The following is a 50,938-nucleotide window of genomic DNA, read 5'->3' on the forward strand; positions in this document are numbered from 1 at the left end:
GGCGAGCACGTCGTTCAGACGGGTGATGAGCGCCCAGATCATGCTGCCTCGCGGGAATCGGTGGTGAGGGAGGGATCGGCGTCGGTCGCCGCGGCGGGAACGGCGCCAAGGATGCCGGCGAGCGCCTGGGCCTCGCGGGCGAGATCCACGGCCTCATTGACCTGGGAGCGGTCGGCGTTCCCGAGGGCGGCGCCGGCGCGGATGCGGGCGGCCTCGTTCGCAGCGGCTTCGAGCAGGTTGCGCAGAGCGCGCAGCGCGTCGGCCGTCTCGCAGCTGGCGCCGCAGGGATCGGGATGGGTCGCGGCGTCACGCATGGCGCTCGCTCCGCTGCAGGAGGTCGCGGCCAGCGTCGGAGATCAGGACCTTCGAGCCGCAGCCGTGACCACGAACGCGGATCAGGGCGAGCCGCTGAAGGGCGGCGTACTTGCCCGCAGGGACCCGGCGGCCCTCGGCGATCAACCGCAGCGCGCCGATGGTGTCGATGTAGCGGCCCATCACAGCCGCCCCGTGACCACGAGACGGACCAGACGGCCCGCGTCGTAGACGAAGAAGGCGAGGCCGAGCGCGGTGACCGGGGCGCCGAAGCCGAGTGCGGCGAGGGCCTGGAGCGGCGGGAGGCTTTGGAGGAACGCGATCATCACGCGGCCTCGGCGAAGTGCTGGGCCTCGAAATCGGCGAGCGCGGCGCTCTCCTCCTGGGCCGCGATCAGGTCGCGGTGCTTCAGGTCGGCGATGTGGTCGAGCGCGTCACCATAGGTCTCGATGCTCTCGTAGCCGGGCTCGATGCCGCGGGCCGAAGCGACGGCGTAGAAGCCGTCGAGCATCGTGATCCAGTATCCGTCGTCGGTGGGGTAGGCGGGCACCTTGCGGCTCCATCGGCTCGGTGAGCGGCGATGGGCGTAAGTAAGCACGACTTACGACGCGCGACAAGCGATTTCTGTAAGTGCCACTTATTTTGACCCGCGCGTGCGGCGGGCCGACAAGCCTGTGGAAATGTGTGGATAGACGAAATGTGCCTGGACTCTTGGAGCGGCTACGGCTTGGATTGGAATTAGAACGAAAAGAGAACAAAGGTGAGGCATGACGGACCGGACGGGCTTTGTCGGACTGCTCAGTCTTAGCGTGTACTGCGAAAACTGCGGTCGAACTCGGCGCCTAAATCGCCTTCAGATCAGAAACATGGCCGGAGATAATATCAATTCCGTCGAACAACTGGCGCACAAACTTAAATGCAGGGCTTGTGATGAGCAGGGAAAAATGAGCAAAAATATTAGCATCCGGCCAAATTATAAGGGCCCAGAGGCTGGGAGCATTATGGCATCATGAGATGCCGAGTAGTTCTTCTACTGGCACTACTCTGAAAACACGCTTTACTTGATCTAGATCGAACTCAATATCACAGGGCGGATTAAACTGCTCGACAATGTATCGTGTCGGTGTCCGTGCCTTTAGACGCTTCAGATAAGCGTTTCCGGGCTCACCGTCTTCGGTGGGCCACATCTCAATCACTACGTCGTCCCCTATCATCGGCTTGCGATGTGGGTTGATGTAGATCAGCGCGCCGTCGCGCCATGCTGGGTACATGCTGTCGTTTGTCACCCGCAGGGCAAATACATCTTTCGTTTTCAGTAGCCCGTGTGGACGCAGAGCCCGGTCTATTTCCTGGCCGTTGAGTCTGAAATCTGCATCATCTCCTCCGACTGCGGTGCCCCATACTGGAACGTCTAGCGCATATCCACGAACCGCATCGAATGGCGGGGCATCCGGTGCTGCTCCGATGTTTTGCTGGACCTTCTGTGCGATCCGCGCGACTACATCAACGATTGCCGGGCGAGTCGCGGACGTCCCTTCTAGGGCCCGACCTGTTGCCAACCTCAATAGGTCGTCCACTGGCACGTCGACCATTTCTGCGACTCGGCGCAGGTTTGCGAAGGTGGGCTCGGTTCTTCCGGCCTCCCATTGCGAGACCGCTGGCCCTTTCACGTCGCACGCATCCGCGATTGCTTTGACCGTAAGGCCCTTCGCTACTCGCGCCGCTCTGAGGGCTTGGCCCAGCTCTATGCTCATGGAGCCCGTGTTAAGCAGGTCTTACAGATAGGAAAAGCGGACCATCTTGCGTTCGTTCGTAAGTGGTGCTTATGATAAGCGCCATGAGCGAAGCGGCACTTAAGATGGCGGTCGAGAGGGCGGATGGACCCGCCGCGCTCGGCCGCGCCCTCAAAATCTCTTCCGCAGCGATAAGCCAGTGGAAGAAGGTGCCTGCGCTTCGTGTGCTCGATGTCGAGCGCATCACTGGCGTCCCGCGCCATGAGTTGCGCCCCGACATATATCCGCCGCCTGACGGGGCGGCCTCGGAGCAGGAGACCGATGGCGAGCGGGCCAAGCCGCTGCGCTGCATGTCAGCGCATGGGGCGGCCGGCTTTGCTACCGAAGGCCAATCTCGATGATCTCGTCGAGCCGCGCCTTCGCCTTGGTCCGGACGATGCGGTCGTGGCCGGGCGCGACGAGGAACGTCGCCTCGTCCATCGCCGAGTGCCCGTCCTCTTTCCACCAGGCGCGCACGTCGGCCGGGTTCTTCCCGCTCTCCCTGGTGAGCGCGGCGATGCGCCGGAGCGCCATCAGCAACACCTGCTGCTGTGCGGCCTGCTCGGCGATGATGTCGTCGAAGTCCTCTGGACGCACGGTCGGCTCCGCCCATCGCTCTCGGGCGATGATAGCCGGGCTCGTTCGGTGCTGCGCCCGCGGCGGCCGCGCTCTTCTGGCTTCCGCCCTGCGCGTGCGGGGTAGATCGCTCGTCGTGGAGCGCGCCTGACATGGCCGCGCTCGCTGCCCTCACCCTCGGCGTCTGCGCTGCAGCCGGCTTCGCTCGCGCTGCACTGCGCGGGTCGCCCTCGGCGCTCGCTGTCGGCGTGGTCGATGCGGCGGCAGGCGCCTTGTGCTGGCTTGCTTGGTGGCTGCCATGAGCGCCGCCCTCCCCTTTTCCAGATCGGGCGGCTTCGGCCTCCCGTGCGCGGTGGGTGCGCCGATGCCCCCCGGTCCCCCCCGCGCTCCCCTTTCGAACCGCGCCGGATTTCGCCGGCCGGTCGGGTCCGTCGTCACTGTTTCGGACGTCGGCGGACCCGTCCCTCATTCGCGCCGTTCCCGCGGCGCGTCCGTAGCCCCTGGTGGGCGTTTCCTCCCAAGTGACTGCCGGGGCCTTCGGGCTCCGGCCCTTTCGAATTCCCATCGCCCCGGTCGAGCGCGTCGCTGCGCTCCCGACGGCGAGCGCGACGGTCGTGCGCCGGTCCCCACCGGCAGCGCGATCGTCGCGTCTCTTCCCGCGGCGGCTCTCGGCTCCCCAGCCGTCGGCCGCCTCTTCTACCCGCGCGTCCGCCTGCGCCGCCAAGCTCTGAGCGGTCGCGCCCCTGTGTGCCTTGCGTCCCCTGTCCGCCTGACCGGGAACCCCTGAGATGTCTGCGGCGTCCTTCACCTCCACTTTCCTCGACACCTCACCCCCGATGCACACAGCATCGGGGAAGGACATGGGAAAGTCTGGACAAGAACAGGGAAAGTTTGGGCGTAGTCATGCCCGAACATTCGCAGAACGTGTTGCAGCGTTCCTTCGGGCTCAGCACCCGCTGAAGACGCCCCAGTGCGTCGAGGCCGAGACCGGCATCCCGGCTGGCACGGTCCGCAAGTGGCTGGAGCAGGGCAACGTCCCGAGCGGCGAGGCCATGCTGGCGCTCTCGAAGCGATACGAGGCGCCGTTCCTCTGCGCCGCCTACCCGGACGACGAAGACGCCTGGTTCTTCGAGGTCGCCCGCCAGCAGGAGCAGGCCCGCCTCGAGGCGCAGGCCGCCACGATCCGTCAGCAACTCGCAGCCGTGATGGGGGGCCGATGAGCGGTGCCGTCTACGTCCTTCTGATCACGGGCCAGTGGCTGCTCCGGAAGGCCTCCCTCCCCTTCCTGCTCATCGGTTGGATCGCAACCCCGATCCTCGCGGCGGCCGCGCACCTCGACGTCATCCGCCGCCGGCACCGCCCGCCGGAATGGCTGCTGCGGCTTTGGCCGCGCTGGCGCCCGTCGAGCACTACCCAACCCCCGCGCTGAGGAGACGCGCATGTCCGCCTTCGCCACCATGGACGACGCCAGTCTCGCCGCGACGATCTCCGCCATGCGGGACGGGATCGCGGACGGGAACACGCCGCTGCGCGACAGCCCGATGCCGGCGTTCCAGGCGCGGCTCCGGCGGCGCCGGCTCGCGCTCGGCTACCTGGAGAAGGCGGAGGAGGCGCTCCGCTTCGGCGGCGAGACGCCCCTGCCGAACACCGATCTGCCGGCGGTCGACGAGCCTCGGGTGCCGCGCCGTCCGCCCCTCGGCGGCGATCCGATGCGCCCGCTCGACGGCAGCCGCCTGCCGTCCGGTCGCTACCACCCCTGAAACGCAAACCGCCCGGCTCCCCATCCGCGAAGCGGGAAACCGGGCGGTCAACGAGGTCGGGCGCTGTGCCCGTCATTTGGAGAGAGCCATGGAAGCCACAACTTCTTCGTTCGCGCAAGAAGAGCGTGAACTTGCCGCCGACACACTGCGCGGTGACGTGCGCGATGCACTGCTCACCCACATCCGGGATCTGGAGAAGCCGTTCTCGCTCCTGTCCGAGACCCGGCAGCGCGACATCATCGAGGCGATCGACCGCACGGCGCAGCACGTCGTCCGCGGAAGCGTCGAGATCATCGCGAACCAGGGCTTCCCGGCGATCGACGTGCGCGTCAGCAGTAAGGGCAAGTGGGGCGACGGTTCGATCGAACTGACCGTCGGCGCGGCCTTCAGCCAGTCGAACGCGACCAAGATCAGCGAGCACGGGGCCGGCGCGGCCGTCCTCGTCCTGGCTGAGCCGGGCGAGTTCTTCGGCGAGCGCCGCGCCGCACGTCCCGATCCCGATCAGCGCCGCATGGATCTCGGCGCTGACGAGGACGAGGCCCAGACCGAATCCGCCCCGCGTAGCCGGAACCGCCGGCACATCCGCGAGACGGAGGCCGCCTGACCATGAACGCCCCCGTTCCATCCCGCCGGGTCGGTCCGGGGGCGTCCGTGCTCGCACTCGGTCGCCTCAAGGCCGGGGCGATGAACAAGACCGAGACGGCCTACAGCGGCCATCTCGAAGGCCTGCGCCGCGCTGGCACGGTCGCGTGGTTCATGTTCGAGGCGGTGAAGCTCCGGCTCGCCGACAACACGTTCTACTCGCCCGACTTCGCCGTGATGCGCGCCGACGGCGCGATCGAGATGCACGAGGTCAAGGGCCACTGGTCCGACGACGCCCGCGTGAAGATCAAGGTCGCGGCCAGCCTCTTTCCGTTCCGCTTTGTCGCGATCCGCGCCCTGCCGAAGAGCAAGGGCGGCGGCTGGGAGGTGGAGGAGTTCTGATGCTCTGGATCCTCCGCAACTTCGGGCGCGAGATCTTCCGCGGCTCCTATCAGGGCGCGATCGAGACGGCTGAGCGGATGCTCGCGTGCGAGCGCTCCTTCCATGCCGACGGCACCGAGCGGACGCCGCGCCTGGAGCGCGGCTTCAGCCTCGTTCCCGCGCGCTCGCGCGCCTCCGAGAGGGCCGCGGCATGATGAAGTTCGTCTGCAAGGCCCTGCGCTGCGACCCGGACCGACTGGCGTTCTGGCTGTCCGTTGGCGGTGAGCTGGTGCTCGCCGACGGCATCTACCGGATCGAGCGCGACGCACCGGCCGGCGACCGGCGGCGCCCCTCGCCTGCCCCGGTGCCCGAGGATCTGGCGCTCGACGCGATCCGAGCTGGCGCACGCGTCCGCCGCGATGGGGATCTGTTCGGCGCGACCGTGACGCGGGGGTGGGCATGATCCCGAGCGGACACACCGCCGTCATGGCCTCGCGCCGGGAGCCGCCGGACAGCCTGGAGTTCTTCCCGACACCGCCTTGGGCGACGCGCGCGCTGTGCGAGCACGTTTTCCCGCATCTCGGGCTCGCCGGGGATCTGGACTTCTGCGCCTGCTGGGATCCGGCCTGCGGCGAAGGCCACATGTTCGAGGTGCTGCTCGAGTACTTCGGCGGTGGGGGCTGGGGCTCGGACATCTTCGACTACGGGCGGGGCTACCGGGTCGAGGACTTCCTCGACGAGAGGACCGTAATCGGCTCGCCCGAGGACGGCGTCGCCCCGCAGTTCATCGTCTCGAATCCGCCGTTTCGTCCGGCCGCCTCCTTCGTTCGCCGCGCTCTGACGCTGGCGCCGATCGTGGCGATGCTGCTGCGTACGGCCTGGATCGAAGGCGTCGACCGCTACGAGACCCTGTTCCGCGACCAGCCGCCGACGTTGTTCGCCCCCTTCGTCGAGCGCGTGCCGATGACGAAGGGCCGGTGGGACCCGGATGCGTCCACGGCCACCTCCTACGCTTGGTTCGTGTGGGTGCGCGGTGCAGCTCCGCGCCCGCCGTTCTGGATCCCGCCGGGCTGCCGGAAGGCGCTGACCCGCCCCGACGACCGCCGCCGCTTCGCCTCGCAGCCGGCCGCTGGGCCGCTTCTCGCCTCCGTCGTGGAGTGAGCACCATGAAGCTGGTCAGCCTCCAGACCGACGACGACGCCCAGGCCGATGCGGCTTGGCTCGAGATGGGCGCCGCGCTCGAGCAAGCTCGGGACTCCGGCAAGCTCCGCGACATGGTCACGGCCGTTCGTGCCTTCGAGAGGTTCCTCAGCCTCTCCGGCCTGTCCGAGGAAGAGGCCCGGGAGGTGCTCGGCCAATGACCGAACACCCCGATCCGCACGACTTCGGCGAGGTCGTCCCTTTCACGCCCCGCTCCACCCTGCTCGACCTGCCGAAGGCCAGCTTCGACACCGAGGCGGCGCTGATCGGCGGCGTGCTGATGCAGCCGCACATCCTGCCTTTGGTCCAGCACCTGGTCGCGCCCGAGCACTTCGCTCAGGAGACGCACGCCACGATCTGGAGGACCATGCTGGCGCTGGCCGAGGCCGGCGAGACCCCGAACCTGCTGCGGGTGAAGGGCGCTATCGGGCCCAAGCTGCTCCAGTTCGATCTCGGCGGCATGAACGTGCTGCAGTACCTCGCGCGCATCGCGAAGGAGGCTTGCACGGTCGGCTCGGCCGAAGAGTACGCCCGGGTCGTGCAGCAGTTCTGGCAGCTGCGCGAACTCGCGATCGCTACCGCGGATGTGCGCGAGGCCGCGAGCTTCGTGCCCAGTGTGGCGCTCCAGGCGATCTACGCTCGCATCGACGAGATCCGCGCCTCGTTCGTCACCCGCAAGGCCACGTCCTACACCTTCGCCGAGGCCGGCGACGCGCTGCTCGATCGCATCACGGCAGAACTGCAGGGAACGGCGCCCGCGCTCGCGACCACGGGAATCGAGGTCTTCGATCGCGAGATCGGCGGCGGCCCGCAACCTTCGACCATGCTGACCGTCGCGGGCCGCACGTCGATGGGCAAGTCGATCTTCGGTATCGAGGCGGCCGGCGCAATCGCCGATCAGGGCCGGGCGTCGATCTACCACTCGCTGGAAATGAGCCACGAGCAGGTCGCGGCGCGGCTTGCCTCGAGCGAGTTGGAGCGGCGCGGTATCCACCTGCCCTATGGGCAGATCATGCGGCGCGGTGGCCTCACGCCGAAGCAGGCCGAGATCGTCGCGGGCGTGGTGCACGAGCAGCGCGGCATCCCCTTCCGTGTCGAGGATGGCGGCAAGCGGACCATCGGCGAGATCGCCGCTAGCTCCGACCGTCTCGCGAACCACTATGCCCGCAAGGGCGTGCCGCTCGGCTGCATCGTCATCGACCATGCGCACATCGTGAAGCCCAGCCGAGCCTTCCGGCGCGAGGACGAGGGGCTGAAGGAGGTCGCCGACGGGGCGCTGGCGCTCGCCAAGCACCTCGATTGCCCGGTCTTCCTGCTCGCCCAGTGCAACCGCGGGACCGAGGGGCGCGAGGACAAGCGCCCGCAGCTCTCCGACATCCGCGGCGCCGGCGCCTTCGAGGAGAACTCGGACGCGGTGATCTTCCTCTACCGGCCGGCCTACTACATCGAGCGGAGCCAAGCCTTCCGCGATGCCGACCCGGCCGCTCAGGACGAGCACGAGCGGGTCAAGCACCTCCTCGAGATCATCATCGACAAGAACCGGGCCGGCGGCGCGAACCAGGTCGTGCGCGCCTGGATCGACCCTGCCCTCAACGCGATCCGGAACTGGCAGCGCTCCTGATGTCCCGCATTCGATCCATCCATCCCGGCATCTTCACGGACGAGGCGTTCATGACGGCCTCGCCGCACGCGCGGATCCTCGTCATGGGGCTCTGGTGCGAGGCGCTCGACGACGGCGTCTTCGAGTGGAAGCCGCTGACCCTCAAGGTACGGCTGATGCCGGCCGACGCGGTCGAGATCGAGCCCCTGCTCGACGAGCTGGAGCGCCTGAACTTCGTCCGACGCTTCCAGGCCAAGGGCAGGGCGTTCGGGGTGATCAGGAACTTCCAGAAGTTCCAGCGCCCGAAGAAGCCCCGGCATTCCGGACTGCTGCCGAACGAGTTGACCCCCTACGCACGTGGCGACGGCCCGGCGGATGAACCGGAGGGGGAGGAGTTCGGAACCGGTGGGGAACCCGTACCCCCTGGAGAGGAGGATGGAGGAGGAGGGGGAATAGGAGGGAAGGAGGAGGCGGAGGCTCGCGCGAGCGCTCGCGAGGCGGCGCCGCCCGGTCGACCCACGATCACCGACACGGCACAGTTCGCCGCCTGGATCCGAACCCTCGTGGGCCAAGAACCGGTGCTGTTCGCCCACGACACCCAGGCCCTAGCCCGGCTGCTGGACGAAGGCTGCACCCTAGCCGACGTCGAAGCCGGAATCGCTGCGGCCATGGCCAAGCCAGACTTCCGTCCTCGGCAGTGGTCGCAGTTGGCGGGCTGGGTCCGCGGCGCCGCCAAAGACCGGCTTGAGGCCGAGGCAAAGGCCGCGCCGTCGACGCGCACCATCGCCAAGCCCCCTGTCGACCCGGAGCTTGATCGCCGGAATCGGCTAGCCAAGGCGACGGCCCATTTCCGCGACGAGTGGCGCCAGGGCTGGCCCGAGGACATGCGCCCCGGTCACCCGACCTGCACCACCGCGGCCGACGTCATCGAGGAGGCGCGGCTCGCGGTGGAGCGGGAGCGAGCGGTCTACGCGAACGGCCTGCCGGCGCGCCGTGACGGGAGCGGGAGGGCCGCGGCATGAGCGCCCCGACCTCTTGGACGCGCGGCGAGGCCGAGCGCGAGGCGAAGGCCATGTTCGGCAATCAGGCCCTGCATCGGCCCGCCGCCGCGATGGCTGGATGCCACGAGCGCGCGATCGACTACATCCGGCAGGCGCCGGTAATCGTGCTCTCTGCGAATGCCGGCAAGGTCGGCGCCACGGCAGCGCGCAATGCCCGTGCCTATGCCGGCCCGCCGATGCGGATGCTCTGCGAGCGCGGCGCCAAGCTGCGCGAAGTGATGAGCTTCTACGGGTGCGGCTTCCAGCTTCGCGCCCTGAAATCGAGCGTGCTGCATCCGGTGCGCTGGCCGGTGATCTACCATCTCGGCCGGTTGCCGCCCTCGACGCTCGCGCAGATCATCCCCGAGAACCGCACGCAGCAGGATGTATGGCTGCGCGCCCTGGTGCGCTGGACTGAGCACTGCGGGCACCGCTGCGGTAATCCGTGGCTTCGATTCGATTGGGCGGCTGTGGCCCTGCGCGCCGTCCGGCGCGGTGCCGAGGACGCCGTTACGACCGTCGCCGACATGGTGATCGCGCCCGGCCAGTCGGGCACGCTGATCGGCCCCTCGTTCGACGAGAAGTGGACGCTGGCGCAAGCGGAGGCCGCCGCGGATCGCTGGCACCGCGCGCTAGGCCGGGCGCGAGCCGAGCAGACTGCCGCCCATAGGCTCGGCATCGGCTTCTCTGACCCGGTCGATTACTCGCCGTACCCGAACTCCCCGCTCGTCATCGACGGGTTCGAATTCGTGCCGCTGCGGTCGTGCGAGGATCTGTGGGCGGAAGGCGCCGCGATGCGCCACTGCGTCGGCACCTACAGTCCGTCCGTCGTCCAAGGGCGGGCTCGCATCTACTCGGTGCAGCAGGGCGGACGACGGATCGCAACGCTCGAACTCGGCTCGCCGCGGCAGTGGTCCGACGACACGCCAGTGCCGTTCCGGATTATCCAGGTGAAGGGCCCATGCAACGGAAAGCCGCCTAAGGCGGTGTTGGTGGCCGCCGAGCAGTTCGAGGCGATGGTGCGGGAGCGCATCGCTTCCGGTGGGAGGCTGCGAGCGGCATTCCCCGACATCGCCGCCACGTTCTCGGACGAGCGCGCCGCATGAGCGCCGCCCTCGCCCTGACCGATTCCGCCCGCCTCATCGCGTCCTGGCGGGCCGGCGTGCTCAGCCTGCCAGAGGATCGCATCCCCTGCCCCGGCATGATCTGGCGCGAGCCGGGCCCGAGCGGGCGAGAAGGCATCTGGCGGACCGTCCGGAAGGCGATGCTCCTATTCATCGACGAGTGGGGCACGGCTGCTGCGGATCTCGGCTGGAGCACTGAGGCGCTGTTCGGTGTCCATCGGCTCGCCGGGGCCGCGCGGTCCGACTGCACGGGCGCGCTGGTCACCATCTACCCGCGGCGCTGCATCGCCCTGTGCGAGCGCGAGATCCACCTCGACCGGCTGAACGGTTCGCCGGTCGTGGATCGCCGGCCCGCGTTCATCTCGCCGGATTGCGTGCCGATCTGGCTGTTCGGGAAGTGAGGAGAGCACCGTGAGCGCCCATGCAGACCGATCTGAGGTGCGCAGGAAGTCGTGGGAGACCCGGCGCCAGCGGTACGGCGATCGGGGCCACGCAGGATCCTACGCGCGCCCAGCGGCGCCGTGCCCGTGCTGCGCCGGCCTGCTGCCCCTCGTGATCAGGCTTCACCGAGAGGGAGTGCTGTCCGAGGGGCAGGTGGTGAAGGCCTCCGGCCTCTCTCGCATTGAGGTCCGGCGCTTGGCGGACGAGCACGGCGCCCAGACGGATTGATGTGCCTGTGTCCGTCGTCCTGATCCTGTTCCTGTCCGGCGCCACGCCCGCCGCCGACCATTCGGTGACGGCCGATTCGTTCGCGACGAGGCAGGCCTGCGAGGCGGCCGGGCGAAGGGAGCAGAAGCTCCGCCGCGGCCGGGTCGTGCTCTGGGCGTGCGTGACGCGGGCGCCTGCCGATCCTGTCCGAATCCCTTCACATTGAGGATCCCGCCATGAGCTGGGCCATCGGCTACGACAAGCACTGGAAGCGCGACGTCGGCTACGGCGTGCCGGCGATCTGCGACGATCCCGAGTGCACCAAGGAGATCGACCGCGGGCTCTCCTACGTCTGCGGCGGGGAACCGTACGGCGGCGAGTGCGGCTGCGGCCTGCACTTCTGCGGCGCGCACCTCTGGATGGGCGAGGGCGGCCAGGTCTGCCGGCGCTGCCGCGATGGTGAGCCGCCGTACAGCCCAAAACCCGACACCAGCGAGTGGATGCTCTGGAAGCTGCAGCACCCGAGCTGGTCGGACTGGCGAGCCGAGAACCCCGAGGAGGTCGCGCGCATGGAAGCCGCCCTCGCCGCCCCAACGCCCGCCACGCCGCCGGCGACCGCCCTACCCTCTTCACCCTGAGGAGAACACCATGAGCAACGACACCACCGAAGCCGCCTACGCCAACGCCGCACGCGTCGATCTCGCCGTCGAGATCGTCATGGCCTACGTGGGCAACAACGTTCTGCCGGCGAAGGACCTGCCCGGGCTGATCGGTGACGTCCACGCCGCGCTCGCCGGCCTGGGCAGTGCGGCCGCGCCGGCATCTGCCGAGCCCGAGGACGAGCGGCCCACCCCTGCCCAGATCAAGAAGTCGATCACGCCCGACGCGATCATCAGCTTCATCGACGGCAAGCGGTACAAGACCCTGAAGCGGCATCTCGGCCTGCACGGGCTCGACCCCTACAGCTACCGGGCGCGCTACGGACTGCCGGCCGACTATCCCATGGTCGCGCCGAACTATGCCGCTCGCCGTTCCGAATTGGCGAAGTCGATGGGCCTTGGCCAGCTCCGCCGGCATTGGCCTGCGAAGGCTGCGGCGGAGTGAGGGGCCCTCCCGGAGCGTAATGGCGTCGCGCATCGAAGGACCTGACCCGCCTTTCGTCTCCCGAGAACCTTGGGTGCGAGCCGACGTCACGCGCTGGCTCGTCATCCCCATGAGGCTCCTGCGCGAGGACGACGGTGGCCTCATGGTCCTGTCCGGCAACGCCCACCTCGCGACCGATCCGAACAAGCAGGACGCGCACTTCGATATCCTCGCCTTCGCGCGGACGGTGCTGGGAAAGGGGACGCCCGAGCTTCTCGCGGTCACGACCTGGGCCCGGATCATGGCTGCTGGAGGACACGCCGAATCCTCGATCGCCGAATGGTGCCGCGAGATGGGCTGGAACGAGCGCACGTTCTACCACCGCTTCAATCGTGCCGTGGATCGGATCGTCGAGGCTAAGAACAGGATCGATTGTCGCTCCTTCACGCTTGCGTGAAGATTTTCCTTGACGGTGTCAGCGACGGCGCAGGACGCAGGCTCAACCGCTGGCATATCGCCGGCGCCAAGGAGTTGCAGCCGTGTCTGCGTCGGCCTCCCCTTCGTCCACTCCCGCTCCCAAGAAGCGCACGCTCGACATCGAGGCGGCGCTGCAGTGGGCCTTCCGCGAGGAAGCGCCGAAGATGCGGGAAGAGCCCGGACCTCGCGGCCCTGTCCTCCCGGCCATCCATCCCATGTGGCGCGCCGGCGCGTTCGGCTCCCGCATCGACAACTGGAACAACGTGGACCCCGGCTTTCCGCTGGCCATGGGAGAGCCGCACCCCGACGCAGTGCTGATCATCAACGCCGCGCGCGGGTGCGACGTCGAGAAGCTCGAACTCTGGGGTTTTCTGATCCCCTACGGGATCGGCGAGAACTTCGACCAGGTCGGGATCATGGAAAAGGCTCGCCGCGAGACGGTGGCGGTCCTCACGTCCTGCGCGACACGACGTTGCCGCCCCGACGTCGGCGACCAGGTCGAGATCGAGCCCGTCCGGTCGATCACAGGTCAGATCACGGTCTGGGTGCGCGAGACCCGCGAGTACGAGGATGCGGAGGGGCAGCCGATCTTCGTGCCGCACGATCTGCCGACGAAGCCGCTCCGGAAGGGCGTCTACCCGGCCGGCGCGTTCTGCAAGATCCGATACTGCCCGAGCGCGGCGACCGTCGCCCTGGACCGGGCGAAGTACGCGGCATGGTGGGCAGCTCTGCAGCACGTCACCGAGTTGCTGCAGGTGATGGGCCTTGCCACGATCGAGATCACCGGACCAGCGGCCCCGCGGTCGCCCTGGATCGATGCACCGGCGGCGTCGCCACCGGCGTCCGTCCTTCCTAACGAGCGGCCGACCTTCACCGAGCGCGCTGACGCCGAGGAAGCCGCAGAAACGGCCGCAGCCGTCGCCGCCGCCCGATTGGAGGTGCTGAAGGGCCGCCGCGGACTGGGCCGCCGGGCCCAGCCCGCGCGAGGGATGGAGCTCCGACAGGCGGCGGTATCGTTGGCCGCGCCCGCGGAAACAGCCTAATCTCAGCGTTCCGGTGCCGGTACCGCGAACTTGCCGAAGGCAGGCACTTCGGGATCCTCGAAGCATAGGTGCAAGACCAATTGGCCAAGGGGTAAGACCTTTTTGACCACCGGAAATGCGCCGGAAGTCATATCGATTGGAGCGTTGTTCTCTCCGGCGAGGGTGACCAGAGCAGCAGCTTGAAGGCTCAGTGCCGATGGCAACCATGTCGTTAGCGGCATCGACTCTGCTACAATTCTTGCTATCGAACCGGGGCCAGGAATGCCGGGTCCTAGGAACTTTTCTTCGGCAGGAGTGAGCTTAGTCTGCTGGTACTTCATCCGATAGAATGATTGGAGGAAGTGGAGGTTCGGCTCCGTTAGGACGCTCAGAGCGCGAGCTATTTCCATTCTTTCGGTGGGTGGGCGGTGCGCTTTTCCAATTTCAGCGACGGCGCGGGAGAGCGCATCGGCCATCCGCGGATTCGTCTCGGTGAGCAGGCGCCGGATGGCGGTGTCGGCCGTCGTCTGATGCACGTCGTCGGCCTGGAGCCTCTCGCGCGCGCCTGCTTCTAATTGGTCGATCCGGTCGCCGAGTTGATCCAGGAAACGATCCACCAGCCGTCCGTTCGCGAACTCGACTCCTGCCTGTCCGATATCGAAGGCCAGCGCCGCGAAGGGGATGCTGCTGAGCGCAGCTTTGGCGGTGAGCACACCGACTTTTTGCATCAGCATCGGCCCTGACCGCATCGGTTTTGGGGAGGCCGAATCGCTGGGCACAAGGTCGCTGCTCACGTCCAATGTCCTTCTCTAAAGTCGATGGTTGGCCGACGAACTCAGCAGAACGGCCCTTGACTGCCAACCTTTCCTTGCGGCATATCCCGTCGTGCAAAGATTTATTCGGCCCCGGCGGACATTCCGCGCGGGGCCGATGTCGTTTCGGGCTCTTGCCCGAGCGAGATGATGCGGCGGCGGGGCCAACCCCGCAGGAAAAGGGCTTGGGACTTCTGCGGGATCAGGAGCCCTGCGGCTTCGGCCAATACCCATTCAGATCGTCTGTACCCGCAGGCGCCGCATCTCCCCTTCGAACCGTCCTCTCGCCCGCACGTTGCTCTGGCAGACGACGGCCACGCTCTCTGGTAAGATCCCGGTCATGCTGGTCCTGATGCGGACGGCGCGATGAGCGCCCACGCCATCGCCGCCGAGATGCGCGCGAAGATCCGCGCGGAGCGGCGGCGCCGTCGCTGTGGCGACCAAGCCGCCGAGCTCGAGGCCCGCGACACGTTCTGCGCTCAGCTCGAGCACGGCCTCAATGACCTGGTCCGCGCGATCGGCACGTCCGAGGGGCTGTCCCTCCGGGTCGGCGAGCGCGTGTTCGGCCGCCGCGTCGTGTCGGTGGTCACCCGCGAGCGGGCGCTTCCGCGCCGGGTCGCACGGGGCTGAAAACGAGGGCTGAAAAGCCCCGAAAACGCATTCTCAAGATTATGCGTTGAAACGCCGAAAAATTCGGCAAATTCCGCATATATCACAGAGACTTAGGCATGGTTTCGGGCTCCAAGCGCGTCGGGCGCCTGAAGGCCCGGAATAAAATCCAGTCCGATGCCCGAGCGGCGGTCGCCACGAAGGCGGTCGCCTACATCCGGGTCTCGACTGAAGAGCAGGCGGCAACCGGCCACGGCCTCGAAACCCAGGACAAGGCGGTCCGCGCCTTCGCTGAGAGCCAGGGATACGATCTCGTCGACGTCATCGGCGACCCTGGGGTGTCGGGCGCGACCCGACCATCCGATCGCCCGGGCTTCGGCCGCATCCTGGAATTGGCGTCCGACGGCGCCTTCACGGTGTTGCTGGTCTACAAGTTCGACCGCCTCGCCCGTGAGATCCGGTTCGCCGTCACGACGGTGTCTGACCTCGCCGAGCAGCATGACGTGGTGATCCGTTCCGTGACGGAGCCGATCGACACGGCGACCCCGATGGGCCGCACGTTGTTCGCGATCCTCGCCGGCATGGCCGAGAACGAACGCTTCGCCATCCGAGACCGGACGGCGGGCGGTCGGACGACCAAGGCCACACGCGGCGGCTATGCCGGTGGCCGGGTGCCGTACGGCTACGCGCTCAGCCCCGAGGGCGTGCTGCAAATCGTGCCGGACCAGGCGAAGATCGTTCGGCGCATCTTCGCCGAGCGGCGCCGACGGCGGACGCAGGCGGAGATCGCTGCCGGGCTGAACGCCGACGGCATCCCGAGCCCCCGTGGCGGTCGCTGGCATCAAGCCCGCGTCGGCTACATCCTCGACAACCCGAAATACCGTGGCGCGATCGAGTACCTGTTCAGATGGAGCGGGACCGAGACGCACGTCCTGCAGCCGGACGCGCACGCCGCGATCATCGGCTGATCCATGATCGTCCCGCCCATCGCCTTTCAGTCCGGCCTCACCGCCTGGCAGCACGTCGCCGCGGGCCCGCGCCACCGGATCGAACTCGGCTCCTCCTCCGCCTGCTGGACGCCCGACCGCGACGAGGCCGCGACCTTCCTGACCGCCGACGCGGCCTGGGACCACGTCTTCGCTGACTGCCTGCCCCCGGTGAGGGTCCGTTCCTGATGAGCCCAGTCGATCGCGCTGCCGCCGACCTGCCCGAGCCCGATCCGGTGCTCACCGGCGAGGAGGCTGAAGCGCTAGGCGAGCCCAGCCCGTCCGAGCAGGCGCTTGCCGCGATCGCCGCCGACGAGGCACGCGAGTCGCGCCGGGCCATGATGCAGAGGTTCCGGCTGTGACCCTCACCAATGCCCAGATCGAGGACCTGCCCGAGTTGATCCGGGACATCGTCATCGTCGATCGAAACGTGGAGTTTCTCCGCCGTGGCATCGCGAAGCCCGTCGTCTCAATCGAGGTGGCGCGCCTGTTCCGGTCCAAGCTGAACTTTCGCCGCGAGCTGACGGAAGCTGCGGCTCAGGTCTGGGGCCACCGCCTCTCCGGCGAAGGTCCGGCGCGATGCTGAGCGTCCTCGAAAAGCGCGTCTTCGAGGCTCGCCGGGCGCTCGACGCCGCCCGCGACGCCCGCGAGCGCAACCACAGCACCGAGACCGCGGCCGCGGTCGCAATCGCGCAGCAGCACTTCGACGACGCCCGGCGAGCCGCGGCGCGATGGGACGTCGTCTGATGCAGCGCCTCGCCGCCCTCCTCTTCCTCGCCGGCATCGCCGTCGCTGCGCTCCTGAAGCGCCGCGTGCCGCGCCCGCCCGCAGCCTTCACCGATTCCGTCGTGATCAGCGAGCAGGAGGCCGACCGCCTCGCGCTCCTGCTCTGCGACTGCCCCGACTGCATGCCGTCCTGGAGCGTCCATTGACCTGCTCGAAGTCCTACGCTCTCGGCCGGTGGCGCGGCGCGATGAACAAGCCGCGTCCGGTGGCGCTGGCGGACACCGTTTGCCGTGCCTCCTACGAGGAGGGCCACGACGCGGGCCGGGCCGAGCGCATGGAGCGCGACGCCGCCCGCCGCAGCAAAGGCCGCGCGCCGTCATGGACGCGCTGATCCTCGGCGATCCCGAGTTCCAGGCGCACGCGGTCGCGGTTGCCGCGCGCGTGCCGGCCCACATCGAGTTCGCCCGCGGTCTCGTCCTGGTCGCCATCCTCGTCTTGGCGCTGACGGTCGCGCTCGACCTCGCGCTCCCAGAGCGAGGCCCGCGCCGATGATCTCGCTCCTCGCCGTCGTCATGGTCTGCGCTCTGAACGTGGCGCCGGCCGACTGCACCCGCGCGACCGCCCTCGACGTCATCGTCCAGCCCGTCGGCCTGCCCACCGAGTGCATGCAGGTCGGTCCGACGCTGGCCGCCTCGACGTTCGGGGCGCTCGACGGACGGTACGTGAAGACGGCGTGCGAGCGGCGGAAGAGCTGATGCGCGCGCTCCCGCCCATGCAGCAGCAGCCCCCGCGGCTGCCGCCCATCATCACGTGGTGAGGACACCATGGCTCGGACGACCAACACCATCCTCGACCCGCTGACCGGCGAGCTCGTCACCATTGTCGTGAAGCGCTGAACGCCGACCCGCAGGGCCGGCCATGCTGACCTTCGACAGTTCGAGCTTCGACGTCACGGCCCGAGCGGTCGATCGCGCGGGCAAGCAGGCCCGCTTCGTTGCTGCCTTCGCGCTCACCAACGCGATGAAGGATGCCCGCGAGGGCGAGATCGGCACGATGCGCTCGGTCTTCGACCGGCCGACGCGGTTCACCTTGAACTCGCTTCAGGTGCGACCGGCGACCAAGCAGAACCTGACCGCCACACTCGGTTTCAAGGAGGGTCACGGCAGCGTCCCGGCCTGGAAGTACCTCGGCCCGCACGTGGCCGGCGGGCCGCGGCGCCGGAAGCGCTTCGAGATGCTGCTGATCCGCCACGGGATCATGCTCGGATCGGAGTTTGCCGTCCCAGCACGCGCCGCGCCGCTTGACGGTTCCGGCAACGTGTCGGGCGCCTTCATCACCCGGATGCTGTCGGCGCTCGGCGCGCAGTCAGATCGGATGCAGAACACAGCGCGGCGCCCCACGCGCAGCAACCGGAAGCGAAACCTCGACTACTTCGTTCTGCGTGGCACGAAGGCGCCGAACGGCATCTACCTGCGTCAGGGACGATCGGCGACGCCAGTCTTCATCTTCGTGAACAGCGCGAACTACAAGAAGCGGTTCCCCTACTACGAGAAGGCGCAGGCCATCGTGCCGGCGGCCTTCCGGAAGCACTTTGCGGCGGGGTGGGATCGCTTCGTCCTCGGCGAGATGCGGCGGGCCGCCTGACCCTGGGCGGAGCGAGGGGCGCACCCCCTCCCCGGCAAGGGGGTACCCCCCACCCCTTTGGGTCCTCCCCGAGGGGGGTACGGGCCGAGGGTAATTCGGACCCCGGCGGTTCACCCTCTGAGAATTTTTGAAATCAATGGCAGCGTCAGCACCCCCCTCCGCGATCGGGGCCGACGAGCTGCGCGGCCCCTTCAGCCAGAAGCGGATCGCGGCGCTCCTCGACGTCCACCGCAACACGGTGGCGAAGTGGATCGACGAGGGCTGCCCGGTCGTCCAGCGCGCCGACCGTGACCGCGGAATCGAGTGGGAGCTTTCGCTTCCCGAGATCGTCGAATGGCGGATCTCGCGATCCGTACAGAGCGCGGTCGCCGGCTACCAGGGCGACGCCGGGCTCATCACCAAGGAAGAGGCCGACCGCCGCCGCGCGGTGGCGAACGCCATCACCGCCGAGATCAGCGCGGACGAGGCGCTCCGCTCCGTTGTCTCCCGGCACGATGCCGTCGCCGACATGGCGACCTTCTGCCAGGTCCTGAAGACCGGGCTCGCGAACATGGCGGCCAAGGTCGCCGCCCGCGCGACCACGATGACCAACGCCTCGGAGATCGAGGCCATGGCCCAGACCGAAATGAACCGGGCCTTCACGGCGGCGCGCGAGGAGATCGCGCTGCGCTGGTTCGCCAAACGCGACACGGATCATGACGCCGGCGGATCGGATCAACCTTCATCGGAGGGGTGATTACCCGGACGGGCGCGTCGCGCTACGCACCGAGCTCGACGTCCTCTTCGACGAGGCGCTCGCCTTCAAGGCGCTGATGAGCGGCTCGGCCTGGGCCGAAGAGCACGGGCGGATCCCGAAGAGCACCGGCGCCGAGAGCGGCCCGGTCACCCTCTACGGCTACCAGCGCGGTCTCCTCGACGCGATGTGCGACCCGACGGTGCCGCTGGTCACCGTGCTGAAGGCGGCCCGCGTCGGCTACACCCGGCTCGCCACGCTGGCGATCGGCTACCACCTGCACCAAGACCCGACCCTGTGCGCGGTTGCGCAGCCGGTCGAGGACGACGCGGAAGAGTTCGGCGGCACCGAGATCGGGCCGATGCTTCGGGAGACCCCGGTGCTCGCCCGCCTGCTCCGCCCGGCCCGCGCCGGCGAGAAGAAGGACAAGGCGACCTTCTACCAGATGGCGAACGGTGCCCTGGTTCGGGTCGTCGGCGCCGCCTCGGACGACGCGTTCCGGCGCTACTCGGCCCGCTTCATGTTCGCCGACGAGATCGACGGCGACGGCTGGACGCCCGGCGCCAAGACCCAGGGCGACAAGCTCAAGTTGTTCTGGACGCGCGGAGAGACATTTTACAACCGCAAGCAGGTCCGGGGGTCGACGCCGCTCATTGAGGAAACGAGCCGGGTCTGGAAGCTGTGGCTGGCGAGCGATCAGCGCCGCTACTTCGTCCCCTGCCCGCACTGCTCCGAGGCCGCGGGCGAGCTCGACGGCTGGCAGTATCTCGACTGGGGCGGCAAGGACACGCTGCACGGCGTGAAGTGGGACCTGCACGACGATGGGTCGCTGAAGGACGTTTGGTACCAGGGCACCTGCGGCTGCATCATCCACGAGACCCACAAGGTCTGGATGGACGCCCATGGCGAGTGGCGGGCGACCGCGACGCCGCGCACGCCCGGTCATGTCGGCTTCCACCTCTGGACCGGCATGTCGCTCAACGCGAACGCGGCCTGGCCCGTGATCGTGCAGGAATGGCTCGAGGCGCAGGACGATCCGCTCTCGCTGATCCAGCCCTTCGTGAACCTCCGACTCGGTCGGCCCTACCGGGCGACCTTCGGCCACGAGGTGAAGCCCTCCTCCTTCCTGGAGCGGCTTGAGGAGTACGGCGCCGAGGTCCCGGACTGGGTCTCGTTCCTGACGTTCGGCGGCGACGTCCAGTCCGGCGCCAACGCCCGCATCGAGGGCGCGGTCTGGGGCTGGGGCCCCGGGCTCGAATGCGCGCTGATCGGCCACTTCGTGCTGCCGGGCGATCCGGCCGAGCCCGAGGTCTGGCGCCAACTCGACACGCTGTTGCGCCGGACCTTCCGGAAGGCCGATGGCACCGAGTTGCGGGTACGCGCCGCGGCCATCGACTCGGGCGGTCACCACACCGCCGAGACCTATGCCTTCTGCACCGAGCGCCGGAAGCGCCGGATCTGGGCGATCAAGGGCAAGTCCGAGGCGCGCGGCGCGCGCACCAAGGTCTGGCCTCGCCTGCCGTCCTCGAAGCTCGGCTCGTCCTGGTACATGGTCGGCGGCAACGCGGCCCGCGACTTCGCCTACGGCTCGCTCGCGGTAATCGACACCGGCCCGCGCCACGTCCACTTCCCGGTCGAGCCTGCCGCCGGCAGCCGCCCGATCGACACCGAGTACTTCGAACAGCTCACCCGCGAGAAGCTCGTCGTCCGACGGCAGGGCTTCACCGAGTGGGAGAAGCCCAAGGTCCCGCGCGAGGCGGGCGTGTGCTTCGTGTACGCCTACGTCGCCGTCTGCGGCCTGCAGGCGATGTCCGGCCGCTACGTCGCGATGGGCCGCATGCCCGAGCGCGATGAGGCGGAACCGGGCAAGGCGGAGAGCCCGGCAGCGGATGCGTTGCCGACCGTTCCGCCGCCGACCGCTCGCCCGTCCGCTCCGCCGACGCCGCCCCTGGCGCCTCGCGCCGCCACCCCGCCCAGAAGGCGCTCCTCATGGCTGTAGACCACACCGCCCAGATCGCGGCGATGGAGGCTGCGCTGGCGCAGGGCGTCACCTCCGCGTCCTACGAGGGCAAGAGCGCGAGCTACCGCTCCCTCGAGGAGATGATCCAGACCATCGCTTACCTGAAGCGACAGGATGCCAAGGCCGCGGGCCGGGGCCGGGCGGTGGCCGGCTTTGCCGGCTTCTCGCGGGGCTACCGCACCCGCGGTCCGGGCTACGGCTACTGAGATGGGCGGCACCCCCTGGGCCAAGCCCGGCCTGATCGAGCGCGGTCCGGAGCCCGAGATCGCGGCACCTGCGCCGCGGGCCGGGCGCCGGAGCTACGAGGCGGCCGCGCCGTCGCGCCACCATGATACGTGGCTGACGCGCAATTCCTCGGCCGACACCGAGATCTTCGGGAAGGCGCGCACCCTGCGCGACCGCTCACGCCACCTGGTGCGCAACAACCCGTTCGCGGCCAAGGCCGTCGGGTCGCTCGTCTCGAACATCGTCGGCGAAGGCATCGTGCCCCGCCCGGTCACCGGCTCGCCCGCGCGCGACAAGCAGATCCGGAGGGCCTTCAACAACTGGGCCTTCCGTTGCGACGCCGGCGGCCAGCTCGATTTCTATGGCATCCAGACCCTGCTCTGCCGCGAGATGATCGAGGGTGGCGAGGTCCTGCTGCGCAAGCGGCTTCGGCGTCAGACCGGCCCGCGCGACGTGCCGCTCGAACTCCAGGTCCTCGAGGCCGACTTCCTCGACCCGTTCCGCAATGGGATGCTGACCCAGGGCGCCATGGCGATCCAGGGCGTCGAGATCAGCATCGAGACGCAGAAGCGTCTGGCTTACTGGCTCTACCCGCAGCACCCCGGCAACCTCTGGATCAACACCGGGCTGCCGATGGTCTCGGCTCCGGTGCCGGCTGACGAGGTGCTCCACGTCTACGAGCAGCAGCGGACCCAGACCCGGGGCGTCCCGTGGGGCACGCCGGCGATCGAGTCCTTGCAGCTGCTCGCCGACTACGAGCTTGCCGAGATCGTCCGCAAAAAGGTCGAGGCCTGCACGGTCGGCTTTGTCATCAACGCCGAGGACGAGACCGACGAGACGATCGCGCCGGCGGTGCTCGACGCCGACGGTAACGAGGTCGAGCGCTTCGAGCCGGGCATGATCGCGCGGCTGCGCGGCGGCAAGGACGTGAAGTTCAACGCCCCCACCGCGGTGGGCGGCTACGGCGAGTACAAGGTGGCCGCGCTGCAGACGATCGCGGCGGCCTACCGGATGCCCTACGAGCTCGTCTCGGGGGACCTGTCCCAGGTCAATTTCTCGTCCATGCGCGGCGGCCTCGTCGAGTTCCGTCGCCTCGTGCGCACCGTGCAGTGGCACATCCTGATCCAGATGGCGCTTCAGCCGATCTGGGAGTGGTGGTGCGAAACCGCCTACCTCGCCGGTGTCATCGATGCGCCGGTGATCCCGGTGCAGTGGGCGCCCCCGAAATTCGAGTGGGTCGATCCGATGGCCGACGCCCAGGCGGCGTCGCTGTCGGTCCGGAACGGCTTCCGGTCCTGGCAGGACGTGGTGGCCGAGAGCGGGCGCAATCCCGACGACGTGCTCGACGAACTCCACGACTGGAATGTGAAGCTCGATGACCTCGGCATCGTCCTCGACTCGGACCCGCGGCGCACCAGCGTTGCCGGTCTCTACCAGCCCGTCCAGAAATCCGCGCCCGGGGAAGAGCCGGAGCTCTCCCGCCCGAACCGGGGCGCGCAAGGGCGCGGAGGAGGTCGTGCGGCTGCCACCCGTGCACCGCGACGCCCGCGTGCAGCCCGACAGCTTCGACGCGGACTCGAACACGATCGAGATCGTCTGGACCACGGGAGCGAGCGTCCGCCGCTACTCGTGGTGGGACGGTGAAGAGTACGACGAGGTCCTGTCGCTGGAGCCCGGCGCCGTCCGCTTGGAGCGGCTGAACGCCGGCGCGCCCTTCGTCGACACCCACTCGACCTACTGCCTCGACAACGTCATCGGCTCGGTGGTGCCCGGCACCGCCAAGATCGAGGACGGGCGCGGCGTGGCGACGATCCTGCTCTCGGCCGCCCCCGGCGTGGCCGACACCGTCCAGAAGATCCGCGAAGGCGTGATCCGCAACATCTCGGTCGGCTACTGGCTCCACAAGGTGGTCAAGACCGAAGCCGACGACGGCAGTGTGGCCCGCCACGAGGTCGTCGATTGGGAGCCGCTGGAGATCAGCGCCGTCCCCGTGCCGGCCGATGCCGGCTCGCAGATCCGGTCCGCTGAGGGCGACGAGGGCGAGGCACAGACCCGCTCCTCCTGCCTGATCGTGACCCGAAGCCCGGCCTCCCGGCCGAACACCCCGGCCACCTCGGAGACCCCCATGGCCAGCCGTACCCTGAAGAACGCCGCCCCCAAGGGCGCCCGCACCGCCAAGACCACCGAGGTCGAGGCCGAGAAGAAGCGCAAGGCCGAGGAGCGCAAGGCCGCGCTGCGCGCCGCCGCCCGCGACGAGGACGAGGCCGAGACTGAGTCCGAGGACGAGGAGCGCGACGAGGACACCGAGGAGGAGCGCGACGAGGACGAGTCCGAGAACGGCGACGGCGGCAGCGACGACGAGCGCGACGGCGACGACGAGGAGGACGAGGAGCGCTCCGAGGACGGTGACGAGGAGGACGAGGGCGAGCGCTCGGCGACCACCGCCGCCGCCCGCCGCGCCGCCGAAGCGGCCGTGAAGGCCGAGCGCAAGCGCATGGCCTCCATCACCGAGATGGCCGAACGCGCCGGCCTCCCGAAGATGGGCCGCAAGCACATCGATCAGGGCACCTCGGCCAAGCGCTTCGGCGAGCTCGTGCTCGAGCGCATGCTCAAGAACCAGGAGAAGCGCGGCAACGCGACCTTCGCCGGCAACGGCTCCGAGGAGATCTCGCGCGAGCGTTCCAGCGGCCGTCAGGGTCGCGAGCAGCGCGATCTCTCCGAGGGTGAGGCCCACTGGCGCCGCGTCGCCGGCAAGCCGGCCAAGGCCGCCTGATCCCGCACGGTTGCGCGGGACCACCCGCGCGGCCCCCCCCCTACCGCTCCGGCCGGCCATGACGGCGGCCCACGAGAGGCTCCGTTCCGATGACCGTGTTCACGAACTTCCACCCGACCGCGCTCTACGCCGGCGACTTCCCGCGGGCGACCCGTCCGATCACCATCGCCACCGGTGCAAACCAGGCCGGCGCGCCGCTCAAGCGCGGCACCGTGCTCGGCCGCGTCACGGCGAGCGACAAGTACGTGCCGTGCGTGAAGACCGCGACCGACGGTTCGCAGGTGCCCGACGCGATCCTGCTGCACGAGGTGGACGCCTCGACCGCCGACCAGGGAGCCAAGGCCTACTTCACCGGCGAGTACGCCGGCGAGGTGATGATCCTCGACGCCTCGTGGACGATCGCCACCCTGGAGGCTGCCTTCCGGCAGGCCAAGGTCTCCATCTACGTGAAGTCCGTCGGCACGGTCGCCTGAGCGATCCCGGCCCCATCCATCCGCTGATCTGATCACAGGGCGCCTCGGGCGCCCTTCTCTTTTGGAGAACCGCCCGTGGCTGCTCTCGACAACACCTCCGTCTACTCCACCGCGTTCCTGCTCGGCGCCTACGGCGTCATCGACCGCCCGAATCCCTTCCTGTGGAACCTCGTGTTTGGCATGGAGCAGGTGTTCGAGACGGAGGAGGTCTACTTCGACAAGGTCGAGCGCGCCCGCCGCCTCGCCCCGCTCGTGCATCCCGGCGACGTTGGCCAGGCCGAGCGCCTGCGCGGCTTCAACGCGTCGAGCCTCGTGCCCGGCTACGTGAAGCCCAAGCACGTCATCGAGCCGAACCGCATGCTGCGCCGTCGCCCCGGGGAGCGTCTGCTCGGCGAGATGTCCCCGGCCGAGCGCCGCGACGCGACCATCCTGGATACCCTGCGGATCCAGGACGACCAGATCACCCGTCGCGAGGAGCACATGGCCTGCCAGCTCCTGCAGACCGGCGGCCTTACCCTCTCGGGCCCGAACTATCCGCAGCGGGTCGCGGTCGACCTGCAGCGCAACGCAGGTCACACCGTCCCGCTGACCGGCGGTGCGCGCTGGGGCGAGACCGGTGTCGATGCCCTCGACAACCTCCGGACCTGGGCCGCCACGGTGCAGAAGAACTCGGGCTTCCACCCGAGCACGGTCGTGCTGGACCCGCTGTCGGCGAACCTGCTGGTCAAATCGCCCGGCATCCAGCAGATCATGAACTCGTTCCGCCAGACCAAGGGCAACGTCGATCTCGGCGGCGTGGTGGTCGGCGGCGTGGGTCGCGAGGCCAAGTATCTCGGCGACACCGGCGAGTTCGAGTTCTGGGTGTACCAGCAGTACTACACCGACGACGCCGGCAACGTGACCCAGTTCATGCCCGACTACACGGTCATGATGTTCGATCCGGTCGGCGCCCAGGGCACCCGCCTCTACGGCGCGATCCAGGACGTCCGCGCCCTCAAGGCGCTGCCGCGCTTTCCCAAGAACTGGATCAGCGAGGACCCGTCCGCGGAGTACCTCATGACCCAGTCCGCGCCGCTGCCGGTCTGCGGCTGGATCGACGCGACCTTCTGCGCGACCGTTCGCTGACGCTACGGCGGCGCCCTCACGGGCGCCGTCCCCTCCCCATCCACCGCGGAGACCGGCGTCGATGAAGCCGCAGAAGACCATCATCACCAGCGTGACGCTCGGCGTGCACGATCCCGCCGGCGACATGCCGGAGGTGCGCGACGCGTCCGGCAACGTCCTCAGCCCGGCCATCCGCGGTCTCGGCCACGCCGCGCCCGGTACGCCCGTGACGCTCGACGCAGACGAGGCGGACCGCATCCTGGCGCGCTGGGGCGGCGAGGTCGTCGACGAGGACAGCGACGAGGTTTCGGACGAGGACGCCGAGGAGCAGGACGACGAGTCCGACGGCGATGACGACGACGCCGAAAGCGGCGGTGACGATCAGCCGGACGAGGACGCCGAGGAGCAGGCGGAAGACGCCGAGCAGCCGGCGGCGTCCGGACGGAAGTCCCGTCGTCAGGCGGCCCGGTAGCATCCGCCCGTGATCGATTTCGCGGCGCTCACCCTCGGGCCGAACATGGCTGCGTTCGGCCGGCCCGTCACGGTGCTGGCCGACGGCGCGCGCCCGGCGTTCGACGCGACCGGGATCTGGGCGACCCGCGCGGCTGACATCACCCTGGTCGAAGGTGCGAACCTCAACACCACGGTGATCACGCTCGGGATCCGGCTCTCGGACTGGGCGCGTCCGCCCGAGCAGTTCATGCGCCTGGAGGTGCCCGCCGCCGGCGGTCTGCCGGCCGAGGGGCGCCTCTACATCGACGACGTCGACCTCGACCACCAGGGCGGGGCCAAGCTCGTCCTGAAGCGCGGAAAGCCCCGGTGATGACGACTGACGCGATGAAGATCCGCGAGGCGATCATCGCGCGGCTCGACGGCCAGGACTGGCTCCCGGTGCGCACGGTGCGGCGCCAGCCGCGCCCGCAGCTCCAGGAAGAGAACCTTCCGGCCCTCCTGGTCGTCCTGGTCGACGAGACCGAGACGCCCGAGGACGAGGCCAACATCGGGGTGCCGCGCTTCCTCAACGAGACGACGATCGGCATCTCCGTCGTCGTCGGCGAGGACTTCCCCGACGAGCTCGACGCCGATCTCGACGAGGTCGTCGACCGGATCCGCGATGCGCTGCTGACCGACCCGAGCTTCGTGCGCGGCGTCGACCCCTCCCGCGACCGGACCGATCCGGAGCGCTACCCGCTGTTCGAGGCGGTGACGAAGGTGCGCCGCGCGGTGCTCTTCCCGCAGGACGGCGCCTTCTACTTCGCCGAGGGGCGGCTGGAGATTAGCTTCCGCCTCCGGACCCAATACGACCCGGTCGTCACCGACCGCTACGAGAAGACCGTGCTGACCGCGCGCCCTGCCGGCAGCGACCCCGCGGCCCCCGCCCTCCGCGTCGTGATCGACCGGGCGCAGTAGGATCCCCAAGCCATGGCCGACACCGCCACGGTCGCCGTCGAGGCGACCGAGGAGCGCTTCCGCGCGCTCAAGCACTTCCCCTCCGGCCTCGGCTTTTCGGAGGACGGCACGGCCCGCTGGCCGGCCGACCAGTTCACGTTCCGGCTGCGCGACGATGGCGCGATCCGCCTGACCGAGGATCTGCACGACACGGGCGCGCCGGCCGAGGCCGAGCCGGTGCCCGCGGGCAAGCCCACCGCCGCGGCCAAGGCCGCTCCGTCCCCGAAGGAGTGACCGCCATGGGCCTCACCTCGATCCCGGCGAACTACAAGATCCCGGGCCCCAACGTTCAGATCGACCCCTCGCAGGCCGGCACGCCGACGAGCCCGAAATGGGCGCTCTTGCCCGGCCACCCGACGGCGGCCGGCACGGCGGCGGCGAACACGGTCATCGCCTGCGGCACCCAGGCCGACGCCGACGTGCTGTTCGGCGCGGGCTCGATGCTGGCCCGCATGTTCGCGAAATTCTTCGCCGGCGTGAAGAGCGTGCCGGTCTTCTGCCTGCCGGTGCCGGAGCCTGCCGCGGGCGTGGCCGCCGCCGGTACGATCACGGTCGCGAGCGCGCCCACCGTCGCCGGCACGCTGGCGCTCTACGTCGCGGGCCAACTCGTCTCGGTGGCGATCGCCAGCGCCGACACCACGGCGGGCGTCGCGACCAAGATCGCCGCCGCGATCAACGCCGCGACCGACCTGCCGGTGACCGCCGCCGCGGCGTCCGCGGTCGTGACCTGCACCGCGAAGTGGAAGGGGCTCTCGGGCAACGACATCCGCCTCGAGGACAGCTATCTCGGCCGCTACGGCGGCGAGTTCCTGCCCGCCGGCCTCGCCCTCACCTACCCGACCGGCAACCTGCTCTCCGGCGGTACCGGCACGCCCGACTTCACCGCGGCGATCGCGGCGCTGGGCGACGCGCCCTACAAGTTCGTCGGCCTGCCGTTCAACGACAGCGGCACCTTCGCGGTCTGGGACACCGAGTACGGCTTCTCCGATTCCGGGCGTTTCGGTCCCTACCGCCAGAGCTACGGCCAGATCTTCTCGGCCCGCCGCGGCGCCTACGCCGACCAGATCACCTGGGGCCAGACGAACAACTCACCCGTCATCTCGCCGATGGCGTTCGAGCCCGAGAGCCCCTGCCCGGTCTGGGAGTGGGCGGCCGCCTACGCCGCGCTCGCCGCCTACTCGATCACGGATCACCCGGCCCGGCCGTTCCAGACCCTTCCGCTGCTCGGCATCCTGCCGGCGCCGAAGGCCAAGCGCTGGAACAAGACGCAGCTGAACGCGCTCGCCCAGGTCGGTCTCGCCACCCAGGGCACAGACCTGAACGGCGGCTCGACCAACGTGCCGACGATCCTGCGCGAGCAGACGGCCTACCAGAAGAACAGTCAGGGCCAGGCCGACAACGCTTTCGAGCTCGTGACCACGCTGGCCACCCTCGACGAGCGCTACACTCGGCTACGGCAGGCGATCACGAACAAGTACCCGCGCCACATGCTGGCGAACGACGGGACCAAGTTCGCCGCCGGCCTGCCGATCGTCACGCCGCTCGTCGTGAAGGCGGAGCTCATCAACGAGTACCGCCAGCAGGAATTCGACGGGCTCGTCGAGAACGCGGACCTCTACATCCGCAACCTCGTCGTGCGGCGCTCGACCGAGCCGAACACCCTCGAGATCCTCGACCCGCCGGACGTGGTGAACGGCCTGCGCCGGATGAACATCCTGGCCCAGTTCCGCCTCCAGTTCCCGCAGACCGCCTGAGCGGCTCCGCCCTTCCCTGACCTCACGGCCGGCCGCGCGGCGGGCCCCACTCTGGAGTTCCCGCCATGGCAGGCAGGATCGCTGGCGTCTGCTTCATCAAGGTGGACGGTCGGCAGTACAATCTTCGCGGCAACCTCATCGTCTCGATCTCGCCGACCGAGCGGGCCGGCGTCGCGGGCCAGGACGGCGTGCACGGCTTCATCGAGACGCCGCGCGTGCCGTTCATCGCCGGCAACTTCTCGGACACGGACGACCTGTCGATCAACGAGCTCGACGCGATCGAGAACGCCACGATCACGGCCGAACTCGCCAACGGCAAGGCGTACATTCTGCGCGGCGCCTGGACGAAGTCGGCCCACGAGATCGACGGCGCGCAGGGCCAGGTGGCCGTGCGCTTCGAAGGCCTGAGCGGAGACGAGATCCTCTGATGAGCGACGCCGCCTCCACCGCGCTGGCGCGGGACCCGCGCGAGATCGACTTCCCCTTCGAGTTCCCGCTGTCGGTCACCATCCAGGCCCACGGCGAGGACACGAAGGTGCTGGTGCTGCGCGAGCCGACCGGCGAGGACGTGCTGAAGTTCGGCCTCCTGGAGGGGCTCGACCAGGCGCAGTTCGCGCCGCTGGTGTGCAGCCTCGCGAGCATCCCCGAGGGCGCGTTCAAGAAGATCCCGGCCCGCGACGTGCTGCGGCTGGGCACGGTCCTGAGCCGTTTTTTTCAGTGGGCGGCCCTGCCGCCCGCGTAGTCGACGACTGCCTGCAACTCGGCCTCGTCTACCACGCGTGGCCGTTCCCGCAGGCGCCCGGCGCGCTGCGCCCGCGCGATCTCCGCCACCTGATGGCGCGGACCACCGCCCTGATGCCGGCTCCGCCCGAGCCCGACGAGGAGCCGGATGTCTAACGACCAGCTCCGCCTCGTCGCGACGGTCGACGACCGCTTCACCGGCCCGCTCGCCAAGCTGCGCAAGGGCCTTCACGACGTCTCGGCCGAAACCAAGGCACAGGCCGGAGCCTGGAAGAAGGACTGGGACGGCGCTCGCGAGGGCGTGTCCAAGTTCGAGGGCGTGCTGCGCGGCGTCACCCCGGTGCTCTCGGGGCTGGGCGTCGCCGGCATCGGTGTCGGCCTGTCGATCGCGGGCGCGGCCTCGGCGATCGGCGAGTTCTCGTCAAAGACTCGGGGCCTATCGCAGACGGCCAAGGACATCGGGCTGACGATCGATCAGCTGCGCACCTTCAACGCGCTGGGCGAGCGGTTCGGCGTCACGGCCGACACCATGACCAGCGCGGCGAAGTCGTTCGCCGGGCAGATGTTCGAGATCAAGCGCCAGGGCTCGACCTTCATCGAGCTCCAAGCGATGAACCTCGGCAAGCTCGCGGAGGATCTCGCGAGCTCTAAGAACATGGAGCAGGCGATCCAGCGCGGCATGGAGGGGCTCCGCAAGATCCCCGACGCCGAGGTGCGCCGCCGCGTCTCCCGCCTGCTGTTCGGCACCGACGACGTCGGATTGATCGCCTCGAACGTCACCGGCACCGTCGCCGGGACGATGAAGGAGGTGTCCGCCGCCATCGGCAAGATGGACAAGGACACCGAGGAGGCGGCCAAGAACTTTCAGAAGCACATGAACCACATCAGCGAGGCGGCCGAGCGCGCCAAGCTGAAGTTCATCGGACCGCTCTTGGAGGGTATGGTCGGCGTCATCGACGACATCGAGAACGCGGCCAAGAACCCGGAGGCCGCCAAGCTCAAGATGCTGCGCGACAGCCGCGCCGACGCCGACAAGGCGGCCAAGGGCGCGCCTTGGCCGCTGAAGGGCTACTTCGAGCGGCAGCGCGACAGCATCGACGCCGAGATCCGGAAGCTGGAGGACGCGACCCGCAAGGGCACCCGCGAGGGGCTGAAGGACGCGCTCCGGGACCAGCAGAACGGCGGCGCGACCTTCCAGCAGCAGAGCTACGGCGGGGGACCGGCCGGTGGCGGCTCGCTGATCCACAAGGCGGCCTGGAGCGGGTTCGGCGGTGGAGGTGGACCACTGGGCGGCGCGCTGGGCGGGTACGGCTACGGTGCTGGAACTGGTGGAGGTGGCGTGGCATCTGCCGGTGTTCCGACCGGTGGCGGTTTCGGCGGCGCCGGTCCTTTGGCCGGACGTGGCAGCGGCGGGCCGCTTGATCACCCTGCCGCGCCAGCAGGTACCGAGTCAGGCTCACCAGCGCGTGCGGGGCAGTTCACCTCAGCCTCGCCGGAGGCCGCTGGAAAGTACCGGCCGCAGCGGACGCTGACGGACCGTGATCTGAGCGATGCGGTCGTGAATACGATCGCGGGCGAGGCGCGGCTGAAATCGCCGGGCGGCGCAGATGCCGTGATCAACAACATGTTCAATCGGCTCGGCACCAAGGGTTGGGGGCCCAGCCGAGATCTGCACGATGTGGCGCGAGCGCCGGGGCAGTACGAGGGCTATCGCCGCGCGACGGAAGCCGAAGCCACCTTCATCCGTGATCGCATCCGCGCCATCGCCTCAGGCGGGGTGCCCGACAACACGAACGGCGCGAACAGCTTCCGTGCGAGCTGGTACCGCGGTCCGTGGTATCGTCGACACGGGCACAAGGGGAAAGACATCGCAGGCAACACTTTCGCCTTCGATCCCAGCATCCCGAACGGCCCGTATGCGCCGTATCCGTCGCCAAGATCCGACACAGCAGTTGCGGAGCAAGGGGGCGGTCAGGACGGTGAAGGTGATCGCGAGGTGCCTTGGCATCAGCGGCCGCGCTCGAACGAGCCCGGCAAGATGAGCCGCCTGCGCGACGACGAGATCGACGTTCGGGGTTCGGGCGAGCGGCCGGGCGACCGGATGATGCGCCGGTTTTACGGTGAGGGCGCTTCGGTCGCGCGTGGCGGCAAGGGCAGCCTGCACATCACGCTGGACGGCTTCCCGCCCGGTGCGAAGGCCCGCGCCTCCATGGACGATCTGTTCAAGGAGACGAGGGTTGAGCGGTCGCGATCTCAGATGGACATGATCTGACAACGGCCGGTAGTTCTCCGAAGCCGCTACTCGCCGCTAAAGTATACGTGGGCCCTTGCACAACCGTCCTGGTAGCAGACGTAAGGTCCGGTCTCGGTTCTCATCCAGCAGGCTCGATCTGGCAGACGGCCTAGGGCCGCCTCTCTATCGTTGCGCCAAGCCCGGATGAAGGCCGCATCACAGTCCTTCGCTGGCAGGCTTTTCGGCGCAGCGAGAGCAGCCGAGGTTAGTACCGAGCTCACAACGACAGCCGCCACCAACACCCGCATCGGACGCCCCCCAACCCGCGCGCAGGCTACCTGAGCGCGGGCAGGAGTCGAGATGGGGCGTGACCTGGGATGAGGGCTATCCCGCCTCTGGTTCCGATCGGCTCAGGCGGCGTCCCGCGTGAGCGGGACAATCCCTCCGATCTCGTCCCCGACCTCCTGCTGCAAGGTCGCGAGCTCGAACTCGCGCTGGAGGTTGAGCCAGAACGCTGGCGTGGTGCCGAAGTAGCGCCCGAGCCGCAGCGCCGTGTCGGTCGAGATCCCAGTCTCCTCCGTCGCGATCCGCTCGATGCGGGTGCGTGGCACGCCGCAGGCGCGAGCGACGGCGCCGGCCGACAGGTTGAGCGGCACGAGATACTCCTCCCGGAGGATCTCGCCGGGATGGATGGGGCTCGCGATCTCCTCGATCTGAGTGAGGTCGAGGGCGCGCAGTTCGGCGAGGGTCGTAGTCTCGGTCATCGCTGTGACATCCGTGTCGGTAGCGTGGCGGCGGTCGGTCAGTGGTAGTCCGTGAATTCGACCCGCTCCGGACCGGCTTCGGTCCAGACGAAGCAGAGCCGGAACTGATCGTTGATGCGGATCGCGTGCTGTCCGGCGCGGTCGCGCTCCAGGGCGTGGAGCCGATTGCCGGGCGGCGAGCGGAGGTCGTCCAAGCTCTCGGCGGCGTTCAAGGCAGCGAGCTTGCGCTGCGTCGCCTTGAACAGGTCAGCCGGAAAGCCCTTCGGGCGCCGGCCCTGGGCCACCGTCTCAGTCAGGCTGTCGTGAAAGCTCTGGATCGCCACGGGGCCGCTCGCTTCTGAACGACTGATGTATCGCACGATGATACGTACCGGTCAAGAATTTTGTATCATCGAACGATACATCGTGTTTGGGGGATGAATGTCCTGGCGCGACGAGCTTCAGCCCGCCTCGTTCCGGGGCGTGCCCTTCCACGTGGCGGCCAACACCCGCGGCGGAGGCCGGCGCGGCTTCACCTACGAGTTCGCCAAGTCTGACCGCTCGCTCGACGAGGACCTGGGCCGGCGCGTCACCCGTTGCACGGTCACCGCCTACCTGATCGGGCGGTTCTATCACGCGGACGCGGACGCCTTGGAGAACGTGCTGACCCGCGAGGGCGGTGGTCAGCTCGTCCTGCCGATCCTCGGCGCGCAGCGGATGCGCTGCGAGATCTACAATCGCCTCGAGCGGAAGGAAGAGGGCGGCTTCGCGGTCATTGAGATGACCTTCGTGGCCTCGAACGTCGCCGCGCTCGTGCCGACCGAGAACACGCAGGCCGGCGTCGCCGCCCAGGCGCAGGCCACCGGCGACGCGGTCGATCTCTCTGCCGGCAACGACGCCGATTGGGTCTGATCCGATGACGCCGACCCAACGCCGCCTCGGGACCGCTGCCCTGCGAGCCGTGCTCGACGCGCTGCTCGCCGCCGGCGGGGACCGCGCGGGCCAGCCCGGCGCCGATCTGCGCCGGCTCTGCGGCGCGCTCGCCACCGAGGCGCCGGCCCGCGTTCAGGCCTCGACCTTCTCGGCGCCGCTGCGCGCCTGCTTCCAGGCGGCGACCGCCGCCGGCGCCACGCTCGACGGCATGGACCGGGCGCGAGCCGCCGCGCTCACCGTCGCATCCAGCGAGAACGCGGTGCTCCGGGTCGTCCAGACCGCGGTGCGCTTCGCCCTCGTCGAGATGTGCCTGATCTCGGCCGCCACCGTCTTCACCAGCCGCCAGGACGTCGACGCGACGCTCGCCCGGCTCAACGCCGCCTTCGGCCCGGCCGAGGATTTCGCGGCAAACCAGTTCAACAACCGGGTTTACCGCGCGCTGGTGGCGCTCCACGCCGCAGCGACCCGCGACCTGACGCAGCGGGCTCGCCCGCTGCCCCGTCTGACCACCTACGCCTTTTCGGCCCGCGTGCCAGCGCTGACGCTCGCCAATCGACTCTATGGCGACGGCGGCCGCGCAGGCGAGCTGATCGCGGAGAACCGCGACGTGGTGCATCCGCTGTTCATGCCGGCCGTCGGCCGGGCGCTCTCGGCCTGATCCATGCCCTCGCCCGACCTGCTCTGCGAGGTGCGCACCGAGCGCGGCACCTACCGAGACTGGCTGACCGTGTCGGTGGCCCAGTCGATTGACGGCGGTTGGCAGCGGTCGTTCTCGCTGACCTGCGCCGAGCCGAGCGAGAAGCTGCTGCAGGCGCTCGCGCCCGGCACCCGCGTCGACATCGCGCTCGCGGGCCAGCCTGTGATCACGCAGGGCTACATCGCCCGGCGGCAGGCGGCCTACGACGCCAACCGGCACGGCGTGCAGGTTTCCGGCTTCTCGAAGGCCGACCTGACGACGCGGGCCTCGGCTGAGGGCGGGACCGGCCAGTACCGCGGCTACACGCTCGAGCAGATCGCCAACGGCGAGTTGAAGCGGCTCGGCCTCAAGTTCCGGCTGGAGAACCCGCCGGCCGGCGCGAACGAGCCGTTCACCCAAGTCATCCGTCGCTACGGCGAGACGCCCTACGACATGATCTCGCGGCTTTGCCGGCAGCGCGGCGTGTGGCTGCGCGCGGAGGCCGACGGCACCATTGTCGGCGGGACGAAGGGAGGCGGCGTACCGACCTTCCCGGACGTGTTCGAGGAGGGGGTGAACATCCTCTCGGCGAACTGCGCTATGGAATGGCTGGCCGCGTCCGGATACGTCGCCACCGGCCAGCATCCCGGCTCCGACAACCTGTTCGGGAAGAAGGCCGCGGAGATCTCGGCCAAGACGACGCTCGGCGAAGGGGGGCTCCCCGGCCTCAACCGACGTGTCCTCGCCGAGATGCCGCTGTCCGAGAAGGAGTTGAAGCTCCGAACCGAAATGGAGGCGCAGGCGATCATCGCCTCGACGCTACGGGTCTCGCTCTCTTACCAGGGCTGGCTCAGCCCGACCGGCAAGCTCTGGAGCCTGACCGACTACGTCACGGTGAAGAGCCCGATGCTGTTTCCCTTCCAGGGCGGGCTCATGAACCTGCGGCTCTGGGGCTACGCCTACACGCAGACGCCCGAAGGACAGACGGCCACGGCGATCGAGCTCGTGAACCAGCAGGCCTTCAACCTGAAGAGCGTGGACGGGCAGGCGCCCTCTTCGTTCGAGCCGAACTTCTCCGAGCCCCAGCCCGAGGTCGCCACGTGAGCCAGTCGAGCACGCTGCGGTCCGGCGGCGACGACGCGGCGCGACGCTCCTATCTCGGCGTCTCGCGAGCAACCATTGTCCAAGCCGACGACAAGCCGAAGATGCAGGAGCTCACCGTCCGCGCTCGCGTGTCCGAGCAGTGGACCAACGTCGAGCACTGGCAGGGCTACGGCAGCACCTACGTCCCCCTGCCGCCGGACAAGGATGGTGAGGCCGAGGTGCTGCTGGCCTATCTCGGCGGCAGCCCGGACCATCCCGTTGCCATCGGCGTGGCCGACCGCAGACACCGCCCGAAGGACCTGAAGCCCGGCGACGTCGCCCATCACGATCACCGCGGGCAGTCCACGGTGTTCTCCGAAAAGGGTGTCACGCACCGCAGCCCGCTGACCATCACGCACGAGACGGTCGACAAGGACGGCAACGTCACCTCGTCCGTGGTGCAGGAGCCTTCGGGTAAGGTCACGATCAAGAACAAGGGCGGATCCAGCATCGTGATGGACGGCCCGAACATCACCACCAGGCCCGGCGCCGGCGGCAAGCACGTCATGGACGGCGACGTCGACGTGAAGGGCTCGGTCACCGCGTCGAAGACGATTGCCGGGCAGGCCGTCACCTCCGGCGGGCAGGCCGTCCGTACGGTCTGAGGAGCCCACCATGGCCGACGTCCGCCTGACGCAGCAGGGTGCCGCGCCGCAGGCGGTGTCGATCGACCTGCTCCTGACCGCAGCAGGCCAGCTCGACACCAGCCAGGAACTCGCCACCGCGGTGACGATCGCGCTGCTGACGGACGGGCTCGCCGCCGAGGACGACGAGTTGCCCGACGCGCGCGACCCCAACCGGCGCGGCTGGTGGGGCGACCTCGACGCGGGTCCGATCTGGGACGGCTGGCCGATCGGCTCGCGCCTCTGGCTGCTCCAGCGCACCACCATCACCGGCGCCGCCGCCCGCAAGGGCGCGACCACGGCGCAGGTCAAATCCTACATCCTCGACGCGCTCCAGCCCTTCGTGGACCGCGCCATCGCCACCCGTCTCGACGTCGAGGTCGTGCGGGCCGGCGCCGAGCGCATCGAGGCCAGCATCGTCATGTGGCGCGGCGGCGACCGCATCCTGGACCTGCGCTTCGCCGACCTCTGGGCCGGCATCGCCGTCGCCGCGCCCCTGGAGGCCTGACCCGTGCCCTGGCAGACCCCGACCCTCAGCGAGATCCGCCGCACCAACCGCGACAACCTCGCCGCCTTCCTGCCGGGTGCCGACGCCTCGGTGCCGAACTCGGCGCTGCGCGTCCTGTCCGACCAGAACGCGGGCGGCGCCTACCTCAACCTGCTCTACCTCGACTGGCTGGCCAAGAACCTGCTCCCGGACCAGTCCGAGGGCGTCTTCCTGGACCGCTGGGCCGACATCCTGTTCGGCGGACGCAAGGCGGCGACCTTCGCCGCCGGCCGCCTGACGGTGACCGGCACCGCCGGCACGCTGCTGCCGGCCGGATCGGTCTTCTCGACCTCGGATGCGGTTCAGTACCAGACCGCCGCCGACATCCGCCTGTCGGCCGCGGTGACGCCGGTGGCTGTGACCTGCCTCTCGGCCGGCGCGCTCGGCAATCGCGAGCGCGGCGCGAGCCTCACCTTGTCGGACGCGGTCAGCGGCATCGCTGCCCAGGCCACGGTTCTGACGATTGCGGGCGGCGCCGATGCCGAGTCCGACGAGGACCTGCGGACCCGCATCCTGCTGCGCATCCGCAACCCGCCGATGGGCGGGCGCGACATGGATTACGTCCAGTGGGCGCTCTCCCTCGCGGGCGTGTCGCGGGCATGGTGCAGCCCGATGGAGATGGGGATCGGCACGGTCACCGTGCGGGTCATGTGTGACGATCTCCGCGCGTCCGCCAACGGGTTCCCGAGCCCGGACGATCTCGCCATCGTGCGGGCCTACATCGACACCGTGCGGCCGGTGACGGTCGCCGATTACTTCGTGCTCGCGCCGATCGCCTACGGCCTCGACATCCGGATCAAGAACCTCTCGAACGACACGCCGTCGATGCGGTTGTCCATCGCCGCCGCGATCCGGGCCATGCTCGCCGAGCGTGCCGCGCCGGGAGCGACAATCTACGCCGCCTGGGTCTCGGCCGCGATCTCGGAGGCCGTCGGCGATGGCTCGTTCGAGCTCGTCTTCGCGGACGCCGTGATGCCGTCGAAGGGGCACATGGCCGTGCTCTCGCCCGGGCCCGGTATCTCGTATCCCTCGCTTGTGGCCGGAACTGCCTGATGAGCGACCGGCACGTGCGTCGCGACGGCGCCGACTACGCGCAGGCCTTCGCCGACCTCCTGCCGACCGGGGAGGCATGGTCGCGCGAGCCCGCCAGCGCGCTGATGCAGCTCGTGCGCGGCCAGGCCGAGATCTGGGGCAGCACGGTCGATGCTCGCGCCGGCGACCTGATCGAGATCGAGAGCGATCCGCGCTTCACGCTCGAGCTGCTCGGCGAGTGGGAGCGAGCCTACGGCCTGCCGAGCCCGTGCATTCCGGTCGTCCAGACGGTGCCGGAACGGCGTCAGGCGCTCGTCAACCGGATCCGCGAGCAGGGCGGGCAGTCGCGCGCCTTCTTTATCGGTGTGGCGGCGAGCCTCGGCTACGCGATCACGATCACCGAGTACACGGCCTTCCAGTTCGGGCTCTCCAGCTTCGGGGGACGGCGCGGGCGGCTGAACCCCGGCGCGATGCGGTTCTGCTGGACGGTGCGGGTCACCGGCCAGCGCCTGACCCGCTTCCGGTTCGGTGCGTCGAGCTTCGGGCGCGATCCGTTCTTGTCGATCCGCCGCGCCGAGGACCTCGAATGCCTCTTTCGGCGGATCAAGCCGGCGCACACGCAACTCTTCTTTGACTACGCCGGCCCCGCCCCGACGGTGACGACCGAGCGCTTCAGCTTCGGCGCCTCGACATTCGGCGGCGATCCGCTCCTGCGCCTCACCCAGGCCTGAGACCTCCACTCCCGGAGACATCCCTTGCGCAAGCACTATCCGCTCAACGCCGCCGGCGCTGAGGATGCCGGCCTGTTGCCGTGGACCGACGGTGTCCCCGCGACGGGCGTCGAAGGCTCCTATCCTGGCCACGCCCTCATCACCGACACCGAGGCCGAGGTTCTTGCGGCCGCCGCTGCCGCCGGCCTCGTCGCCTCGGGCACCGATCTGACCCAACTCGCGCAGGCGATCTCGCGCGGGATCTACGTCGGCGGCTTCACCGGCTCGGCGAACGCACTCGCGGCCTCGCTCCCGAACTCCGTGGTGTTCCCCTCGCTGCTCCCGGGCATGCGCTTCCAGGGTATCGCCCTGGCGACGAACACCGCCGCCGTCACACTGACGCTGTCCGGCTTCGCGACCCCGCCCGGCTCTCTCGGCCTCCTGCGCCGCAACGGCGGCGCGATGAAGGAAGGCGACCTCCCCGTGGGAGTGCCGTTCTCGTTCGTCTTCGATGGCGCGGCCTACCGCATGGCCGTGCCGGTCCCTTCGGAGATCCGGGATGTGGCTTCCCCGGCCTCCACCGCTCTCTGGCACTCCGGCGTCGTGGGCGGCACGATCAGCGCGGTGACGGCGACGGTCTCGCCCGCGATCACGGCCTACGAGGATCGCACCCCGATCCTTCTGTCCTTCCCCAACGGCATCGCGAGCGGCGCCACGGGAGCGCTCAACGGCCTCGCGCCGATCCCCTTCCAGCGCAACGACGGCTCCGCGATCCAGAGCACCGATATCCCGCCGGGCGCGCAGGCCGCGTTCTCGGTCGTCGGGACGGGCGCCCTGCGGCTCATCGGGGTCGGTCGCGGCGAGATCCAGCGCATCGTGATCAACCCGACGCTCTTCGTGCGGATCGACGGCAACGACGCCAACGACGGGCTGTCGAACACGGCCGGCGGCGCCTTCCGCACCATCCGCGCAGCGCTCATGCGCGGCACCTCGCAGTTCAACTTCGCCTCCTCGGCGCTGAACGTGCGGCTGGGGCAGGCAGGCGAGTACGAGTCCCCCGGCGAGGTTCCGCGCGGCACCGGCACGATCAACATCGTCGGCGACGCGGCTGCCCCCGGCTCCTACATCGTCACCGGCGCTGGCCAGCCGGGACAGGGTTCGATTCAGGTCGCCGGCCCCGTGAACTTCGACGGGCTTACCCTGCGCAACACCGGAGCGCAGTCCCATACGCTCGCGGCGACGTCGAGCGGTCTCGCGATCGTGTCGAACGTCCGCTTCCAGAGCACGCAGGCCACCGCAGGCTCGCACGCGTTCACCGCCGGCGGGGACATCGTCATCGCCTCCGGCTGTTCCATGGAGGGCAGCGCGGCCTGCGCCCTCAACGCGAGCGACGGCAAGGTCTCGGTCAGCACCAGCGTCACGCTGCAGATCCTGGGCACCCCGACCTTCTCGACAGCCACGGCCCGCGCCTTCGGCGGCGGCAAGGTCGATGCCCTCGCCGGCAGCTCCGTGACGGGATCGGCCAACGGCAAGCGCTACGAGACCGCGGTCTACGGGATCATCACCACGAACGGCGGCGGCGAGAACTTCTTCCCCGGCTCGACGCCGGGTACCCGAGACAACGGCCTGTACCTGTGAGGGATGCCATGGCGCCGATCTACACGCCCTTCGACTGGTACTGGCACGCCGAGGACGGACGCCTGTTCGGCTCCAAAGCCGGCAAGGTGATCGCCGAGGGCGACGCGAGCTTCGTGGCTTGGTCGGATGCCGGTGGCGTTCCGACCGTCTGGCCCCGCGACGCGACGGGCGCGCAGACGCAGGCGGCCCTTGATGCCGTGCTCGCGGCTGCGGGTCCGACGTCCCAGCCGTCAATCACCTACAAGGCCGATCTCTGGCGCCGCTGCACCGACGAGGAGGCCGACGCGATCGACGGCGCACTCAAGGCGGCACCGGTCCGCCAGCGCCGCCTCTTCGAGGACGCGCAGTACCTCGACCATGCGGACGAGTCCTTCGTCTTCGCCCGCGCGGCTCTAAGCGAGCTGTTCGGCGAGGCCCGGGCTGCCGCTCTCCTCGCCATCTCCTGACGCCACGAGGCCGTCGTGACGAGCATCCTCGCGCTGACACCGCGCCTCGGCGTCAACATCACGACCTTCTCGAACAGCGCCTGGATCGACACGTTCCCCTTCCAGGTCGCGGGGGCAGCTGCGGGCTATCCCGGCCCGGGCAACTTCGGGCTCGGCTCGGTCACGGTGACGTCCGTCGCTCCGCAGACCCCGCTCGGCACGCACCAGGTCGAGGTCGTCGAGGTCGCCGCCGGGGAGGCGCCGCGCTTCACCGTGCACGCTCCCGACGGCACGATGACGGGGATCGGCCGGACGGGATCAGCCATCGTTGCGGGCGGGATCGGGTTCACGTTGACGGAGGGCGCGAAGCCGCTCGTCGTCGGCGACACCTTCCTGCTCGGCGTCACGCCCGCCCCGCGCGACATCACGGGCTGGGGATTCGCGCTGATGCTCCGCCGCGAGGTCGATCCCGACACGGTCTGTCTCTCCGCATCGACCGGCGCGGGCACCATCGCCAACGGCGGCGTTACCGGGCAGGCGGGCATGCGCGTGCAACTCGCCACGATGCGGGCGCTCGCGCCCGACACCTACCTCTACGACCTGATCGCCTTCGCCGAGGGCTACGACGTGCTCGCTTACACCGGAACGCTCCGGCACGTGCAGGGCATCACCGTCCGCGCTTCCTGACGGAATCTCCACATGCCGTTCGATACCGCAACTGGCACTTTCCTGGTGCCCGGCCCCGCAGGCGCGTCCGCTTACGAGGCGTGGCGAGGCCTTGGCAACGCCGGCACTGTCGAAGACTTTCTCGCGACGCTCGTCGGAGCCCAGGGGCCGGCAAGCACAGAACCGGGACCTGAAGGCAGGCCTGGTCGAGACGGCGCGGGATCGGTCACGACGCGTATCGCGTCCGCACCGATTCCGCCCTGGACCGCCGTTGTCGCCGATGGGGTCAGCAACTGCCTGCCGGCTGATCCGTTCAACGAGGCGCACCGCGGGCGGGTCTTCGGGATCACCGCCTATGGCGGGGGCGTCGGGTCGTCGGTGGAGATCCAGAACACCGGAGACTTGACCGGACCGGCCAATGCGTTCGAGGCGCAATCCGTCCAGTTCATCGGGCAAGGGGGCGTGCTCGCACCGTCAGCGCCCGTCGGCGCCATGTGGCGGCAGCCGGTGGCGACCGTCGTCTCGAATGGGCACGTCGTCGTTCAATTGGGAGAGGCCTCGCTGATCTACGACGCCCTCGACGCGATGCTCGGAGAGGGCGGCTTCTCGGCGCCCTGCCCGCTCGACCGCGGCGCCTCCCTGAGCGAGACCGGCTACGTCACCTCGGCGGCCAACGCCCGCGCGCTTATCGCCGCGCTTGCCGGCACCGTGCCCGCCGACCTGCCGCCGCGCCGTGGCCAGTTCCTGCGCGCGCTCGAAGCCGCACTGCCCGGCAGCATCGCCACGCTCTTCAATGCCGTTCCGACCGACCTAGCCGACCCGATCAACACGGCGTGGTCCCACACCATCGGCGTGGTGCCAGCCTGTCGCCTCGCGCAATTCGCCAAGACGACGCTCGGCCTCACCGACGCGCAGATTGCCGCCGCCATCGCCGCCGCACGATCCATCCAGGAGTGACTATGCTGCGACACGTCCTTGCCCTCGTCATCCTGGTGGCGGCTGCGCTCCACGGCACTCCCGCGTGGGCGCAGACCGCTTTCACCCAGGTCGAGATCGGCCTCCAGAGCGCGGGTACCTGCCCGCAGTTCGGCGTGCGCGACCGGGCGAGCAAGGCCATGGTGCCGCTCGGATGCGTGAACGCGGGCGCGTCCGGCCCGAGTTTCACGATGACGCCGGGCATCGTCTCCATGCGTGGAACGCTGCCCGCCGCCGACCTCTCGCTGGCCGGAACGCACAACCCGCCCGCCGTGATGCTTGGCGCCGGCAACCGGGTTAGCTTCTGCCCTGAATTGTCGTGTGTGCGCGGGCCCTACGACGGCTCGGTGGTGCCGGCCTTTTTCGACCATCAGCGGGCAAGCGTCCTGATCTCGGGCCCGTCCCAGCTCGGGGGGCAGGCGCAGGAGCAGCTTCTCGCCGTCATCGGAACCGCGGCCACGGGCAGCGTGACGGCCTGGCAGGCCGGCAAGGCCTACGCGGCCGGCGACGAGGTCAACCGGGTGAACCCCAACGAGACGGGAGCGGTCTACCGCGCCCGCACGGCCGGCACCAGCGGCGGCAGCCCGCCGCCGGCGGACCGGCCGAACGCGCTGCCGTTCCTTTTCAACGATGGCGGCGTGACCTGGGAGTGGATCAACGATCCCGTGCTGGCGGCCAAGGCATCCCTCTACGTCGAACAGAAGGTGAAGCCCGGCGCCGGCGGCACCTGGGCGCAGGCCACAAACGTCCTTCTCGACACGGGCCTGAAGCCGAGCTTCCACGTCAACACCGAGATGGACATCGGCAACAACAGCGGAACTGATTGCGGCTTCGGCAACGGCGATTGCTTCAATCTGTTCGTCCGCTCCGGCGGCACGAACATGCTGACCGGCAACGTCCAAATCGAGAGCGTGCCCCACGGCCCGCCGCACGCGGCCTATTTCGGGCTGCGCATCACCGGTCCTCGCACGGCCAAGCTCGCCGACATCGTCACGGACAGTTCCGGGGCTATCGGCCTCGGCATCTGCTCGACCGGAACCGATGTCTGCACGCACTCGACCGCCAGCATCAACGACAAGTCCGTATCGCCGGTGGGCTTGAAGCTGGAGGGCAGCTATGCCGCCTTCGCGATCCAGACCCCGGGCTTCACGGTCGATCCGAGCGGCTTTGCCAAAGTCACCGGCCTCAACGTCCTGACCGGCACACCGGGCTCGTCGAGCGCGTCTTGCTCGGCCGGCGACCTGCGCTTCGACGGCAACTTCGTCTACGCCTGCGTGGCCGCGAACACGTGGAAACGTGCCGCCCTGACGAGCTGGTGACGGACGCGCGCCGTCCGCGTGCCGTCTCGGCCTTCACTCCAACTTACTTCAGGGCGCACCCATGACCGATGACGGTCTGTTTCTTCGCCTGCTCACCGGGCGGGGCGTGCCGGCCGACGCGCGCGCGCTCGGCGTGCTCGGCGGCGTGCTGCCGGGCACGCCCCTGATCAGGAGGGGGCGCTCTACGACGGTCGGCACTGTGCTCGCGAATGCAGCGCAGCTCGGCCACACGCAAGTGCTCGATGTGGACTACCAGTGCGTCGACGAGGACGTCCAGGTCGGCATCATGACGCTGACCGCGCCGCGGGTCGTCTCGCTCCCCGACGTGGACGATTATCCACTCGGCCAGGATCTCGTCATTGCCGACGAGAGTGGTGTCTGCTCGGATGTGCGCACCATCACGATCCAGCCCGGCCCCGACACCGGCGATATCATTGGGGGCGCCGATGGGGCTACCACCATCGTCCTGTCCAGCCCCTACCAGGCCGTCCGCTTCCGCCGCGGCGCCGCCAACTTGTGGATCCGCCTGTGATGAAGCGCTTCCTCGCCCCCGTCCTCGCCCTGATGGCTCTGGGCGCGCCTGCGCTCGCGCAGACCCGAGCCCTGCCGCCCGGTGAGATCCGTGCCAACGGTGACATCACGTTCGGCAATACGCTCAAGCTCGGCCGGCGCGAGGGCACTAAGACCGTCATCACGCCGGACACGCTCCAAATCCTCGGCTCGGGCTCGACTGGTGACGTTTCCGCGATGACGGCGCGGCGCTCGGGCACGGGTGCCGTCCCGCGACCGCTCTCCGATCGGGACACCCGCTCGGTCAAGGATTACGGCGCCAAACTTGATGGCTCCGACGATACGGCGGCCTTTTCCCAGGCGCGGTCTCAGACGGCGGCCGGTGGCACGATCGAGGTTCCCGAGGGGCGATTCAACGCTCTGGCTGGCGGAGGGCCGGCAACCCCGATCCTGTGGCGCCTGCAGGGCAACACCTATGACGGCGCCACCCCGGTGGTTTCGATCGGCAAGGATACGGTCGAGACGACGCTCCACGGCCGGAAATACTTCGGCGTGGGCGCGACAAACCCCGATGAAGCTCCGGTCCTGCGGGTTGATCAGACCGTCACGCACTCGGGCGGAACCGGGGGGGCGGTCGTCAACGCTCTGAAGATCAATCAGACGCTCGGTGCCGCCTCGCTCGATAACTATGGGTGGGCCTTCAACGCGACTTTGTCGAGCAAGGCCTACGGCACCGGCCAGCACACCGCGTCGTCGGCCCTTGCCGTGCGTCCGCCCGATGCTCTGAGCGACGGAAAGGGGCAGCGGGCGACGATCTGGGCCGATTACAAGGAGGCCACCAGCCAGACCGGGCAGCCCTCGAACCTCGATGGCCCGCTCGTGATCGGCGAATGGGATATGTACGCCAACGGCGCCGATCCGGGCGGCATCCGCCTCGGCCTGCACATGCTGTTCAGCAGGTATAATCCGGCCGGCGCCGCGATGGGGATCAACTCCGCCATCGGCATCGGAACGAACGACACGGGCTCTATCCTCAGCCGGAGTTATGCCCGCAAGATCCTTAACAACGAGCTTAGCTTCACCGAGGCCGGAATCGACTTTTCTCAGGCCACAGCCATTGGCGGCGCTCCCGTTCTTCGGATGGCGGCGGGCCAGGACATCGCCTGGGAGGGGTCGGGCTCCCGCGTCACGCGGTGGGTTGATGGTTTCTGGCAGACGCGGGTCGGCGGGATCGAGATCCACCGCCTGACCGACAGTGGCGAGACGGGGCAGTTGGGGCGGGCGCAGTTCCCTTACTTCAATGCCCCTGACAGAACGGCCCCGGCCAACACTGCGGACGCGATTGGCACTGTCGGCGACGTCATCTTTTCTGGCACTTTCATGTACAGAAAGACGTCGTCGGGCTGGCTCAGGGTTCAGATGAGCACATTCTAGGCAATCCTAGAGTTATGCTGTTGCGGCATTTCTACGGTTGCCATGTCACGCCGTCCCGCACGATGCGGGGCGGCGATCCTGCAATCACGCAGTTCGCCGGGAAAGACTTGTTGGAGATGACGGTGTTCGATCCAACAATGCATTCGCGCCCAACATGGGAGCGCGGCCAGAACGACACCATCTTTGCGCACCACACTCGGTCCTCCAATACGATGTCGCCCGGCGGGTTGATGCGCTCCCCGCTATTCAAATCGATAATCTTGTGAACGTGCGAAGTGGAGAAGTTGCAGCCATCCGCGATAAGGCTGCCGCTCCCAACGGTTATATTTCCAGACTCGTGTGCGTGCATCCGCGATAGGCCGTTAAAGCCGACGCCATCTCCGATCGTTATGCGACATTCGGCAAAAGAGACGATTTCCAATCCGTTTAAAACACAATCGTCTCCAATGCAGACCCGCGCGCCGCCATGCAGCGAAATCCTAAGTTCGTGCCCCAGAGTCGATCTTCCGATCTTAATATAATTATTATCGCCCGTAACGGCCACCGAACCAAAGCAATACCGCAAGGTATCGGGATGAATTTCGATATAATTTGTATCGTAGTCACTGCACGCCACCGTCAAGGGCATTCTTTGTTGCCTCCGCGCCTATAGCGGCAGCCTACCGGGGACGGCTTCCGAGAAGTAACATGCGATATTTGCTCGCTCTCTTCTCGTAGCCGGCTCCGCCATTCTGACTTGGATCGCGCCGCGATCAAGGCCGCGTCCACCTCATCACCGGAGCCGACCATGACCACGTCCCCCGACGCGGGCGCTTTCGCGCGCCTGGACCGCGCCAAATTCTTTGACGCGATCCGCCCCCTGTTCGCGAAGGGTCGCCTCTCGCAGTCCCAGGTCGACGGGCTCAATCGGCTCCTCGACGCCTTCTTCGCCTACGCACTGATCCTCGACCGGCGCCACCTCGCCTACATCCTGGTCACGAGCTTCCATGAAACGGGCCAGCGCATGCAGCCGGTCCGCGAGGGCTTCGCGGCCTCGGACGCGGCGGCACGCAAGGCGGTCGCTGCGCTGTTCGCCAAGGGCAAGATCAGCCGCAACTACGCGCTCCCGAACGCCCGCGGCCTGTCCTTCTACGGACGCGGCGACGTGCAGCTCACGCACGAGGCGAACTACGTCGCGATGGGCAAGCTGCTCGGCGTCGATCTCGCCGGCGATCCCGACCGCGCGCTCGACCCGGCCATCTCGGCGCGGATCCTGATCGAGGGCGTCACCCGCGGCGCCTCGCTCAAAGGCGACTTCACTGGCCGAGCGCTCGAGGACTTCATCGCCGGCGACCGCTGCGACTACGTCGGCGCCCGGCGCACCGTGAACGGCACCGACCGGGCCAAGGACATCGCCGGCTATGCCGAGCGCTGCGAGGCGGCCCTGGTCGCCGGCGGCATGCCGCTGATCGCCGCCCGCCTGCCCGGAGCCCTTGGCGCGGCGCCCAGCGCCCTCGTTGCGGCCCCGGCGCCCGGCATCCTCTCCCGTCTCGTCTCCGCCCTCACCCGGAAGGCCGCCTGACATGCTCAACGCGCTTCGCCGCCGCCTCCGCCGCGGCCTCGCCGCCACGCGCGGCTACCGGATCTATGCGGCCTCGGTCGCGCTGGCCGCGATCGATCTCGGCCCCGACCTGCTCAACGCGATCGCCGGCGTCGACTGGTCCCCGCTTCTGCCCGAGGGCTGGGGCGTGCGTGCCGGCGGTTGGCTCGCCGTCGCCCGGCTCGTCGCGCCGATCGTGAAGGCTCGCCTGCGCAAGCCGCCGGCCGCCCCGATGGGTGGGCCCCGCTGATGCTCGGGCTGATCCTCGCCGCCGTGCCGGGTCTACTCGGTAAACTCCTCGACTTCGCGCAGAAGCGCGCCGATTCCGACCGTGCCAAGCACGAGGCGGATGTTGGCGCCGACGTCGCGACCAACGCGCAGATGTTCCAGGCCTGGATCGTCGCGCAGCAGCAGGTGGCGGCTGCCCGCAACGCGGATCGGGCCTCGCTCCTCACCGCCTGGATGATGCCGCTCGCCTTCGGGCTCGCCATCAGCCACTTCGGCGCCGTCACCTTCGATTGCTACCCCTGGCCCGACATCCCGCTCGGGCGGTGGACGATCCCGGCGCACGCCGTCGGCTCATGGCGAGTCGCGGCCATGCCCGGCGAGTATCTGGAGATCCAGAAGACGATCATCTGGGCCGGCGTCGGTCTGATCGGCCTTCTCGGCGTGAAGAAGACCTTCGCTCGCTGACACCGACGCTTGAGGGCCAAGGCCGCTTGCCTCTCACAGAACGCCCCCTGTGAGGGGCGACCTCGCGCGAACCGGATAGCCGGCGCGCCGCCCATGGGGGCACCAATGTTCTCGACCATCCTTGAACATGCCAAGACCGGGGCGGCCGCGCTCGGCGTCGGTGGCACCTTCTTGGCCGCTTACACGTCGCTCGGCCTGCCGCTGCCAGCGAGCCAGGCATTCGTCGAGACGAAGGTCGCCACCGTGGTGAAGTCGATCGACGACTCGAACACGGCGACCGCCCGGAAGATCGACGGGCTCGCCGCCACCACGCTCGAACTCCAGCGGCAGGCGATCGTGCAGCAACGCGCCCGCCTGCGCTTCGAGACCTCGGCCAACGCCTCGCTCTACCCAAAGGCCGAGGGCGTGCGGCGCGTGACCCTGGAGCGGCGTTCGGCCGAGATCCAGGACGAGATGACCGAGCTCGACCGAACCGATGAAGATCTACGGACACGCATCACGAAGCTACGACAGCCGTGAGGGCTCTGTTCATCGGCTGAACTGAGCCGTTAACATCCGTCAGCACACCGCCCCGGGGCTTCGGCCTCGGGGCCATTTTTTTGTGAGCGGCGTCGGGCCGCCACTGGCTTCCAGCTTATCAGCGGCTAGCCGATTGATTGACCATCAGTGCTCATGGACAGAATACTGCACCAAATACACATCATTGCCACCCTCGAAAGCGTGGCTAATTTTAAAACGAATATTGTACTTCGCGTTGGGACCGAATTGCATAAGATAAAAGGAGCCTGGCATGGCAGCTTGTGCGCCCACGCTGGCGTCCAAATTGAATGTTGGCGCAGATTCTCCCTTATTAGGATCAAAAACATGAATTATAAACGACGCATCAGACAGCAATATCGTCGCTGACCGCTCTGACGCATGAAAAAAAAGGTGCCAGAGCTTACAAGGGCCTTATTGCCTATTACGACTTCTGGAAGCATTTCGAGTTCCCCCGTGTGAAGCGCGCAAGCATCGCGCTCTTAGAAACTATGGAATGATTGTGCGACGACGTGTTGATCCCGGGCAACCCCGCTAGATCGCGCCGTAGGCGGTTTCTTGTGGTTGGCCTGGCGCCCGCGCCGGCCGAGGAGCCGTTTTGAGCCTATTCTCGTCGCTCACCGAACCGCGATCTCGCGCTCAGCGACGACGACCTTCGCCGCTTCGGTCGGATGCCGCTCCACGATGCGCTTGATCCCGTAGGGCCGCAGCTTGTCCCAGGCCGCATCACTGCCTGACATCAAGGCGCGGGCGAGCAGGTCGGCCGCCTCCTGCCCGCCGTCCCTGACGGCCGTCGCGCTGTCGTTGTTGATCTCGACGATGGTCCGCATGGTCATGCCGCCTGCAGGCTGTCGGCGAAGTCGTCCGGCACCTCGCCGTATTGGCCGAGGATGGTTGCGCTCTCCAGTTCGCCCGTTTCGTCGTCGGCCACGATCTGCAGAGCGGCCGTTCCCGGCATGCGCGCAGCCATGGCTTCAGCCCGCTTCAGCGCGCCGCTGCCCGTCGGCGAGATCTGCCGATCGCCGGGCACCAGGCGCTTCCGCTTCAGCACGAAGGTCTGCACGAGGAACGTCGTCTTCATGGCCATGGTGCTTTCCTCAGGCTGCCAGTGCCGGCAGGAAGCCGGCCTCGTTTGCGATCTCGTCGAAGCCGAACGTCATCACGTGCTGCCCGTAGGCGTCGTGCACGTCGACGATCCAGGCGGACCAGTCGACCGGCGCCGCGCAGCCCTGCATCAGCTCGAGCGCCACGCACGCGCAGACCGGGCGGAGGTCCGCATCCGATACGGCGCGCCCCTGCAAGTCGAAGACGACATCGGTGCCGTCCGTGCAGTGGAAGTGGCAGCGCTCCTGCGACATCATCATCACCCCTCCGTCCCCGTTATCCACAGGTGCGAACAGCTGTTTGCGCTTGGTCGATCGAGCCGATTGAACTGGCAGCGCGCGTGCTGTTTGTTCTTCATCTGTTCTAACGCAGATGGGGGCTCGGGTGAGGCTAAACAGGGTCGCAGAGCTACCCTCCGAAGGTTTTTCCACAGTTCGTGTGCCGCTGATGGGACCGGCGCTCTGCGCCGGGTTTCCCTCGCCCGCTGACGACTTCGTGGAGAATGCCCTGGAGCTGCCGCGCTGGCTCGTGCCGAACCCGCCCGCCACCTTCCTCTGGCGCATCGCCGGCGACAGCATGCGCGATGCTGGGATCTTCGACGGCGATCTCGCCTGCGTCGATCGCAGCCTCAAGCCCGGTCACGGTAGCGTCGTGGTGGCGGCGGTGGACGGCGAGATGTCGATCAAGCGTATGGTCGTCGAGGGCAACCGGGCGCGGCTCGCCTTCGACAATGCGGACCTGCCGGTCTACGCGCTCGAGGAGCTGGCCGATGCCGCTGTCTGGGGCGTGGTGCGCTTCACGATCCGCTGGCACGCCGCCCGCGGCGGGCAGAGCCGATGAGCGGCGCCGACGCCCGCCTTTGTGACCGGATCGGCGGCGGCCGCGCCCTTGCGCTCATCGACGGCAACAGCTTCTACTGCTCGTGCGAGCGCGTGTTCGACGCAAGGCTTGCCCGCGTGCCGGTGATCGTTCTGAGCAACAACGATGGCTGCGCCATCGCCCGCACCGCCGAGGCCAAGGCGCTCGGGATCAAGATGGGCGACCCCTACTTCAAGATCCGCGGGCTTTGTGAGGCTCAGGGCGTGCGCGTATTCTCCTCGAACTACACCCTCTACGGAGACATGTCGGCGCGCATCAACGCGATCTACCGCGATGCCACGCCCGATGTGGAGGTCTACTCGATCGATGAGAGCTTCCTCGACCTGACCGCCTTCATGCGCCGGGATCGCGTGGCGCTCGCCCGAGACATCCGCGCCACCGTGCGGGCGTGGACCGGCATCCCGACCTGCGTCGGCATCGGCCCGACCAAGACGCTCGCCAAGCTCGCCAATCACATCGCGAAGACGGTGCCCGAGCTCGACGGCGTGTGCGACCTGACCGAGCCGGCGGCTTACGAGCACTGGCTCTGTCGGATCCACGTTGGCGAACTGTGGGGCGTCGGCCGGGCCTCGCTGCCGAAGCTTGAGGCGCTTGGCATCGACACTGTTGCGGACCTGCGCGACATCGACCCGCGGCCGGTGCGCAAGGCGCTGACGGTGGTGGGCGAGCGCATGATCCACGAGCTGCGCGGCGTGTCCTGCCTCGGGCTCGAACTGGTGCCGGCCCGGCGCAAGGGCTGCGCGGTGACGCGCTCGTTCTCCGGTCGGGTGACAGAGCGCGCCGAACTGGAGCAGGCGGTAGCCGCGCACGCGACGCGCGGTCGTGTCCGTCAATGAGGTGGAAATTCGGGGTGGAGTTGGAGCGGCCATCGGTCAGGCGGCCTGAGGTGGAATTGCTGTGAGGGTGTCGTCGA

At 68.7% G+C, this 50,938-nt stretch carries 77 protein-coding genes and 1 pseudogene; 65 read left to right on the forward strand and 13 right to left on the reverse strand.

Going from position 1 to position 50,938, the window contains the following annotated elements:
* Positions 1-38: 38 nt before the first annotated feature.
* The 5 genes from HNR01_RS25825 to HNR01_RS25845 form a co-directional block, all read right to left on the reverse strand.
* Positions 39-314 carry a hypothetical protein gene (locus HNR01_RS25825; RefSeq protein ID WP_183670690.1) on the reverse strand — a complete coding sequence of 92 codons (276 nt, stop codon included), beginning with the start codon at positions 312-314 and terminating at the stop codon, positions 39-41.
* On the reverse strand, positions 307-495 hold the full coding sequence (locus tag HNR01_RS25830) for a hypothetical protein (RefSeq protein ID WP_183670692.1): 189 nt from the start codon (positions 493-495) through the stop codon (positions 307-309). The genes HNR01_RS25825 and HNR01_RS25830 overlap by 8 nt, the downstream gene beginning before the upstream one ends.
* Positions 495-638 (reverse strand): hypothetical protein, encoded by a 144-nt coding sequence (locus HNR01_RS25835; RefSeq protein WP_183670694.1) that lies wholly within the window; start codon positions 636-638, stop codon positions 495-497. The genes HNR01_RS25830 and HNR01_RS25835 overlap by 1 nt, the downstream gene beginning before the upstream one ends.
* Positions 638-862: a hypothetical protein gene (locus tag HNR01_RS25840; protein WP_183670696.1), complete on the reverse strand. Its 225-nt coding sequence runs from the start codon at positions 860-862 to the stop codon at positions 638-640. The genes HNR01_RS25835 and HNR01_RS25840 overlap by 1 nt, the downstream gene beginning before the upstream one ends.
* 457 nt (positions 863-1,319) lie before the next feature.
* Positions 1,320-2,066: a helix-turn-helix domain-containing protein gene (locus HNR01_RS25845; protein ID WP_183670698.1), complete on the reverse strand. Its 747-nt coding sequence runs from the start codon at positions 2,064-2,066 to the stop codon at positions 1,320-1,322.
* Between the two features lie 83 nt (positions 2,067-2,149).
* Between HNR01_RS25845 and HNR01_RS28110 the strand changes: the two genes are divergently transcribed.
* Positions 2,150-2,446, forward strand: coding sequence for a transcriptional regulator (locus tag HNR01_RS28110; protein ID WP_183670700.1), 297 nt, complete (start codon positions 2,150-2,152; stop codon positions 2,444-2,446).
* On the opposite strand, the gene HNR01_RS25855 is transcribed toward HNR01_RS28110, so the two are convergent.
* Positions 2,424-2,681 (reverse strand): hypothetical protein, encoded by a 258-nt coding sequence (locus HNR01_RS25855; protein WP_183670702.1) that lies wholly within the window; start codon positions 2,679-2,681, stop codon positions 2,424-2,426. The two genes, HNR01_RS28110 and HNR01_RS25855, sit on opposite strands and share 23 nt — an antisense overlap.
* Positions 2,682-3,448: 767 nt before the next feature.
* Here HNR01_RS25855 and HNR01_RS25860 point away from each other — a divergent pair.
* From HNR01_RS25860 to HNR01_RS25940, 17 genes are all read left to right on the forward strand, one after another.
* On the forward strand, positions 3,449-3,880 hold the full coding sequence (locus HNR01_RS25860) for a hypothetical protein (RefSeq protein ID WP_183670703.1): 432 nt from the start codon (positions 3,449-3,451) through the stop codon (positions 3,878-3,880).
* Positions 3,877-4,089, forward strand: coding sequence for a hypothetical protein (locus HNR01_RS25865; protein WP_183670704.1), 213 nt, complete (start codon positions 3,877-3,879; stop codon positions 4,087-4,089). Before HNR01_RS25860 ends, HNR01_RS25865 begins: the two co-directional genes overlap by 4 nt.
* A 10-nt stretch (positions 4,090-4,099) precedes the next feature.
* A complete protein-coding gene (locus HNR01_RS25870; protein WP_153876577.1) occupies positions 4,100-4,420 on the forward strand; it encodes a hypothetical protein in 321 nt (106 codons plus the stop codon).
* Between the two features lie 88 nt (positions 4,421-4,508).
* Positions 4,509-5,024, forward strand: coding sequence for a hypothetical protein (locus tag HNR01_RS25875; protein WP_153876578.1), 516 nt, complete (start codon positions 4,509-4,511; stop codon positions 5,022-5,024).
* 2 nt (positions 5,025-5,026) lie between these two features.
* Positions 5,027-5,404, forward strand: coding sequence for a DUF1064 domain-containing protein (locus tag HNR01_RS25880; protein ID WP_153876579.1), 378 nt, complete (start codon positions 5,027-5,029; stop codon positions 5,402-5,404).
* Positions 5,404-5,598: a hypothetical protein gene (locus HNR01_RS25885; protein WP_153876580.1), complete on the forward strand. Its 195-nt coding sequence runs from the start codon at positions 5,404-5,406 to the stop codon at positions 5,596-5,598. The genes HNR01_RS25880 and HNR01_RS25885 overlap by 1 nt, the downstream gene beginning before the upstream one ends.
* Entirely contained in the window at positions 5,595-5,846 is a 252-nt protein-coding gene (locus HNR01_RS25890; RefSeq protein ID WP_153876581.1) for a hypothetical protein, read from the forward strand. The genes HNR01_RS25885 and HNR01_RS25890 overlap by 4 nt, the downstream gene beginning before the upstream one ends.
* Positions 5,843-6,544, forward strand: a complete 702-nt coding sequence (locus HNR01_RS25895) for a hypothetical protein (protein ID WP_153876582.1) — start codon at positions 5,843-5,845, stop codon at positions 6,542-6,544. Before HNR01_RS25890 ends, HNR01_RS25895 begins: the two co-directional genes overlap by 4 nt.
* Positions 6,545-6,549: 5 nt before the next feature.
* On the forward strand, positions 6,550-6,744 hold the full coding sequence (locus HNR01_RS25900) for a hypothetical protein (protein ID WP_153876583.1): 195 nt from the start codon (positions 6,550-6,552) through the stop codon (positions 6,742-6,744).
* Positions 6,741-8,204 carry a replicative DNA helicase gene (locus HNR01_RS25905; protein ID WP_153876584.1) on the forward strand — a complete coding sequence of 488 codons (1,464 nt, stop codon included), beginning with the start codon at positions 6,741-6,743 and terminating at the stop codon, positions 8,202-8,204. Before HNR01_RS25900 ends, HNR01_RS25905 begins: the two co-directional genes overlap by 4 nt.
* Positions 8,204-9,205: a hypothetical protein gene (locus tag HNR01_RS25910; protein ID WP_183670705.1), complete on the forward strand. Its 1,002-nt coding sequence runs from the start codon at positions 8,204-8,206 to the stop codon at positions 9,203-9,205. Before HNR01_RS25905 ends, HNR01_RS25910 begins: the two co-directional genes overlap by 1 nt.
* On the forward strand, positions 9,202-10,329 hold the full coding sequence (locus HNR01_RS25915) for a PcfJ domain-containing protein (RefSeq protein WP_183670706.1): 1,128 nt from the start codon (positions 9,202-9,204) through the stop codon (positions 10,327-10,329). Before HNR01_RS25910 ends, HNR01_RS25915 begins: the two co-directional genes overlap by 4 nt.
* Positions 10,326-10,748 (forward strand): hypothetical protein, encoded by a 423-nt coding sequence (locus tag HNR01_RS25920; RefSeq protein ID WP_183670707.1) that lies wholly within the window; start codon positions 10,326-10,328, stop codon positions 10,746-10,748. The genes HNR01_RS25915 and HNR01_RS25920 overlap by 4 nt, the downstream gene beginning before the upstream one ends.
* Positions 10,749-11,231: 483 nt before the next feature.
* Complete coding sequence (locus HNR01_RS25925; RefSeq protein WP_183670708.1) at positions 11,232-11,633, forward strand: hypothetical protein; 402 nt, start codon at positions 11,232-11,234, stop codon at positions 11,631-11,633.
* Between the two features lie 10 nt (positions 11,634-11,643).
* Entirely contained in the window at positions 11,644-12,099 is a 456-nt protein-coding gene (locus tag HNR01_RS25930; RefSeq protein WP_183670710.1) for a Ros/MucR family transcriptional regulator, read from the forward strand.
* Positions 12,100-12,172: 73 nt separating this feature from the next.
* Positions 12,173-12,535 carry a hypothetical protein gene (locus HNR01_RS25935; protein ID WP_183670811.1) on the forward strand — a complete coding sequence of 121 codons (363 nt, stop codon included), beginning with the start codon at positions 12,173-12,175 and terminating at the stop codon, positions 12,533-12,535.
* A gap of 82 nt (positions 12,536-12,617) precedes the next feature.
* The gene (locus tag HNR01_RS25940; RefSeq protein WP_183670712.1) at positions 12,618-13,598 is read left to right on the forward strand and encodes a hypothetical protein; all 981 of its coding nucleotides are present in this window, start codon (positions 12,618-12,620) and stop codon (positions 13,596-13,598) included.
* Between the two features lie 2 nt (positions 13,599-13,600).
* Here the strand turns inward: HNR01_RS25940 and HNR01_RS25945 are convergent, their stop codons facing one another.
* Positions 13,601-14,371, reverse strand: a complete 771-nt coding sequence (locus tag HNR01_RS25945) for a hypothetical protein (RefSeq protein WP_183670713.1) — start codon at positions 14,369-14,371, stop codon at positions 13,601-13,603.
* A gap of 384 nt (positions 14,372-14,755) precedes the next feature.
* Between HNR01_RS25945 and HNR01_RS25950 the strand changes: the two genes are divergently transcribed.
* The 27 genes from HNR01_RS25950 to HNR01_RS26075 all read left to right on the forward strand — a co-directional run bounded on the left by HNR01_RS25950 (position 14,756) and on the right by HNR01_RS26075 (position 31,898).
* Positions 14,756-15,019, forward strand: coding sequence for a hypothetical protein (locus HNR01_RS25950; protein ID WP_183670714.1), 264 nt, complete (start codon positions 14,756-14,758; stop codon positions 15,017-15,019).
* 98 nt (positions 15,020-15,117) lie between these two features.
* On the forward strand, positions 15,118-15,966 hold the full coding sequence (locus HNR01_RS25955; RefSeq protein ID WP_183670715.1) for a recombinase family protein: 849 nt from the start codon (positions 15,118-15,120) through the stop codon (positions 15,964-15,966).
* Between the two features lie 3 nt (positions 15,967-15,969).
* The gene (locus tag HNR01_RS25960) at positions 15,970-16,173 is read left to right on the forward strand and encodes a hypothetical protein (protein ID WP_183670717.1); all 204 of its coding nucleotides are present in this window, start codon (positions 15,970-15,972) and stop codon (positions 16,171-16,173) included.
* Positions 16,173-16,346: a hypothetical protein gene (locus tag HNR01_RS25965; protein WP_183670719.1), complete on the forward strand. Its 174-nt coding sequence runs from the start codon at positions 16,173-16,175 to the stop codon at positions 16,344-16,346. The genes HNR01_RS25960 and HNR01_RS25965 overlap by 1 nt, the downstream gene beginning before the upstream one ends.
* The gene (locus HNR01_RS25970) at positions 16,343-16,570 is read left to right on the forward strand and encodes a hypothetical protein (RefSeq protein WP_183670721.1); all 228 of its coding nucleotides are present in this window, start codon (positions 16,343-16,345) and stop codon (positions 16,568-16,570) included. Before HNR01_RS25965 ends, HNR01_RS25970 begins: the two co-directional genes overlap by 4 nt.
* Complete coding sequence (locus HNR01_RS25975) at positions 16,564-16,731, forward strand: hypothetical protein (RefSeq protein ID WP_183670723.1); 168 nt, start codon at positions 16,564-16,566, stop codon at positions 16,729-16,731. The genes HNR01_RS25970 and HNR01_RS25975 overlap by 7 nt, the downstream gene beginning before the upstream one ends.
* The gene (locus HNR01_RS25980; RefSeq protein WP_183670725.1) at positions 16,716-16,916 is read left to right on the forward strand and encodes a hypothetical protein; all 201 of its coding nucleotides are present in this window, start codon (positions 16,716-16,718) and stop codon (positions 16,914-16,916) included. The genes HNR01_RS25975 and HNR01_RS25980 overlap by 16 nt, the downstream gene beginning before the upstream one ends.
* Positions 16,913-17,101 (forward strand): hypothetical protein, encoded by a 189-nt coding sequence (locus tag HNR01_RS25985; RefSeq protein WP_183670727.1) that lies wholly within the window; start codon positions 16,913-16,915, stop codon positions 17,099-17,101. The genes HNR01_RS25980 and HNR01_RS25985 overlap by 4 nt, the downstream gene beginning before the upstream one ends.
* Positions 17,089-17,262 carry a hypothetical protein gene (locus tag HNR01_RS25990; protein ID WP_183670729.1) on the forward strand — a complete coding sequence of 58 codons (174 nt, stop codon included), beginning with the start codon at positions 17,089-17,091 and terminating at the stop codon, positions 17,260-17,262. The genes HNR01_RS25985 and HNR01_RS25990 overlap by 13 nt, the downstream gene beginning before the upstream one ends.
* The gene (locus HNR01_RS25995; RefSeq protein ID WP_183670731.1) at positions 17,259-17,465 is read left to right on the forward strand and encodes a hypothetical protein; all 207 of its coding nucleotides are present in this window, start codon (positions 17,259-17,261) and stop codon (positions 17,463-17,465) included. Before HNR01_RS25990 ends, HNR01_RS25995 begins: the two co-directional genes overlap by 4 nt.
* A gap of 163 nt (positions 17,466-17,628) precedes the next feature.
* On the forward strand, positions 17,629-18,354 hold the full coding sequence (locus tag HNR01_RS26000; RefSeq protein WP_183670733.1) for a hypothetical protein: 726 nt from the start codon (positions 17,629-17,631) through the stop codon (positions 18,352-18,354).
* A 136-nt stretch (positions 18,355-18,490) separates the two neighbouring features.
* Complete coding sequence (locus tag HNR01_RS26005; protein ID WP_183670735.1) at positions 18,491-19,090, forward strand: Terminase small subunit (DNA packaging protein Nu1); 600 nt, start codon at positions 18,491-18,493, stop codon at positions 19,088-19,090.
* Positions 19,050-21,086 carry a phage terminase large subunit family protein gene (locus HNR01_RS26010; protein ID WP_183670737.1) on the forward strand — a complete coding sequence of 679 codons (2,037 nt, stop codon included), beginning with the start codon at positions 19,050-19,052 and terminating at the stop codon, positions 21,084-21,086. The genes HNR01_RS26005 and HNR01_RS26010 overlap by 41 nt, the downstream gene beginning before the upstream one ends.
* Positions 21,077-21,313: a phage head-tail joining protein gene (locus tag HNR01_RS26015; RefSeq protein ID WP_183670740.1), complete on the forward strand. Its 237-nt coding sequence runs from the start codon at positions 21,077-21,079 to the stop codon at positions 21,311-21,313. Before HNR01_RS26010 ends, HNR01_RS26015 begins: the two co-directional genes overlap by 10 nt.
* A gap of 1 nt (position 21,314) precedes the next feature.
* A complete protein-coding gene (locus HNR01_RS26020; protein WP_183670742.1) occupies positions 21,315-22,976 on the forward strand; it encodes a phage portal protein in 1,662 nt (553 codons plus the stop codon).
* Complete coding sequence (locus HNR01_RS27780; protein WP_312893435.1) at positions 22,882-24,105, forward strand: HK97 family phage prohead protease; 1,224 nt, start codon at positions 22,882-22,884, stop codon at positions 24,103-24,105. The genes HNR01_RS26020 and HNR01_RS27780 overlap by 95 nt, the downstream gene beginning before the upstream one ends.
* An 89-nt stretch (positions 24,106-24,194) precedes the next feature.
* Entirely contained in the window at positions 24,195-24,578 is a 384-nt protein-coding gene (locus HNR01_RS26025) for a head decoration protein (protein WP_183670744.1), read from the forward strand.
* Positions 24,579-24,653: 75 nt separating this feature from the next.
* Positions 24,654-25,703, forward strand: a complete 1,050-nt coding sequence (locus HNR01_RS26030) for a major capsid protein (protein WP_183670745.1) — start codon at positions 24,654-24,656, stop codon at positions 25,701-25,703.
* Positions 25,704-25,764: 61 nt separating this feature from the next.
* Positions 25,765-26,154 carry a hypothetical protein gene (locus HNR01_RS26035; protein WP_183670747.1) on the forward strand — a complete coding sequence of 130 codons (390 nt, stop codon included), beginning with the start codon at positions 25,765-25,767 and terminating at the stop codon, positions 26,152-26,154.
* Between the two features lie 9 nt (positions 26,155-26,163).
* Positions 26,164-26,505, forward strand: a complete 342-nt coding sequence (locus tag HNR01_RS26040) for a head-tail joining protein (RefSeq protein WP_183670749.1) — start codon at positions 26,164-26,166, stop codon at positions 26,503-26,505.
* Positions 26,505-27,092 carry a hypothetical protein gene (locus HNR01_RS26045; protein ID WP_183670751.1) on the forward strand — a complete coding sequence of 196 codons (588 nt, stop codon included), beginning with the start codon at positions 26,505-26,507 and terminating at the stop codon, positions 27,090-27,092. The genes HNR01_RS26040 and HNR01_RS26045 overlap by 1 nt, the downstream gene beginning before the upstream one ends.
* Before the next feature lie 12 nt (positions 27,093-27,104).
* Entirely contained in the window at positions 27,105-27,365 is a 261-nt protein-coding gene (locus tag HNR01_RS26050; RefSeq protein WP_183670753.1) for a hypothetical protein, read from the forward strand.
* Between the two features lie 5 nt (positions 27,366-27,370).
* Positions 27,371-28,885, forward strand: a complete 1,515-nt coding sequence (locus HNR01_RS26055; protein ID WP_183670755.1) for a phage tail sheath C-terminal domain-containing protein — start codon at positions 27,371-27,373, stop codon at positions 28,883-28,885.
* Positions 28,886-28,950: 65 nt separating this feature from the next.
* Positions 28,951-29,313, forward strand: a complete 363-nt coding sequence (locus tag HNR01_RS26060) for a phage tail tube protein (RefSeq protein ID WP_183670757.1) — start codon at positions 28,951-28,953, stop codon at positions 29,311-29,313.
* Complete coding sequence (locus tag HNR01_RS26065) at positions 29,313-29,627, forward strand: phage tail assembly protein (RefSeq protein ID WP_183670759.1); 315 nt, start codon at positions 29,313-29,315, stop codon at positions 29,625-29,627. Before HNR01_RS26060 ends, HNR01_RS26065 begins: the two co-directional genes overlap by 1 nt.
* A complete protein-coding gene (locus tag HNR01_RS26070; RefSeq protein WP_183670761.1) occupies positions 29,603-29,782 on the forward strand; it encodes a hypothetical protein in 180 nt (59 codons plus the stop codon). The genes HNR01_RS26065 and HNR01_RS26070 overlap by 25 nt, the downstream gene beginning before the upstream one ends.
* Complete coding sequence (locus HNR01_RS26075) at positions 29,775-31,898, forward strand: hypothetical protein (RefSeq protein WP_183670763.1); 2,124 nt, start codon at positions 29,775-29,777, stop codon at positions 31,896-31,898. The genes HNR01_RS26070 and HNR01_RS26075 overlap by 8 nt, the downstream gene beginning before the upstream one ends.
* 371 nt (positions 31,899-32,269) lie before the next feature.
* Here the strand turns inward: HNR01_RS26075 and HNR01_RS26080 are convergent, their stop codons facing one another.
* Both HNR01_RS26080 and HNR01_RS26085 read right to left on the reverse strand, forming a co-directional pair.
* Complete coding sequence (locus HNR01_RS26080; RefSeq protein WP_183670765.1) at positions 32,270-32,623, reverse strand: HigA family addiction module antitoxin; 354 nt, start codon at positions 32,621-32,623, stop codon at positions 32,270-32,272.
* A 38-nt stretch (positions 32,624-32,661) separates the two neighbouring features.
* Positions 32,662-32,946 (reverse strand): type II toxin-antitoxin system RelE/ParE family toxin, encoded by a 285-nt coding sequence (locus HNR01_RS26085; RefSeq protein ID WP_309236242.1) that lies wholly within the window; start codon positions 32,944-32,946, stop codon positions 32,662-32,664.
* Positions 32,947-33,043: 97 nt separating this feature from the next.
* On the opposite strand from HNR01_RS26085, the gene HNR01_RS26090 reads away from it, so the two are divergent.
* The 14 genes from HNR01_RS26090 to HNR01_RS26155 all read left to right on the forward strand — a co-directional run bounded on the left by HNR01_RS26090 (position 33,044) and on the right by HNR01_RS26155 (position 45,233).
* A complete protein-coding gene (locus tag HNR01_RS26090; RefSeq protein WP_183670767.1) occupies positions 33,044-33,514 on the forward strand; it encodes a DNA circularization N-terminal domain-containing protein in 471 nt (156 codons plus the stop codon).
* Between the two features lie 4 nt (positions 33,515-33,518).
* Positions 33,519-34,193: a hypothetical protein gene (locus HNR01_RS26095; RefSeq protein ID WP_183670769.1), complete on the forward strand. Its 675-nt coding sequence runs from the start codon at positions 33,519-33,521 to the stop codon at positions 34,191-34,193.
* A 3-nt stretch (positions 34,194-34,196) separates the two neighbouring features.
* Positions 34,197-35,315, forward strand: a complete 1,119-nt coding sequence (locus tag HNR01_RS26100; protein WP_183670770.1) for a phage baseplate assembly protein — start codon at positions 34,197-34,199, stop codon at positions 35,313-35,315.
* Complete coding sequence (locus HNR01_RS26105) at positions 35,312-35,959, forward strand: phage baseplate assembly protein domain-containing protein (RefSeq protein WP_183670771.1); 648 nt, start codon at positions 35,312-35,314, stop codon at positions 35,957-35,959. The genes HNR01_RS26100 and HNR01_RS26105 overlap by 4 nt, the downstream gene beginning before the upstream one ends.
* A 10-nt stretch (positions 35,960-35,969) precedes the next feature.
* Positions 35,970-36,485 (forward strand): phage GP46 family protein, encoded by a 516-nt coding sequence (locus HNR01_RS26110; protein WP_183670772.1) that lies wholly within the window; start codon positions 35,970-35,972, stop codon positions 36,483-36,485.
* A 3-nt stretch (positions 36,486-36,488) separates the two neighbouring features.
* On the forward strand, positions 36,489-37,577 hold the full coding sequence (locus HNR01_RS26115; protein WP_183670774.1) for a baseplate J/gp47 family protein: 1,089 nt from the start codon (positions 36,489-36,491) through the stop codon (positions 37,575-37,577).
* The gene (locus HNR01_RS26120; protein WP_183670776.1) at positions 37,577-38,287 is read left to right on the forward strand and encodes a YmfQ family protein; all 711 of its coding nucleotides are present in this window, start codon (positions 37,577-37,579) and stop codon (positions 38,285-38,287) included. Before HNR01_RS26115 ends, HNR01_RS26120 begins: the two co-directional genes overlap by 1 nt.
* A gap of 24 nt (positions 38,288-38,311) precedes the next feature.
* A complete protein-coding gene (locus HNR01_RS26125) occupies positions 38,312-39,904 on the forward strand; it encodes a hypothetical protein (RefSeq protein WP_183670778.1) in 1,593 nt (530 codons plus the stop codon).
* 8 nt (positions 39,905-39,912) lie between these two features.
* Positions 39,913-40,350 carry a hypothetical protein gene (locus HNR01_RS26130; RefSeq protein WP_183670780.1) on the forward strand — a complete coding sequence of 146 codons (438 nt, stop codon included), beginning with the start codon at positions 39,913-39,915 and terminating at the stop codon, positions 40,348-40,350.
* Between the two features lie 15 nt (positions 40,351-40,365).
* The gene (locus tag HNR01_RS26135; protein ID WP_183670782.1) at positions 40,366-41,016 is read left to right on the forward strand and encodes a hypothetical protein; all 651 of its coding nucleotides are present in this window, start codon (positions 40,366-40,368) and stop codon (positions 41,014-41,016) included.
* 381 nt (positions 41,017-41,397) lie between these two features.
* Positions 41,398-41,952, forward strand: coding sequence for a hypothetical protein (locus HNR01_RS27395; RefSeq protein WP_198580579.1), 555 nt, complete (start codon positions 41,398-41,400; stop codon positions 41,950-41,952).
* 2 nt (positions 41,953-41,954) lie between these two features.
* Positions 41,955-43,289 (forward strand): hypothetical protein, encoded by a 1,335-nt coding sequence (locus tag HNR01_RS26145; protein WP_183670785.1) that lies wholly within the window; start codon positions 41,955-41,957, stop codon positions 43,287-43,289.
* 61 nt (positions 43,290-43,350) lie between these two features.
* Positions 43,351-43,821 (forward strand): hypothetical protein, encoded by a 471-nt coding sequence (locus tag HNR01_RS26150; protein WP_183670787.1) that lies wholly within the window; start codon positions 43,351-43,353, stop codon positions 43,819-43,821.
* A complete protein-coding gene (locus tag HNR01_RS26155) occupies positions 43,821-45,233 on the forward strand; it encodes a hypothetical protein (RefSeq protein ID WP_183670789.1) in 1,413 nt (470 codons plus the stop codon). The genes HNR01_RS26150 and HNR01_RS26155 overlap by 1 nt, the downstream gene beginning before the upstream one ends.
* 31 nt (positions 45,234-45,264) lie before the next feature.
* Here the strand turns inward: HNR01_RS26155 and HNR01_RS26160 are convergent, their stop codons facing one another.
* Complete coding sequence (locus tag HNR01_RS26160) at positions 45,265-45,861, reverse strand: LbetaH domain-containing protein (protein ID WP_183670791.1); 597 nt, start codon at positions 45,859-45,861, stop codon at positions 45,265-45,267.
* Between the two features lie 159 nt (positions 45,862-46,020).
* On the opposite strand from HNR01_RS26160, the gene HNR01_RS26165 reads away from it, so the two are divergent.
* The 4 genes from HNR01_RS26165 to HNR01_RS26180 all read left to right on the forward strand — a co-directional run bounded on the left by HNR01_RS26165 (position 46,021) and on the right by HNR01_RS26180 (position 48,024).
* Entirely contained in the window at positions 46,021-46,794 is a 774-nt protein-coding gene (locus HNR01_RS26165) for a glycoside hydrolase family 19 protein (protein WP_183670793.1), read from the forward strand.
* Between the two features lies 1 nt (position 46,795).
* Positions 46,796-47,062, forward strand: coding sequence for a hypothetical protein (locus HNR01_RS26170; RefSeq protein WP_183670795.1), 267 nt, complete (start codon positions 46,796-46,798; stop codon positions 47,060-47,062).
* Positions 47,062-47,505: a hypothetical protein gene (locus HNR01_RS26175; protein WP_183670797.1), complete on the forward strand. Its 444-nt coding sequence runs from the start codon at positions 47,062-47,064 to the stop codon at positions 47,503-47,505. The genes HNR01_RS26170 and HNR01_RS26175 overlap by 1 nt, the downstream gene beginning before the upstream one ends.
* A 105-nt stretch (positions 47,506-47,610) precedes the next feature.
* Complete coding sequence (locus tag HNR01_RS26180) at positions 47,611-48,024, forward strand: hypothetical protein (protein ID WP_183670799.1); 414 nt, start codon at positions 47,611-47,613, stop codon at positions 48,022-48,024.
* A 635-nt stretch (positions 48,025-48,659) separates the two neighbouring features.
* On the opposite strand, the gene HNR01_RS26185 is transcribed toward HNR01_RS26180, so the two are convergent.
* Genes HNR01_RS26185 through HNR01_RS26195 form a run of 3 tightly spaced genes read right to left on the reverse strand, consistent with a single transcriptional unit; the run spans position 48,660 to position 49,406 of the window.
* Positions 48,660-48,878, reverse strand: coding sequence for a hypothetical protein (locus HNR01_RS26185; protein WP_246417668.1), 219 nt, complete (start codon positions 48,876-48,878; stop codon positions 48,660-48,662).
* A complete protein-coding gene (locus HNR01_RS26190; RefSeq protein WP_183670801.1) occupies positions 48,875-49,129 on the reverse strand; it encodes a hypothetical protein in 255 nt (84 codons plus the stop codon). The genes HNR01_RS26185 and HNR01_RS26190 overlap by 4 nt, the downstream gene beginning before the upstream one ends.
* Positions 49,130-49,139: 10 nt before the next feature.
* On the reverse strand, positions 49,140-49,406 hold the full coding sequence (locus tag HNR01_RS26195; RefSeq protein ID WP_183670803.1) for a DUF6894 family protein: 267 nt from the start codon (positions 49,404-49,406) through the stop codon (positions 49,140-49,142).
* A 124-nt stretch (positions 49,407-49,530) separates the two neighbouring features.
* Between HNR01_RS26195 and HNR01_RS26200 the strand changes: the two genes are divergently transcribed.
* Both HNR01_RS26200 and HNR01_RS26205 read left to right on the forward strand, forming a co-directional pair.
* Positions 49,531-49,986 carry a LexA family protein gene (locus HNR01_RS26200; protein WP_375373208.1) on the forward strand — a complete coding sequence of 152 codons (456 nt, stop codon included), beginning with the start codon at positions 49,531-49,533 and terminating at the stop codon, positions 49,984-49,986.
* A pseudogene (locus tag HNR01_RS26205) lies at positions 49,983-50,843 on the forward strand (Y-family DNA polymerase); the annotation flags it as partial. The gene HNR01_RS26200 and the pseudogene HNR01_RS26205, both read left to right, overlap by 4 nt.
* Between the last annotated feature and the right edge of the window lie 95 nt (positions 50,844-50,938).

The sequence above is a fragment of the Methylorubrum rhodesianum genome, from assembly GCF_014199985.1.
In the GTDB taxonomy this organism is placed as follows: domain Bacteria; phylum Pseudomonadota; class Alphaproteobacteria; order Rhizobiales; family Beijerinckiaceae; genus Methylobacterium; species Methylobacterium rhodesianum.

Excerpts from the sequence above, each read along its gene's own strand:
- HNR01_RS25825 (WP_183670690.1), bottom strand. The coding sequence starts at position 314 with ATGCGTGACGCCGCGACCCATCCCGATCCCTGCGGCGCCAGCTGCGAG.
- HNR01_RS25830 (WP_183670692.1), bottom strand. The coding sequence starts at position 495 with ATGGGCCGCTACATCGACACCATCGGCGCGCTGCGGTTGATCGCCGAG.
- HNR01_RS25835 (WP_183670694.1), bottom strand. The coding sequence starts at position 638 with ATGATCGCGTTCCTCCAAAGCCTCCCGCCGCTCCAGGCCCTCGCCGCA.
- HNR01_RS25845 (WP_183670698.1), bottom strand. The coding sequence starts at position 2,066 with ATGAGCATAGAGCTGGGCCAAGCCCTCAGAGCGGCGCGAGTAGCGAAG.
- HNR01_RS28110 (WP_183670700.1), top strand. The coding sequence starts at position 2,150 with ATGAGCGAAGCGGCACTTAAGATGGCGGTCGAGAGGGCGGATGGACCC.
- HNR01_RS25860 (WP_183670703.1), top strand. The coding sequence starts at position 3,449 with ATGTCTGCGGCGTCCTTCACCTCCACTTTCCTCGACACCTCACCCCCG.
- HNR01_RS25865 (WP_183670704.1), top strand. The coding sequence starts at position 3,877 with ATGAGCGGTGCCGTCTACGTCCTTCTGATCACGGGCCAGTGGCTGCTC.
- HNR01_RS25870 (WP_153876577.1), top strand. The coding sequence starts at position 4,100 with ATGTCCGCCTTCGCCACCATGGACGACGCCAGTCTCGCCGCGACGATC.
- HNR01_RS25875 (WP_153876578.1), top strand. The coding sequence starts at position 4,509 with ATGGAAGCCACAACTTCTTCGTTCGCGCAAGAAGAGCGTGAACTTGCC.
- HNR01_RS25880 (WP_153876579.1), top strand. The coding sequence starts at position 5,027 with ATGAACGCCCCCGTTCCATCCCGCCGGGTCGGTCCGGGGGCGTCCGTG.
- HNR01_RS25885 (WP_153876580.1), top strand. The coding sequence starts at position 5,404 with ATGCTCTGGATCCTCCGCAACTTCGGGCGCGAGATCTTCCGCGGCTCC.
- HNR01_RS25890 (WP_153876581.1), top strand. The coding sequence starts at position 5,595 with ATGATGAAGTTCGTCTGCAAGGCCCTGCGCTGCGACCCGGACCGACTG.
- HNR01_RS25895 (WP_153876582.1), top strand. The coding sequence starts at position 5,843 with ATGATCCCGAGCGGACACACCGCCGTCATGGCCTCGCGCCGGGAGCCG.
- HNR01_RS25900 (WP_153876583.1), top strand. The coding sequence starts at position 6,550 with ATGAAGCTGGTCAGCCTCCAGACCGACGACGACGCCCAGGCCGATGCG.
- HNR01_RS25905 (WP_153876584.1), top strand. The coding sequence starts at position 6,741 with ATGACCGAACACCCCGATCCGCACGACTTCGGCGAGGTCGTCCCTTTC.
- HNR01_RS25910 (WP_183670705.1), top strand. The coding sequence starts at position 8,204 with ATGTCCCGCATTCGATCCATCCATCCCGGCATCTTCACGGACGAGGCG.
- HNR01_RS25915 (WP_183670706.1), top strand. The coding sequence starts at position 9,202 with ATGAGCGCCCCGACCTCTTGGACGCGCGGCGAGGCCGAGCGCGAGGCG.
- HNR01_RS25920 (WP_183670707.1), top strand. The coding sequence starts at position 10,326 with ATGAGCGCCGCCCTCGCCCTGACCGATTCCGCCCGCCTCATCGCGTCC.
- HNR01_RS25925 (WP_183670708.1), top strand. The coding sequence starts at position 11,232 with ATGAGCTGGGCCATCGGCTACGACAAGCACTGGAAGCGCGACGTCGGC.
- HNR01_RS25930 (WP_183670710.1), top strand. The coding sequence starts at position 11,644 with ATGAGCAACGACACCACCGAAGCCGCCTACGCCAACGCCGCACGCGTC.
- HNR01_RS25950 (WP_183670714.1), top strand. The coding sequence starts at position 14,756 with ATGAGCGCCCACGCCATCGCCGCCGAGATGCGCGCGAAGATCCGCGCG.
- HNR01_RS25955 (WP_183670715.1), top strand. The coding sequence starts at position 15,118 with ATGGTTTCGGGCTCCAAGCGCGTCGGGCGCCTGAAGGCCCGGAATAAA.
- HNR01_RS25960 (WP_183670717.1), top strand. The coding sequence starts at position 15,970 with ATGATCGTCCCGCCCATCGCCTTTCAGTCCGGCCTCACCGCCTGGCAG.
- HNR01_RS25965 (WP_183670719.1), top strand. The coding sequence starts at position 16,173 with ATGAGCCCAGTCGATCGCGCTGCCGCCGACCTGCCCGAGCCCGATCCG.
- HNR01_RS25975 (WP_183670723.1), top strand. The coding sequence starts at position 16,564 with ATGCTGAGCGTCCTCGAAAAGCGCGTCTTCGAGGCTCGCCGGGCGCTC.
- HNR01_RS25980 (WP_183670725.1), top strand. The coding sequence starts at position 16,716 with ATGGGACGTCGTCTGATGCAGCGCCTCGCCGCCCTCCTCTTCCTCGCC.
- HNR01_RS25990 (WP_183670729.1), top strand. The coding sequence starts at position 17,089 with ATGGACGCGCTGATCCTCGGCGATCCCGAGTTCCAGGCGCACGCGGTC.
- HNR01_RS25995 (WP_183670731.1), top strand. The coding sequence starts at position 17,259 with ATGATCTCGCTCCTCGCCGTCGTCATGGTCTGCGCTCTGAACGTGGCG.
- HNR01_RS26000 (WP_183670733.1), top strand. The coding sequence starts at position 17,629 with ATGCTGACCTTCGACAGTTCGAGCTTCGACGTCACGGCCCGAGCGGTC.
- HNR01_RS26005 (WP_183670735.1), top strand. The coding sequence starts at position 18,491 with ATGGCAGCGTCAGCACCCCCCTCCGCGATCGGGGCCGACGAGCTGCGC.
- HNR01_RS26010 (WP_183670737.1), top strand. The coding sequence starts at position 19,050 with ATGACGCCGGCGGATCGGATCAACCTTCATCGGAGGGGTGATTACCCG.
- HNR01_RS26015 (WP_183670740.1), top strand. The coding sequence starts at position 21,077 with ATGGCTGTAGACCACACCGCCCAGATCGCGGCGATGGAGGCTGCGCTG.
- HNR01_RS26020 (WP_183670742.1), top strand. The coding sequence starts at position 21,315 with ATGGGCGGCACCCCCTGGGCCAAGCCCGGCCTGATCGAGCGCGGTCCG.
- HNR01_RS26025 (WP_183670744.1), top strand. The coding sequence starts at position 24,195 with ATGACCGTGTTCACGAACTTCCACCCGACCGCGCTCTACGCCGGCGAC.
- HNR01_RS26035 (WP_183670747.1), top strand. The coding sequence starts at position 25,765 with ATGAAGCCGCAGAAGACCATCATCACCAGCGTGACGCTCGGCGTGCAC.
- HNR01_RS26045 (WP_183670751.1), top strand. The coding sequence starts at position 26,505 with ATGACGACTGACGCGATGAAGATCCGCGAGGCGATCATCGCGCGGCTC.
- HNR01_RS26050 (WP_183670753.1), top strand. The coding sequence starts at position 27,105 with ATGGCCGACACCGCCACGGTCGCCGTCGAGGCGACCGAGGAGCGCTTC.
- HNR01_RS26055 (WP_183670755.1), top strand. The coding sequence starts at position 27,371 with ATGGGCCTCACCTCGATCCCGGCGAACTACAAGATCCCGGGCCCCAAC.
- HNR01_RS26060 (WP_183670757.1), top strand. The coding sequence starts at position 28,951 with ATGGCAGGCAGGATCGCTGGCGTCTGCTTCATCAAGGTGGACGGTCGG.
- HNR01_RS26065 (WP_183670759.1), top strand. The coding sequence starts at position 29,313 with ATGAGCGACGCCGCCTCCACCGCGCTGGCGCGGGACCCGCGCGAGATC.
- HNR01_RS26075 (WP_183670763.1), top strand. The coding sequence starts at position 29,775 with ATGTCTAACGACCAGCTCCGCCTCGTCGCGACGGTCGACGACCGCTTC.
- HNR01_RS26080 (WP_183670765.1), bottom strand. The coding sequence starts at position 32,623 with ATGACCGAGACTACGACCCTCGCCGAACTGCGCGCCCTCGACCTCACT.
- HNR01_RS26090 (WP_183670767.1), top strand. The coding sequence starts at position 33,044 with ATGTCCTGGCGCGACGAGCTTCAGCCCGCCTCGTTCCGGGGCGTGCCC.
- HNR01_RS26095 (WP_183670769.1), top strand. The coding sequence starts at position 33,519 with ATGACGCCGACCCAACGCCGCCTCGGGACCGCTGCCCTGCGAGCCGTG.
- HNR01_RS26100 (WP_183670770.1), top strand. The coding sequence starts at position 34,197 with ATGCCCTCGCCCGACCTGCTCTGCGAGGTGCGCACCGAGCGCGGCACC.
- HNR01_RS26110 (WP_183670772.1), top strand. The coding sequence starts at position 35,970 with ATGGCCGACGTCCGCCTGACGCAGCAGGGTGCCGCGCCGCAGGCGGTG.
- HNR01_RS26120 (WP_183670776.1), top strand. The coding sequence starts at position 37,577 with ATGAGCGACCGGCACGTGCGTCGCGACGGCGCCGACTACGCGCAGGCC.
- HNR01_RS26130 (WP_183670780.1), top strand. The coding sequence starts at position 39,913 with ATGGCGCCGATCTACACGCCCTTCGACTGGTACTGGCACGCCGAGGAC.
- HNR01_RS26145 (WP_183670785.1), top strand. The coding sequence starts at position 41,955 with ATGCTGCGACACGTCCTTGCCCTCGTCATCCTGGTGGCGGCTGCGCTC.
- HNR01_RS26150 (WP_183670787.1), top strand. The coding sequence starts at position 43,351 with ATGACCGATGACGGTCTGTTTCTTCGCCTGCTCACCGGGCGGGGCGTG.
- HNR01_RS26155 (WP_183670789.1), top strand. The coding sequence starts at position 43,821 with ATGAAGCGCTTCCTCGCCCCCGTCCTCGCCCTGATGGCTCTGGGCGCG.
- HNR01_RS26160 (WP_183670791.1), bottom strand. The coding sequence starts at position 45,861 with ATGCCCTTGACGGTGGCGTGCAGTGACTACGATACAAATTATATCGAA.
- HNR01_RS26165 (WP_183670793.1), top strand. The coding sequence starts at position 46,021 with ATGACCACGTCCCCCGACGCGGGCGCTTTCGCGCGCCTGGACCGCGCC.
- HNR01_RS26170 (WP_183670795.1), top strand. The coding sequence starts at position 46,796 with ATGCTCAACGCGCTTCGCCGCCGCCTCCGCCGCGGCCTCGCCGCCACG.
- HNR01_RS26175 (WP_183670797.1), top strand. The coding sequence starts at position 47,062 with ATGCTCGGGCTGATCCTCGCCGCCGTGCCGGGTCTACTCGGTAAACTC.
- HNR01_RS26180 (WP_183670799.1), top strand. The coding sequence starts at position 47,611 with ATGTTCTCGACCATCCTTGAACATGCCAAGACCGGGGCGGCCGCGCTC.
- HNR01_RS26185 (WP_246417668.1), bottom strand. The coding sequence starts at position 48,878 with ATGACCATGCGGACCATCGTCGAGATCAACAACGACAGCGCGACGGCC.
- HNR01_RS26190 (WP_183670801.1), bottom strand. The coding sequence starts at position 49,129 with ATGGCCATGAAGACGACGTTCCTCGTGCAGACCTTCGTGCTGAAGCGG.
- HNR01_RS26195 (WP_183670803.1), bottom strand. The coding sequence starts at position 49,406 with ATGATGATGTCGCAGGAGCGCTGCCACTTCCACTGCACGGACGGCACC.